Origin of the sequence: Lentzea sp., from assembly GCF_036380075.1 — a bacterium.
In the GTDB taxonomy this organism is placed as follows: domain Bacteria; phylum Actinomycetota; class Actinomycetes; order Mycobacteriales; family Pseudonocardiaceae; genus Lentzea.
On the sequence record NZ_DASVFL010000116.1, the window covers coordinates 1 to 54579 of the forward strand.

At 69.1% G+C, this 54579-nt stretch carries 53 protein-coding genes; 26 read left to right on the forward strand and 27 right to left on the reverse strand.

Features of this window, described 5'->3' with window-relative positions; translation table 11 throughout:
• The coding region (locus tag VF330_RS14875) for a hypothetical protein (RefSeq protein ID WP_330852167.1) at window positions 1–495 on the forward strand (495 nt) is incomplete at its 5' end.
• Here VF330_RS14875 and VF330_RS14880 read toward each other — a convergent pair.
• The gene (locus VF330_RS14880) at window positions 444–1073 is read right to left on the reverse strand and encodes an HAD family phosphatase (RefSeq protein ID WP_330852168.1); all 630 of its coding nucleotides are present in this window, start codon (window positions 1071–1073) and stop codon (window positions 444–446) included. The two genes, VF330_RS14875 and VF330_RS14880, sit on opposite strands and share 52 nt — an antisense overlap.
• Before the next feature lie 67 nt (window positions 1074–1140).
• Here VF330_RS14880 and VF330_RS14885 point away from each other — a divergent pair, with 67 nt between their 5' ends.
• From VF330_RS14885 to VF330_RS14900, 4 genes are all read left to right on the forward strand, one after another.
• Window positions 1141–2307 carry an MFS transporter gene (locus VF330_RS14885; protein WP_330852169.1) on the forward strand — a complete coding sequence of 389 codons (1167 nt, stop codon included), beginning with the start codon at window positions 1141–1143 and terminating at the stop codon, window positions 2305–2307.
• A 57-nt stretch (window positions 2308–2364) separates the two neighbouring features.
• Window positions 2365–4386 (forward strand): PhoX family phosphatase, encoded by a 2022-nt coding sequence (locus VF330_RS14890; protein WP_330852170.1) that lies wholly within the window; start codon window positions 2365–2367, stop codon window positions 4384–4386.
• Between the two features lie 131 nt (window positions 4387–4517).
• Window positions 4518–6611: a PhoX family phosphatase gene (locus tag VF330_RS14895; protein WP_330852171.1), complete on the forward strand. Its 2094-nt coding sequence runs from the start codon at window positions 4518–4520 to the stop codon at window positions 6609–6611.
• A 199-nt stretch (window positions 6612–6810) separates the two neighbouring features.
• On the forward strand, window positions 6811–7353 hold the full coding sequence (locus VF330_RS14900) for a DUF3455 domain-containing protein (protein WP_330852172.1): 543 nt from the start codon (window positions 6811–6813) through the stop codon (window positions 7351–7353).
• Here VF330_RS14900 and VF330_RS14905 read toward each other — a convergent pair.
• On the reverse strand, window positions 7314–8504 hold the full coding sequence (locus VF330_RS14905) for an MFS transporter (protein WP_330852173.1): 1191 nt from the start codon (window positions 8502–8504) through the stop codon (window positions 7314–7316). The genes VF330_RS14900 and VF330_RS14905 overlap by 40 nt on opposite strands.
• A gap of 12 nt (window positions 8505–8516) precedes the next feature.
• On the opposite strand from VF330_RS14905, the gene VF330_RS14910 reads away from it, so the two are divergent.
• From VF330_RS14910 to VF330_RS14920, 3 genes are all read left to right on the forward strand, one after another.
• Complete coding sequence (locus tag VF330_RS14910; RefSeq protein WP_330852174.1) at window positions 8517–9188, forward strand: SDR family oxidoreductase; 672 nt, start codon at window positions 8517–8519, stop codon at window positions 9186–9188.
• A 411-nt stretch (window positions 9189–9599) separates the two neighbouring features.
• Window positions 9600–9881 carry a hypothetical protein gene (locus VF330_RS14915; RefSeq protein WP_330852175.1) on the forward strand — a complete coding sequence of 94 codons (282 nt, stop codon included), beginning with the start codon at window positions 9600–9602 and terminating at the stop codon, window positions 9879–9881.
• Window positions 9874–10392, forward strand: coding sequence for a hypothetical protein (locus tag VF330_RS14920; RefSeq protein ID WP_330852176.1), 519 nt, complete (start codon window positions 9874–9876; stop codon window positions 10390–10392). The genes VF330_RS14915 and VF330_RS14920 overlap by 8 nt, the downstream gene beginning before the upstream one ends.
• Before the next feature lie 15 nt (window positions 10393–10407).
• On the opposite strand, the gene VF330_RS14925 is transcribed toward VF330_RS14920, so the two are convergent.
• From VF330_RS14925 to VF330_RS14945, 5 genes are all read right to left on the reverse strand, one after another.
• Window positions 10408–11715, reverse strand: a complete 1308-nt coding sequence (locus VF330_RS14925) for an amidohydrolase (RefSeq protein ID WP_330852177.1) — start codon at window positions 11713–11715, stop codon at window positions 10408–10410.
• A 438-nt stretch (window positions 11716–12153) separates the two neighbouring features.
• Window positions 12154–13311: a sensor histidine kinase gene (locus VF330_RS14930; RefSeq protein ID WP_330852179.1), complete on the reverse strand. Its 1158-nt coding sequence runs from the start codon at window positions 13309–13311 to the stop codon at window positions 12154–12156.
• Window positions 13312–13615: 304 nt separating this feature from the next.
• Complete coding sequence (locus VF330_RS14935; protein ID WP_330852180.1) at window positions 13616–14722, reverse strand: nitric oxide synthase oxygenase; 1107 nt, start codon at window positions 14720–14722, stop codon at window positions 13616–13618.
• Window positions 14723–14854: 132 nt separating this feature from the next.
• Window positions 14855–15499, reverse strand: coding sequence for a tRNA (guanosine(46)-N7)-methyltransferase TrmB (trmB, locus tag VF330_RS14940; RefSeq protein WP_330852218.1), 645 nt, complete (start codon window positions 15497–15499; stop codon window positions 14855–14857).
• Between the two features lie 68 nt (window positions 15500–15567).
• Window positions 15568–16080, reverse strand: coding sequence for a hypothetical protein (locus tag VF330_RS14945; RefSeq protein ID WP_330852181.1), 513 nt, complete (start codon window positions 16078–16080; stop codon window positions 15568–15570).
• 155 nt (window positions 16081–16235) lie between these two features.
• On the opposite strand from VF330_RS14945, the gene mycP reads away from it, so the two are divergent.
• A complete protein-coding gene (gene mycP / locus VF330_RS14950) occupies window positions 16236–17387 on the forward strand; it encodes a type VII secretion-associated serine protease mycosin (RefSeq protein ID WP_330852182.1) in 1152 nt (383 codons plus the stop codon).
• On the opposite strand, the gene VF330_RS14955 is transcribed toward mycP, so the two are convergent.
• The 3 genes from VF330_RS14955 to VF330_RS14965 all read right to left on the reverse strand — a co-directional run bounded on the left by VF330_RS14955 (window position 17353) and on the right by VF330_RS14965 (window position 20025).
• The gene (locus tag VF330_RS14955) at window positions 17353–18255 is read right to left on the reverse strand and encodes an ABC transporter ATP-binding protein (protein ID WP_330852183.1); all 903 of its coding nucleotides are present in this window, start codon (window positions 18253–18255) and stop codon (window positions 17353–17355) included. The genes mycP and VF330_RS14955 overlap by 35 nt on opposite strands.
• Before the next feature lie 91 nt (window positions 18256–18346).
• The gene (locus VF330_RS14960; RefSeq protein WP_330852184.1) at window positions 18347–19108 is read right to left on the reverse strand and encodes a hypothetical protein; all 762 of its coding nucleotides are present in this window, start codon (window positions 19106–19108) and stop codon (window positions 18347–18349) included.
• A 5-nt stretch (window positions 19109–19113) separates the two neighbouring features.
• Complete coding sequence (locus VF330_RS14965) at window positions 19114–20025, reverse strand: ABC transporter ATP-binding protein (protein ID WP_330852185.1); 912 nt, start codon at window positions 20023–20025, stop codon at window positions 19114–19116.
• A gap of 132 nt (window positions 20026–20157) precedes the next feature.
• On the opposite strand from VF330_RS14965, the gene VF330_RS14970 reads away from it, so the two are divergent.
• Entirely contained in the window at window positions 20158–20592 is a 435-nt protein-coding gene (locus VF330_RS14970; protein ID WP_330852186.1) for a PPOX class F420-dependent oxidoreductase, read from the forward strand.
• Here VF330_RS14970 and VF330_RS14975 read toward each other — a convergent pair.
• Window positions 20589–20951 (reverse strand): darcynin family protein, encoded by a 363-nt coding sequence (locus tag VF330_RS14975; protein ID WP_330852187.1) that lies wholly within the window; start codon window positions 20949–20951, stop codon window positions 20589–20591. The genes VF330_RS14970 and VF330_RS14975 overlap by 4 nt on opposite strands.
• Before the next feature lie 74 nt (window positions 20952–21025).
• Between VF330_RS14975 and VF330_RS14980 the strand changes: the two genes are divergently transcribed.
• Window positions 21026–21892 (forward strand): LysR family transcriptional regulator, encoded by an 867-nt coding sequence (locus VF330_RS14980; protein ID WP_330852188.1) that lies wholly within the window; start codon window positions 21026–21028, stop codon window positions 21890–21892.
• Here the strand turns inward: VF330_RS14980 and VF330_RS14985 are convergent.
• Window positions 21889–22677, reverse strand: coding sequence for an HAD family hydrolase (locus tag VF330_RS14985; protein WP_330852189.1), 789 nt, complete (start codon window positions 22675–22677; stop codon window positions 21889–21891). The two genes, VF330_RS14980 and VF330_RS14985, sit on opposite strands and share 4 nt — an antisense overlap.
• A 49-nt stretch (window positions 22678–22726) precedes the next feature.
• Between VF330_RS14985 and VF330_RS14990 the strand changes: the two genes are divergently transcribed.
• Genes VF330_RS14990 through VF330_RS15000 form a run of 3 tightly spaced genes read left to right on the forward strand, consistent with a single transcriptional unit; the run spans window position 22727 to window position 24640 of the window.
• Window positions 22727–23254 (forward strand): TetR/AcrR family transcriptional regulator, encoded by a 528-nt coding sequence (locus VF330_RS14990; protein ID WP_330852190.1) that lies wholly within the window; start codon window positions 22727–22729, stop codon window positions 23252–23254.
• Entirely contained in the window at window positions 23254–23733 is a 480-nt protein-coding gene (locus VF330_RS14995) for a pyridoxamine 5'-phosphate oxidase family protein (RefSeq protein WP_330852191.1), read from the forward strand. Before VF330_RS14990 ends, VF330_RS14995 begins: the two co-directional genes overlap by 1 nt.
• Before the next feature lie 7 nt (window positions 23734–23740).
• Complete coding sequence (locus VF330_RS15000) at window positions 23741–24640, forward strand: SDR family oxidoreductase (protein WP_330852219.1); 900 nt, start codon at window positions 23741–23743, stop codon at window positions 24638–24640.
• A gap of 364 nt (window positions 24641–25004) precedes the next feature.
• Here VF330_RS15000 and VF330_RS15005 read toward each other — a convergent pair whose 3' ends face one another.
• Entirely contained in the window at window positions 25005–25661 is a 657-nt protein-coding gene (locus VF330_RS15005) for a response regulator (protein ID WP_167969448.1), read from the reverse strand.
• A gap of 9 nt (window positions 25662–25670) precedes the next feature.
• Window positions 25671–26846, reverse strand: coding sequence for a sensor histidine kinase (locus VF330_RS15010; RefSeq protein WP_330852192.1), 1176 nt, complete (start codon window positions 26844–26846; stop codon window positions 25671–25673).
• Between the two features lie 115 nt (window positions 26847–26961).
• Between VF330_RS15010 and VF330_RS15015 the strand changes: the two genes are divergently transcribed.
• Window positions 26962–27630 carry a hypothetical protein gene (locus tag VF330_RS15015; RefSeq protein WP_330852193.1) on the forward strand — a complete coding sequence of 223 codons (669 nt, stop codon included), beginning with the start codon at window positions 26962–26964 and terminating at the stop codon, window positions 27628–27630.
• Entirely contained in the window at window positions 27627–27995 is a 369-nt protein-coding gene (locus VF330_RS15020) for a GntR family transcriptional regulator (protein WP_330852194.1), read from the forward strand. Before VF330_RS15015 ends, VF330_RS15020 begins: the two co-directional genes overlap by 4 nt.
• Here VF330_RS15020 and VF330_RS15025 read toward each other — a convergent pair.
• Window positions 27980–28432 carry a hypothetical protein gene (locus tag VF330_RS15025; RefSeq protein ID WP_330852195.1) on the reverse strand — a complete coding sequence of 151 codons (453 nt, stop codon included), beginning with the start codon at window positions 28430–28432 and terminating at the stop codon, window positions 27980–27982. The genes VF330_RS15020 and VF330_RS15025 overlap by 16 nt on opposite strands.
• A 54-nt stretch (window positions 28433–28486) precedes the next feature.
• Here VF330_RS15025 and VF330_RS15030 point away from each other — a divergent pair, with 54 nt between their 5' ends.
• From VF330_RS15030 to VF330_RS15055, 6 genes are all read left to right on the forward strand, one after another.
• Window positions 28487–29989 (forward strand): dynamin family protein, encoded by a 1503-nt coding sequence (locus VF330_RS15030; protein WP_330852196.1) that lies wholly within the window; start codon window positions 28487–28489, stop codon window positions 29987–29989.
• On the forward strand, window positions 29986–30351 hold the full coding sequence (grpE, locus tag VF330_RS15035; RefSeq protein WP_330852197.1) for a nucleotide exchange factor GrpE: 366 nt from the start codon (window positions 29986–29988) through the stop codon (window positions 30349–30351). Before VF330_RS15030 ends, grpE begins: the two co-directional genes overlap by 4 nt.
• Entirely contained in the window at window positions 30348–32168 is a 1821-nt protein-coding gene (locus VF330_RS15040) for a dynamin family protein (protein ID WP_330852198.1), read from the forward strand. Before grpE ends, VF330_RS15040 begins: the two co-directional genes overlap by 4 nt.
• 89 nt (window positions 32169–32257) lie before the next feature.
• On the forward strand, window positions 32258–32944 hold the full coding sequence (locus tag VF330_RS15045) for a DUF6802 family protein (RefSeq protein ID WP_330852199.1): 687 nt from the start codon (window positions 32258–32260) through the stop codon (window positions 32942–32944).
• 311 nt (window positions 32945–33255) lie between these two features.
• Entirely contained in the window at window positions 33256–35067 is a 1812-nt protein-coding gene (locus VF330_RS15050) for a phosphoenolpyruvate carboxykinase (GTP) (RefSeq protein WP_330852200.1), read from the forward strand.
• Window positions 35068–35140: 73 nt separating this feature from the next.
• Window positions 35141–35353, forward strand: coding sequence for a hypothetical protein (locus tag VF330_RS15055; protein ID WP_330852201.1), 213 nt, complete (start codon window positions 35141–35143; stop codon window positions 35351–35353).
• 284 nt (window positions 35354–35637) lie between these two features.
• On the opposite strand, the gene VF330_RS15060 is transcribed toward VF330_RS15055, so the two are convergent.
• From VF330_RS15060 to VF330_RS15080, 5 genes are all read right to left on the reverse strand, one after another.
• Window positions 35638–36480 (reverse strand): septum formation family protein, encoded by an 843-nt coding sequence (locus tag VF330_RS15060; RefSeq protein ID WP_330852202.1) that lies wholly within the window; start codon window positions 36478–36480, stop codon window positions 35638–35640.
• The gene (locus VF330_RS15065; protein ID WP_330852203.1) at window positions 36477–37727 is read right to left on the reverse strand and encodes a hypothetical protein; all 1251 of its coding nucleotides are present in this window, start codon (window positions 37725–37727) and stop codon (window positions 36477–36479) included. Before VF330_RS15065 ends, VF330_RS15060 begins: the two co-directional genes overlap by 4 nt.
• 72 nt (window positions 37728–37799) lie before the next feature.
• Window positions 37800–39437, reverse strand: coding sequence for a monocarboxylate uptake permease MctP (gene mctP, locus VF330_RS15070; protein ID WP_330852204.1), 1638 nt, complete (start codon window positions 39435–39437; stop codon window positions 37800–37802).
• Window positions 39437–39703, reverse strand: coding sequence for a DUF3311 domain-containing protein (locus tag VF330_RS15075; RefSeq protein WP_330852205.1), 267 nt, complete (start codon window positions 39701–39703; stop codon window positions 39437–39439). The genes mctP and VF330_RS15075 overlap by 1 nt, the downstream gene beginning before the upstream one ends.
• Window positions 39704–39808: 105 nt before the next feature.
• Complete coding sequence (locus VF330_RS15080) at window positions 39809–40495, reverse strand: GntR family transcriptional regulator (RefSeq protein WP_330852206.1); 687 nt, start codon at window positions 40493–40495, stop codon at window positions 39809–39811.
• A gap of 87 nt (window positions 40496–40582) precedes the next feature.
• Between VF330_RS15080 and VF330_RS15085 the strand changes: the two genes are divergently transcribed.
• Window positions 40583–41362, forward strand: coding sequence for a 5-oxoprolinase subunit PxpA (locus VF330_RS15085; protein ID WP_330852207.1), 780 nt, complete (start codon window positions 40583–40585; stop codon window positions 41360–41362).
• A gap of 129 nt (window positions 41363–41491) precedes the next feature.
• Here VF330_RS15085 and VF330_RS15090 read toward each other — a convergent pair whose 3' ends face one another.
• The 7 genes from VF330_RS15090 to VF330_RS15120 form a co-directional block, all read right to left on the reverse strand.
• Window positions 41492–42382, reverse strand: coding sequence for an ROK family protein (locus VF330_RS15090; protein ID WP_330852208.1), 891 nt, complete (start codon window positions 42380–42382; stop codon window positions 41492–41494).
• A gap of 100 nt (window positions 42383–42482) precedes the next feature.
• On the reverse strand, window positions 42483–44591 hold the full coding sequence (locus VF330_RS15095; RefSeq protein WP_330852209.1) for a hypothetical protein: 2109 nt from the start codon (window positions 44589–44591) through the stop codon (window positions 42483–42485).
• Between the two features lie 4 nt (window positions 44592–44595).
• Window positions 44596–45363 carry an amino acid ABC transporter ATP-binding protein gene (locus tag VF330_RS15100; RefSeq protein ID WP_330852210.1) on the reverse strand — a complete coding sequence of 256 codons (768 nt, stop codon included), beginning with the start codon at window positions 45361–45363 and terminating at the stop codon, window positions 44596–44598.
• Complete coding sequence (locus tag VF330_RS15105; protein ID WP_330852211.1) at window positions 45360–46160, reverse strand: amino acid ABC transporter permease; 801 nt, start codon at window positions 46158–46160, stop codon at window positions 45360–45362. Before VF330_RS15105 ends, VF330_RS15100 begins: the two co-directional genes overlap by 4 nt.
• A gap of 79 nt (window positions 46161–46239) precedes the next feature.
• Window positions 46240–47052: a transporter substrate-binding domain-containing protein gene (locus VF330_RS15110; protein WP_330852212.1), complete on the reverse strand. Its 813-nt coding sequence runs from the start codon at window positions 47050–47052 to the stop codon at window positions 46240–46242.
• A gap of 241 nt (window positions 47053–47293) precedes the next feature.
• Window positions 47294–49948, reverse strand: coding sequence for an MGH1-like glycoside hydrolase domain-containing protein (locus VF330_RS15115; RefSeq protein ID WP_330852213.1), 2655 nt, complete (start codon window positions 49946–49948; stop codon window positions 47294–47296).
• A 78-nt stretch (window positions 49949–50026) separates the two neighbouring features.
• A complete protein-coding gene (locus VF330_RS15120; protein WP_330852214.1) occupies window positions 50027–51445 on the reverse strand; it encodes a M20/M25/M40 family metallo-hydrolase in 1419 nt (472 codons plus the stop codon).
• A 355-nt stretch (window positions 51446–51800) separates the two neighbouring features.
• On the opposite strand from VF330_RS15120, the gene pdhA reads away from it, so the two are divergent.
• The 3 genes from pdhA to VF330_RS15135 form a co-directional block, all read left to right on the forward strand.
• Window positions 51801–52997, forward strand: a complete 1197-nt coding sequence (gene pdhA / locus VF330_RS15125; protein WP_330852215.1) for a pyruvate dehydrogenase (acetyl-transferring) E1 component subunit alpha — start codon at window positions 51801–51803, stop codon at window positions 52995–52997.
• The gene (locus VF330_RS15130; protein ID WP_330852216.1) at window positions 52997–54019 is read left to right on the forward strand and encodes an alpha-ketoacid dehydrogenase subunit beta; all 1023 of its coding nucleotides are present in this window, start codon (window positions 52997–52999) and stop codon (window positions 54017–54019) included. The genes pdhA and VF330_RS15130 overlap by 1 nt, the downstream gene beginning before the upstream one ends.
• Window positions 54020–54033: 14 nt before the next feature.
• Window positions 54034–54579 (forward strand): biotin/lipoyl-containing protein (locus VF330_RS15135; RefSeq protein ID WP_330852217.1); only part of this gene is annotated, 546 nt, incomplete at its 3' end.

The following is a 54579-nucleotide window of genomic DNA, read 5'->3' on the forward strand; positions in this document are numbered from 1 at the left end:
CAGTGGTGGCAGAACATGCACATCATCCTGGCGCTGGTCTTCCCGCTGCTGGCGGCCGCGCAGTGGGTGCTGCTCGACGACAGCCCGAAGTACGTCCGCTACCCGGCCCGTGCGGCCGCCTTCGGCTACGCCGTCTTCTACGGCGCGCTCGACGCGTTGGCCGGTATCGGCGGCGGCGCGATGACGTTGGCGAACGGCGGTCGCTCCCCTGCCGACGAACCGCTCTTCAAGATCGGCAACCAGCTCGGGCACGTCGGTGCGTGGTGCTTCTTCGTCGCCAGCCTCGCGATCGCGGTGTGCGCGCTGCTGAAGAACCGCCTCAAGGCGATCCCGGGAGCAGTCTTCCTGACGCTCGGCAGCTTCCTGTTCCTCGACAGCCACATCTACTGGCCGAAGGGCGTCATCGCCTGCACCTGCATCGCGATCGGCCTGGCCGCGACCAGCTACGCGAGCGCGTCCGGCAGGTCGGTGACCGACCCCAGCACCCGCACCTGAGCCAGCACGTCCGGAGCGGGCGGGAAGTGCGGGTTCGGCACGGCGAGCACCGTCATCCCCGCGGCCATCGCCGCCTTCAGCCCGTTCGTCGAGTCCTCGACGGCGTAGCAGGAAGCGGCCGGGACCCCGAGCCGTGACGCCGCCAGCAGGTACACGTCCGGCGAGGGCTTCCCGGCCGCGCACTCCTCCGACGACACCGCCACGGGCACCGGCAGTCCGGTCACCTCGAGGAACACCTTGATCAGCGCGGCCGGCGCCGACGACGCGATCGCGACCGAGAACCGCGACGCCACCGAACGGACCGCCTCGACCGCGCCGGGGATCACCGGCAGGTGGGCGGCGTAGGCCTTCTCCATCTCCGCGACCACCCCGGCGGACACCTCCGAGGCCGGCAGCCGCACGCCCACGTCCGACACCAGGTACGACGCCCACTCCGGCGTCGACATCCCCTGCATTGCACGGGTCGCCTCATCAGTCCACGTGCCGCCGTGGGCACGGGCGAACGACTGGCGCACCTCGTCCCACACCTGCTCGGAGTCGATCAGCACGCCGTCGAGGTCGAAGATCACCGCATCCACGCCCCGAACCGTACCCTGTGGCGCACGATACTTCGCTATGCTAACCAAAATCGGTTAGGATAGCGAAGTGAATTTCAAAGCTCAGCCCAAACAGGTGTGGATCACGGCTTTCGCCGCCGTGATCGCCTTCATGGGGATCGGGCTCGTGGACCCGATCCTGCTGTCCATCGCAGAGGGTCTGCACGCAACACCGTCGCAGGTCACCCTGCTGTTCTCCTCCTACCTCGGCGTCCAGGTCGTCGCGATGCTGTTCACCGGCGCCGCGACCGCCCGCTTCGGCGCCAAGCGCACGCTCGTCGGCGGGCTCGCGCTGATCGTCGTCGCGACGTTGCTGTGCTCGGCGGCGGGGAACATCGGGCAGCTCGTGGGACTGCGGGCCGTGTGGGGGCTCGGCAACGCGTTCTTCATCGCCACCGCGCTCAGCGTCATCGTCGGCGCGGCGAGCGGCGGGCAGAAGGCCGCGATCCTGCTCTACGAGGCCGCGCTCGGTCTCGGTCTGAGCGTCGGGCCGCTCCTGGGCGCGCTGCTCGGCAGCATCTCGTGGCGCGGGCCGTTCCTCGGCACCGCGATCCTGATGGCGGCGGCGCTGGTCCTCTGCGCGACCTGCCTGGCCAAGGACTCGCACCACGAACGTCCGAGGATCGGCCTGCTCGACCCGTTGAAGGCACTCAAGAACCCCGTGTTGCTGCGGACCGCGATCGGGTCGGCGCTGTACACGGCCGCGTTCTTCACCGTTCTGGCCTGGTCGCCGTTCGTGCTCCGGTGGGGTGCCGTGGAGATCGGACTGATCTTCTTCGGCTGGGGCGTGTGCGTCGCCGTCTCCAGCGTCTTCCTCGCGCCGCGGCTCGCGGACCGCGTCGGCGAGAAGGCCGCGATCATCGGGTCGGTGCTCGCGTTCGCCGCGCTCATGCTGCTGATGGCGGTGCCCAGCAAGCCGTTGCTGGTGGCGGCGGTGGTCGTCAGCGGGCTGGTCAGCGGTCTGCTCAACACGTTGTTCACCGGGACGGCGATGAGCGTCAGCGACGCGCCGCGGCCGGTCGCGAGCGCCGGGTACAACTTCCTGCGCTGGCTCGGCGGCGCGCTGGCGGCGACGTTCGTCAGCCACCTCGCCCAGCCGTTCGTCGTGGCCGGCGTGCTCTGCGCGATCGCGGCGGTGCTGCTGGCGTTCAACCGCACCGACACCCGCGAGGTACCTACGGAAGTCGTGATCGCGAGCGAACAGCTAGTCGGTTAACGGAAGGTGAACTACGGTCGGTCGCGGTTCCCGCACCGACCGTAGGAGGCCACCACCATGATCCCTCTGCCTCTCGTCAACCACCGCGTCGGCAGAGCAGCGGTGACATGCGAGTACCGCTGCGGGGACGCGTGCTTCCACGACGTCCCGAACACCTCGGCCAACCCCTACCTCGGCGACCTGATCAGCCGCCGCACCGCGCTCAAGGCCGGCGCGGTCGTCGCGGCAGCGGCCACCGTCGCGACACCCGCGGTCGCCGCCGCGGCCGAACCCCAGCCGTCCCAGGCCCGTCCTCCCAAGGGGCTCGACTTCACGCCCGTCCAGGTCAACACCAAGGACGAGGTCGTCATCCCCGAGGGCTACGAGCAGGGGATCGTGATCCGCTGGGGCGACCCGCTCTTCCCCGGCGTCCCCGAGTTCGACTTCGACCACCAGACCGCCGCGAAGCAGGAGAAGCAGTTCGGCTTCAACTGCGACTTCGCCGCCATCCTGCCGCTGGACCCGTTGGAGCTCAGCGGGATCATGGTCACGAACCACGAGTACACCAGCGAGCCGTTCATGTTCCGCGGCTACGACGCGAACAACCCCACCGAGGAGCAGGTCAGGATCGCCTGGGCCGCGCACGGCCTCTCGGTGTTCATGATCAAGCGCTCGCTCTTCACCGGCCACTACCGGCCGCGGTTCAGCAAGTACAACCGCCGCATCACCCTGAACACGGCGTTCGAGGTGCGCGGTCCGGCCGCGGGCAGCGACCTGCTCAAGACCTCGGTCGACCCGACCGGCAAGAAGGTCTTCGGCACCATCAACAACTGCTCCGGCGGCGTGACGCCGTGGGGCACGATCCTGTCCGGCGAGGAGAACTTCAACCAGTACTTCGCCAACGCCGCGACCCGCAACGACCCGAGGCTCACCCGCTACGGCGTCACGGGAACCGCGACCACCCGCAAGTGGGAGCGCTTCGACAAGCGCTGGGACCTCGCGCAGGAACCCAACGAGGTCAACAGGTTCGGCTGGGTCATCGAGCTCGACCCGCACGACCCGGACTCCACGCCGGTCAAGCACACGCACCTCGGCCGCTTCAAGCACGAGACCGCCAACATCCGCGTCGCCGACGACGGCCGGGTGGTCGCGTACTCCGGTGACGACGAGCGCTTCGAGTACATCTACAAGTTCATCTCCACCGGGAAGATGAAGCACGGCAACAGCAAGGCCGCCCGCCGCCACAACATGACGCTGCTCGACGACGGCACGCTCTACGTCGCGAAGTTCACCGGCGACAGCCCGCCCGCCGAGATCGACGGCACCGGGAAGCTGCCCAGCGACGGCCGGTTCGACGGCAGTGGCGAGTGGATCCCGCTGGCCGCGGGGAACAGGTCCTTCGTGCCCGGCATGACCGCCGAGGAGGTGTACGTCTTCACCCGCATCGCCGCGGACAAGGTCGGCGCGACGAAGATGGACCGCCCCGAGGACATCCAGTGCCACCCGCGCACCGGCAAGGTCTACTGCGCGCTCAGCAACAACGTCGAACGCGGCGTCACCGCGGGCAAGGAAGGCCCTACCGAGCCGAACCCGCGCATCAACAACCGCCACGGCCAGGTGCTGGAGGTGACCGAACGCCGCGACGACGCGCTGGCGCTGACGTTCAGCTGGGACCTGTTCCTGGTCTGCGGCTTCCCGGACGACCCGGGCACCTACTTCGGCGGCTACGACAAGTCGCAGGTCAGCCCGATCTCCAGTCCCGACAACGTCGCGTTCGACCGCCACGGCAACCTGTGGATCTCCACCGACGCCGACGGCAAGCTCGACGGTCTGAACGACGGCCTCTACGGAGTGCCGTTGGAAGGACCGGAACGCGGCCACCTCAAGCTGTTCCTCACGGTGCCGCGCGGCGCCGAGACGTGCGGCCCGGTGATCGGCGAGCGCGTCATCACCGTGTGCGTCCAGCACCCCGGCGAGGTGGACGGCGCGAACGCGGACAAGCCCGTGTCGAACTGGCCGGACCGGGGCACCGCGCGTCCCCGGCCGTCGGTCGTCGCGGTGTGGCGCCAGGGCAGGCGGCAACTGGGAGAGATCGGATGACCACGGCGCGTGCCTGATCGTCCGGGTGCAGGACGAGTTCGCCCGCCGTTCATCTGCTGGACGGCTGGCGAACTCGTTGGGCTCTTAGGTTCGGCCAGTTCCCTGAACTGACACCGATCTCGGAGGCCTGCGTGTCCTCACCCGCCGATCGGGGCCGCCGTCTGCTGCCCCTGCTCCCGACGAACCACCCGCTCGGGCGCCAGGCCGTCACCTGCGAGTTCCGCTGTGGCAACGCCTGCGCGCACGAGGCGCCCAACTCGTCCGCCAACGCGTACTTCGGCGACGTCGTCAAGGAGGTCGTGAGCCGCCGCGGCATGCTCAAGGCCGGTGCCGTCGTCGCGGCCGCCGGAGCGGGCGCGCTCGCGTTCTCCGGTGCGGCCACCGCCGCCCCCGCCCAGCCCGACGCCGAGGCCCTCGGCCGCGGTGGCAAGGGCAAGGACGGGCTGAACTTCGAGCCGGTGGCGCCCAACACCCTCGACCAGCTCAGCGTGCCGCAGGGCTTCCAGCAGGACGTCGTCATCCGCTGGGGCGACGCGGTGCTGGACGACGCGCCGAAGTTCGACTTCGACAACCAGACGCCGGAGGCGCAGGCCAAGCAGTTCGGCTTCAACAACGACTTCTGCGGTCTGGTCCCGGTCCCCGGCTACCACGACAGCTGGCTCATGGTGAGCAACCACGAGTACACGACCGAGTCGTTCATGTTCAAGGACTGGTCGCCGACCACGGTCACCGAGAAGCACGCCAAGATCGCGTGGGCCGCGCACGGCCTGTCGGTCGTCATGGTCGACCGCGACCCGCGCACCGGCAAGCTCTTCGTCTGCCCGGACGACAAGAAGAAGTACAACCGCCGCATCACCCTCACCACGCCGTTCGAGGTGAAGGGCCCGGCCGCCGGCTCGAAGTTCCTCAAGACCTCCGCCGACCCGACCGGCCGCAAGGTCCTGGGCACGCAGAACAACTGCTCCGGCGGCGTCACGCCGTGGGGCACGATCCTGTCCGGCGAGGAGAACTTCAACCAGTACTTCGCCAACGGCGGCACCGTGACCGACCCGGACACGAAGGCCAAGTTCGCCCGCTACGGCATCAGCGGCGGCGCTTCGCTGCGCCAGTGGGAGCGCTTCGACAAGCGCTTCGACCTGGCCCAGGAGCCCAACGAGGCCAACAGGTTCGGCTGGATCGTCGAGATCGACCCGCTCGACAAGAACTCGACGCCGGTCAAGCACACCGCGCTCGGCCGCTTCAAGCACGAGGGCGCGAACGTCATCGTCGCCAAGGACGGCCGCGTGGTCGCGTACATGGGCGACGACGAGCGCTTCGACTACATGTACAAGTTCGTCACGGACGAGAAGATGCAGAAGGGCGACTCGAAGCGCGCCCGCGAGCACAACAAGCAGCTGCTGGACAAGGGAACGCTGTACGTCGCCAGGTTCACCGGTGACAGCCCCGCCGCCGAGATCGACGGCACCGGCAAGGTTCCTGCGGACGGCGAGTTCGACGGTTCCGGCGAGTGGATCCCGCTGGCGCACAACGACAAGTCGTTCGTGCCCGGCTTCACCGCCGAGGAGGTCTACGTCTTCACGCGTCTGGCCGCCGACAAGGTGGGCGCGACGAAGATGGACCGCCCGGAGGACGTCGAGCCGTCGCTGCACAACCGCCGGATCTACGCAGCGCTGACGAACAACACCGACCGCGGCAAGGCGGGCAAGGAAGGCCCGACCGAGATCAACCCGCGCAACGGCAACAAGCACGGCCACGTGCTGGAGATCGAGGAGCGCCGCGGCGACAACACGGCGACCACGTTCTCGTGGAAGCTGCTGCTGCTCTGCGGTGACCCGACCGACCCCGGCACGTACTTCGGCGGGTTCGACAAGTCGCAGGTCAGCCCGATCTCGTGCCCGGACAACGTCGCGTTCGACACGCGCGGCAACCTGTGGATCTCCACGGACGGCAACGCGCTGGGCTCCAACGACGGCCTGTTCGCGGTGCCCGTCGAGGGCAAGCGCCGCGGCCAGGTCAAGCAGTTCCTCACGGTGCCCAGGGGCGCGGAGACCTGCGGCCCGGTCGTCACCGAGGACTTCGTGCTGGTGTCCGTGCAGCACCCCGGCGAGATCGACGGCGCGTCGGCGAACAACCCGCTGTCGCACTGGCCGGACGGCGGCACCTCGCAGCCGCGTCCGTCCGTCGCCGTGGTGTGGCGCAAGGACCGCCGCAGGATCTGCGACTGATCCTCCCGCGCTCATCCGGGTGGAATGAGCGACTGTCCGCTGTGGACGGCGCGTGCTGTGCGTTCTCACGCACGGTGCGCGCCGTCTCACTTGGGGGAGTCGTTTGAACCGGCTGCGACACCAGGCCGTATGACCAGGTGGCTGCACCGCGGACAGCCGAGACACGTCGCACTGTCTGTCCACTTAGGAGTGAGTGTTGATGAAGCGTGCTGGTCTCGTTCTCGTCGCAACGGCACTGGCGGGGCTCGGATTCGGAGTGGCGGGTTCCACCGCCGCTCCCACCCCCGCCACCATGAGCGGTGCCGACGCCAGGGTCGCGCCCGCCGTCGCGGTTCCCGCCGGCAACAAGGTCGTCCAGAAGCTCTACGCCAAGGGCGTGCAGACCTACACATGCACCACAGGCGCCTGGAAGAGCCTGGAACCCGCCGCGACCCTGGCCGACCGGCTCGGCCGCGCGGTGGCCCTGCACTCGCGCGGCCCGATCTGGGTGTCCACGGTCGACGGCAGTGCGGTCGAGGCCGCCCCCGTCGACGGTGCCCGCAACGAGGTGGCCGGAGCCGTTCCCGAGCTGCTGCTGAAGGCCAAGTCGACCAGGGGTGCCGGTGTGTTCGCCGGTGTCAGCTACGTGCAGCGCCTCGCCACCAAGGGCGGCGTCGCGCCGACGGGCGCGTGTGCCACCGAGGGCGAGCAGACCTCCGTTCCCTACGAGGCCTTGTACGTCTTCTCCGCACCCGCCGTCTGAACCGACACCGCGACCACGGCCGCGCTGACCATGGTGACGCCGACGACCCAGAGGCCGGTCTTCTGGGTCCCGGTCAGGTCGCGCAGCCACCCGGTGACGTAGGGCGCCACGAACCCGCTCACGTTGCCCAGTGAGTTGATCAACGCGATCCCGCCCGCAGCAGCAGTGCCGCCCAGGAAGCTCGTGGGAAGCGCCCAGAACGTGGGCAGGGCGGCACACACACCGATCGCGCACACCGACACGGCCACCATCGCCGCGATGGGGTTGTCCAGGTACAGCGCGACGGGAATCGCCGCCCCGCCCAGCAACATGGGCGCGGCGACGTGCCACTTCCTCTCCCCGGTGCGGTCCCCGTGCCTGGCCCACAGGACCATGGCCACCGCACCGAGGACGTAGGGGATCGCGTTGATCAACCCCCGCTCCACGACGCCTGCTCCCGGCGCCAGGCCCTTGATGATCGTCGGCAGGAAGAACCCCAGCGTGTACAGCCCGTAGACGATCCCGAAGTACACGAAGCTCAGCGCCAGGATCCGCGGGTGCGTCAGCGCCTTCTTGAGCGGCCAGTGCTCTTCCTCCGGCTGCTCGACGACCTCGTCGGGCCGGTCCGGCAGCCAGAACCACGTCACGAACGCCAGCGCGATCGCCGGAAGCCCCTCGACCAGGAACATCGTGCGCCAGCCGAACCACTGGATCAGCAACCCGCTGAACGTCGACCCGAGCGCCGTCGAGATCGGTACCGCCACCATGAACAGCGCGACGATCCGCGCCCGGTCCTTCTGCGGGTACCAGTAGGTCAGGTACAGGATGATGCCGGGGAAGAACCCGGCCTCCGCCACGCCGAGCAGGAACCGCAGGACGATCAGCACGGTCCCGTTCGGCACGAACGCCATCGCCGTGGCGACGACCCCCCAGCTGATCATGATCCGCGCGATCCACCGGCGCGCCCCGAACCTGTGCAGCGCCAGGTTGCTCGGCACCTCGAGGAGCAGGTAGCCGATGAAGAACACCCCGGACGCGAACCCGAACACCGTCGCGGTGAGCTGGAGCTCCTCCGACATGCCGTTGGGCCCGGCGAACCCGATGTTGACGCGGTCCAGGTAGTTGATGAAGTAGAGCAGGCACAGGTACGGCAGGATCAGCTTCCTGGGCACTATGGTCCCCCCATGAGTGATCGTCCGGTAGCCCTCGTCACCGGGGCGTCCAGCGGAATCGGCTCGGCCATCGCCCGCAGTCTGGCCCCGACCCACGACCTGCTGCTAGGTGGTCGCGACGCCGACGCCCTCGCGGTCCTCGCGGCCGAGCTCCCCGGCGCCACCGCCTGGCCGTTCGACCTGACGAACGTCGCCTCCGCCGACCTCGGCGTCCTCTCGCGCCTGGACGTGCTCGTGCACAGCGCGGGCATCGCACTGCTCGGCCCGTTGAGCGAGGCGACGCAGGCCGACTGGCGCCAGACTTTCGACGTGAACGTCTTCGCCGTCGCCGAACTGACCAACCTGGTCCTGCCCCGCCTGCGCGAGGCGTCCGGCCACGTCGTGCTGATCAACTCAGGCGCCGGCAGGAACGCCAACCCCGGCTGGGGCGTGTACGCGGCCTCGAAGTTCGCCCTCCGCGGGTACGCGGACGCGCTGCGCGGCGACGAACCGTCGTTGCGGGTGACCACCGTCTACCCCGGCCGCACCGCCACCCCGATGCAGGAGGACGTGCGGCGGCAGGAGGGCGGCGACTACGACCCGTCGAAGTACATCGACCCGGCCTCGGTGGGGCGGGCGGTGGCGTCGGCCGTGCTGGCGACGCCCGACGCCCACATCACCGAACTGGTCGTGCGGCCCAGGTGAGCCGCACGGCGGGTCGGGCTAACTTCGGCTTGCAAGGTCATGACAACGATGTCATAAAATTCATGAGGTCATTCGGATTCCACTGGAAATGTAATCTTCATGAGGAATCTTGCCTGGTGGTCACGATAATTCCACCTGTTGGGTGGAAACATCGATAATTGGCATAGCCCGTTTGGTTGAACCTGAAGTCGCGGCGAAACACGGTCCTCTGCCTTCTCGATGCACACTGCAAAGTGCAGTCGAGGGGTTGGGGCGCAAGTGGGGAAAACTAGCTGGTCAAGGGGGCGACCAGTCGCCGCAGTGCGCCAAATAGGTGACGAGGAGACTCTCACGCAGTATGGCCAGGTCGGCATCGGTGACGGAGGGTTCCGAAGGCAGCCGAGATTTGATCAAGGCGAGCGAGATGTGTCTATGATCGTTGGCAAACTGGGTGTGGCAGGGGCGTTGAGTCTTGTTGTAGGAAGAAACAAGGTAATACTTCAGGATGCTGTGCGATACTTCAACGTGGGACGTCTTCGTGAGGCGGATTACGTGGTGAAGCACACGCCTACGCCGCGTAACCCGAACCATGTCAGTGTGGTTGCACCTGAAGGTGTTATCGCTGAAGACTGGTGGCGGGATCATGGAGAGCCCATGCTGGAGCTGATGGTAGACGGGATGCGCACAGGGAAGGGAGACGATGACAATGAGTGAGCATGTTGGGCAGGCGCCTCAACTCGGCGAGCGGCCGTGGCTGTCCGTTGGTCCCTGTGACGTGGAATTGAACGTCTACAACGGGCGCTCCAGTACCGGTCTTGTCGCGACTGAGTTCGGTGCGTTGCTGTTCTGGCAATTTTTTGGGCATGGCACAGATTTCGGGCTGTGGCTGTACCTTCCTGTGAGTGACCAAGAGGCCGAGTACATCGTTGATCATCCCGAAGAGATGATGCTCGACGGCCTTCGGGAACGGTTGCCAGGTCGGCAATGCATTCTTGCTTTGAGTTCAGACGGTGTGGTCAGCATGCGCAGCCCGTACACGATGGAAAAGTCTCGATCGCATGCGGACATGATCCGTCGCATGCTTGAGGCTCTGATCGTGAGCTTGTCTGGCACTACGCAGGCCACGCAGTCGCACCGACCCGTCGAGATTTCACCGGGCAGTGACAAGGCGACTGCGGAGGCCAAAGAAATCGTGCGGGTCACGCTTGCCTCGTGCCCTAGCTGAACGAGCTCAGACGGGTCAGGCCGACCGCAGCCGCTGAGCCACCGCGGTCACCCCGGCCTGCGCCTCGGCCCGGTCCACCCGAGTCGACTCCCCACCGGCCACGACCTGGTCACCGGCCACCCACACGTCGGTGACCCGGCGCGACCCCGAACCCCACACCAGGTTCGCCAGCAGCTGCGGGTCCGGCGCGTCCAAGCCGGTCGCGAACGCCGGGTCGTCGGCGGCGACGTGCACGACGTCCGCCCAGCGACCGGCTTCGAGGGCCCCGATGTCGTCGCGGCCCAGTGCGTCCGCGCCGCCCCGCGTGGCCATCAGCAACGCCTGCGCCGCACCGAGCACGGTCGCGTCCATCTTCGAGACGCGGGCGAACAGGCCGGCGAGCCGCGCCTCCTCGAACAGGTCCAGGTCGTCGTTGGACGCCGGTCCGTCCGTGCCGAGGCCGACCGAGACGCCGGCGGCCAGCATCTCCGGCACGCGCGCGATCCCCGAGGCCAGCTTCGCGTTGGAGCCGGGGCAGTGCGCGACACCGACGCCGAACGACGCGTACAGCGCGATGTCGTCGTCGGACAGGTGCACGGAGTGCGCGGACAGCACCCGGCCGCCCAGCACGTCCGACGCCTTCAGCAGCGCGGGCACCGAACCGAACTCCGCCCGCTGCGCCTCGTCCTCGAACGGCGACTCGGCCACGTGCACCATGAACAACGCGCCGCGGGCCCGTGCCTCCTGCGCGACCGCGGTCAGCTGGGCCGGGGCGAGCGTGTAGGCGGAGTGCGGGCCGTAGGCCAGCTCGACGCGCTCGCCGGGGCCGAAGCGGACGCCGTCGGAGTCGATCCACGCGGAGATCTCGTCGGTCAGCGCCCTCCAGTCCATGCCCGGCACGTCGAGGATCGCGCCGCCGAACACCACGCGCGACCCGGCGGCCAGCACCGACGACACCAGCTCGGGGCCGTGGAAGTACATCTCGGCGGAGGTCGTGACGCCGTGCCGGAGCATCTCGACGGCACCGAGCAGCATGCCCGTGCCGACGTCGGCCGCGGTCATCCGCGCCTCGTTCGGCCACATGTGCTCCTGGAGCCACCGCAGCAACGGCAGGTCGGAGCCCAGGCCGCGCAGCACCGTCATGGGGCTGTGCGCGTGTGTGTTCACGAGACCGGGCAGCAGGATGCCCGACAACCGCCGGACCTCGCCGTCGAAGGCAGGTGCGGCAGACACTTCACCCACATAGGTGATCCGTCCGTCGACGACGTCCACGACCGCGTCCCGCAGGACGGAGCAGGACGGGTCGCAGGGCAGGACCACCGGGGCGTGCAGGCGCAATGACATGCGGAGAATCCTGCCATTGTGACGGCAGTCACATGCATGCATGCATCCGGAACGCGCGGGAATCCTGTCCCCGTCGGGCGCGGGCCGACCCCCAGGGTCCGCCCCGGCCTAAAACTTCCTTCCGACCAGAGGGCTCGTCGCGTTCGACCGGCGGGCCCTTTGTGCTTCCCGGGCAACCACCGACACAGCAGGGACGTCTCTTGATCATGTCGAAGAAGCCGTGCACTTCCAGTGGGTCCTTCCGGCGCGCGCAGAAGCCCGCCACCCCCAAGCCGCCGACTCGCCGCTGAGTTGGCATGATCACATCCGCACGGGACCGGGCGTGATCATGCGGAGGCATTCAGTGGCCGACATCGACCCTCAGAACGACGACCAGTTCAGCGACGCCGAGATGACGCAGGAGTTCGACGTCATCCGCGACGAGAACTAGGACGGGAACTAGACGAGCGGCAGCTCGGCGCGAACCGTCCAGCCAGTCGGTTCGCGTCGGCCTGCGGAGAACGTCCCGCCCAGCAGCTCCACGCGCTCGCGCATGCCCACGAGCCCGTAGCCCCCGGAACCTCCGACGGGAACGCCTCCCGCGACCCCGTCGTCCGCCACCGCCAGTCGCAACGTGCCGTCGCCCGAGGACAGCTCCACGTCCACTGAGGACACTTCGAGGGCGTGTTTTCGGGTGTTGGTCAGGGATTCCTGCACCAGCCGCAGCACCGACCGCGCCAGCTCCTGCGGCACCGGCTCGCGCAGGTCGAACGAAAGCCGCACCGGCAGACCGGATTCCGAGGCCAACGCGCGCACGTCGTCCATCAGCGACGACGAGGCAGCGGGGCCGGCGGAGGTGCCGTCCCGCATGGTGCCGACGAGCCGGCGCATCGCCGTCAGCGCCTCGTTCCCGGATGCGGCGATCGACGGCAGCACGTCCACCTCGCGGTTGAGCTGACCCGCCTGCGCGTGCACGACGATCGCCGTCACGTAGTGCGCCACCACGTCGTGCAGTTCGCGCGCCAACGCCATCCGCTCCGCGTTCTGCGCCGCCGCCACCGACGCCGCCAGCTGCGACGAGCGTTCGTTGTCACGGGCCCGGAAGTACAGCCCCGTCCCGATGGCCAGCACGAGCATGATCGACGCACCGAACAGGTACGACGTCGGATCAGGCCGCCATTCGCGGTACTCGCTGGCCGCCACGACCGGCCACCCGATGACCTCCGCCGCGGTCATCGCCGCCAGGACGAGCAGCGTGCCGGAGACCGCGCGCAGGCGCGACGCCTCCCGCACGAGGATCGCGATGGTCGCCATCGCCGCGCCGGTCACCGAGATGCCCGCGCCGCTGACGAAGAAGTGCGGCTCGAACGAGACGCCGAGGAACCGCAGGTAGAGCGCCGTGCACACGATGGCGAACGCTGCCGCGAGCGCCGCGTCGAACGGCCGTCGCGGTGCCAGGACCGCGATCGCGCAGATGACCGCCACGCCGGGGATCTGCCACCAGCCGAGTTCGGTGGTGATCGACCCGAGCTCCGCGATGCCGATGCCGGTGAGCGAGAGCGCCAGCGGCCACTGGCGTTTGGCGAGCAACCGCCAGCTCAGATCCGTGCTCTCCACCCGACACACAGTAGGGCCGGACGGGTGACGCCGCGTCCGACTCGGGGTCCACCCGGCATCAGCCGGAAGGAGGAGACGGCGACCTGCGGAAATACCCTCCCGGCGGATGCCGGATCACGCCGCGGTCACGGACTCTGGGAAGGGAGAAGAGAAGTCGGGGAACGGAGGACGTCATGTTGTCTGTCGTGTTCACTTGGGCCGCCGCTGTGGTCGGTCTGCTGGTCCTTGCGCTGATGGCCCTCTCGGGCGTGATGATCGACTCCCAGAGGTAGGACCCCGTCGGCACCAGCGTGTGATGGGGAAGTCAGACGCTGGTCAGGGAGTGTTGCTGGCGGAGCAGTTCCGCCAGCCTGCCGGCCGGCTGGGGCCGGGTCTCGTCCAACGCGGCCGTGAAGCGCGCCGGAGCACCGGTCCGTGCGCGCGCCGCGGCCGCGGTGTCCAGCCGGAACGCGGGACGCGCCGCGGACGGGCGCTGGCGGGAACGCAGCCAGGCCAGCCGGTGCAGGGCTTCCGCGTGGTGGTCCGTGATCGTGACGGCAGCCTTGTCGAACGAGTGCAGCACTGCCGCGTTCAGGTGAACGGTCGCGAAGTCCCGCCACAGCGTGCGTTCGGACGACGTGTCCAGGCCCAACGCCTCGGCCACCTCGCGTGCCACGCCGTACGCGCCTTCTTCCGCCAGCGACCGCGTGCCGATCTCCGCGCCGACGAACCACGAGTTGAACGGCGCCGCGGGGTAGTGCACGCCACCGATCGACAGCCGCATGTTCGAGATGACCGGCACCGCGTGCCAGCGCAACCCCAACTCGCCGAACCACGGCAGGGTCGGGTGCTCCAACGGCACCTCGTGCACGATCTCGGACGGCAGCGTGAACAGCCGCGGTCCCTCGTGCTGGGTCTCCACCACCAACGGCAGCAGGTCGAACCGTGACCGCCGTACGGGCGGACGCCACCCCATGCCCTGCATGGTTTCCGTGAACTGGGCATACCGGCGGTCCCCCGTGCCGTCGGCGTACCCGGCGTACCGGATCAGCTGCTCGTTCCAGATCACCGGTCCCGGCGATCCGGGCGCGTCCGGTGCGAAGACCGTGACGAGCGGCCGGATCTCACCGCCGTTGGTCGCGAGCCGCAGGTGCTCGACGCACTCGCCCGCGACGGCGGCGGCGTTGCGGTAACCGCGCAGGTCGCGGACCTTCAGCCGGCGCCACGGCACGCCCGAGGTGCACCAGCCGGAGTCCCGCAGCGCGATCCGCGCGCCGTACGCGAGCTCATTGGTCGTGTGGCGGTAGGTTCCGGTCTCGGCGATCTCGGCGCGCACCTGGGCGATGCGGGCGGACAGCGAGCCTGCGTCGGAGTGCGCCGCGTGGAACATGCGCACGAACTCCTCCGCTGCGGGGAGGACGTCGGGGGTCACGGAGCGAGAACCTAAGGCCGGAAGCGCCTCACGCGTCACTGCCACTCGGGGCATTTCGGGTGATCAACACCGGCCACTCCAACGAGTGAAGGTGGGACCCGTAGTGGTGAAAGCCCTCGCTTGAGACCTCGATCAGGTGAGGTCGTTCCGCCGGAACATCAGGTCGTGCGACACGCGGCCCTCGTTCACGGCCCGCTGCTCGAACTTCGTGACCGGCCGCCAGTCCGGCCGCGGCGCCCAGCCGTCGAACACGTTGGTCAGCAGCCGCTCGCCGGAGCACACCTCGAGCATCTGGTCCGCGTAGTGCTCCCAGTCCGTCGCGAGGTGCAGCACGCCGCCCGGCTCCAGGCGCGAGGCCAGCAACGACACGAACTCCGGCTGCACGAGCCGGCGCTTGTGGTGCTTCTTCTTCGGCCACGGGTCCGGGAAGAAGATCCGCACGCCGTGCAGCGACGCGGGAGCGATGTGGTCGGTCAGGAGGTCGACGGCGTCACCGCGCAGCACGCGCAGGTTGTCGAGGCCGCCGAGGTGCTCGCCGCGCAGCAGCAGCTGGGCGAGTCCCGGCTTGTAGACCTCGACGGCGACGTAGTTGAGCTCGGGAGCGGCGGCGACGAGCTGGGAGGTGGTCTCGCCCATGCCGGAACCGATCTCCAGCAGCACGGGGGCGGAACGACCGAACCAGGTGTCGAAGTCGAGCGGCCCCTCGGGCAACGACTTGACGTCGTTGCCCATCTTCTCCCAGTACGTGTCCCAGGCGCGCTCCTGTCCCACGGTCATGCGCTCGCCGCGCTGGACGAAGCTGACGATGGAACGGGGGAACTCAGGGCTGGTCACGACCGGACAGCCTACGCAATGAGCTCGATGTCCTCGATCTGCGCACGCAGGTCCGCCACGGTGAAGTCGATCGGCTGGGGGTGGCCCGGCCCGTGGTGCGCCGGCACGAGGTGGATCCAGCCGCGGTGCGCGTCGGTGAACTGCACCGTCGTCGGGGTCGCGGGCCCGTAGACACCGCTTTCCGACGGCACGTACTCCCAGTACCCGATCTCGCCGAAGTCGGCCCACGGCACGAACACCCAGCCGGGTCGCGCCGACAGGAGCTCGGTCACCGCGTCCTCGACGGCGTGGCCCTCGGCCCGAGAAGGGATCTTCGCGCGGTTCAGCGCCCTCAACCACCACGGCGCCGGGACGTCACCGACCGCGCTCACCGCGCGGTACGTCGCCAGCACCTCCTGCTCCTCCGCCGTGTGCACCCAGGAGCGACGAGCCTGGGCGGGAGTGCTCGCCAGAGCGGCGGAGTTCGGACCCTCGAGCGCATCAGACCACTCGAGGCTGAGCATTGCTTCGACGTGAACCGTCATAGGCCACCTCCGAGCTGGGGATAACCCAATTGAACGCGAATCCAAACGCCTAGGTTGTCCGAATCGTCGGTTTTCACGGTTTGTTAACAGTGGCCTTACTCAAGCTGTGACGCCAGGCACGTTGCGCCACGAGGTGGAAACACGATGAAGCTGACGTGCCACTGCTGCCCGCGCTCGTCGCCGCGCTGCCGTTGCTGCTCGCCGCGCAGACGATCGAAGAGCAGGAATGGCACCTCGACGCGCTCGACGTCTACGCCGCCCAGGACCAGACCCGCGGTGACGGCGTCGTCGTCGCGGTGATCGACTCCGGAGTGGACGCGAAGCACCCGGATCTGGCCGGCCGCGTCCTGCCCGGAACGGGTTTCGGCAGGTCGAAGGGCACGGACGGCACGACCGACACCGACGGCCACGGCACCGGGATGGCCGGGATCATCGCCGCGACCGGACGTGGCGGCGGCGCGCTCGGCATCGCACCGGGCGCCAAGATCCTGCCGATCGCGAGCGCCGACGAGAAGGAGCAGTTCGGGCTCGACGTGGTCGGCGAGAGCATCCGGTGGGCGGCCGACCACGGCGCAAAGGTCATCAACCTGTCGCTCGGCTTCTCCAGCTCGCTGACGCCGACGCTGGTGAAAGCTGTGAATTACGCGATCGAGAAGGACGTCGTCCTCGTCGCCGCCACCGGCAACGAGGGCGGGCAGGTCTCCGCGCCCGCGAACATCGGCGGCGTGGTCGCCGTCGCCGGCACGACCCGCGACGGCCAGCCGTGGAAGTCGTCCAACGTCGGCGCGGACACCGTGCTCGCCGCACCGGCGGTCGGCATCGTCACGACCGCGCCGGAGAGCGTCTACTCCAGCGGCTACGCCGAGATGGACGGCACGAGCGCGGCGTCGGCGATCGTGTCCGGCGTCGCCGCGCTGGTGCGGGCGAAGCACCCGGGAATGCCGGCCAAGGACGTCGTCAACGCGCTGGTCAAGACGGCGAAGGACCTCGCGGAGCCCGGCCGTGACGCCGCGACCGGGTTCGGCATGGTCGACCCGGTCGGCGCGCTCACCGCGCAGCTCCCGCCGGTGGAGCGCAACCCGTTGCTCCCGGCGCCGAAACCGTCGACCACGCAACCGGCTCCGACGCGCTCCGCCCAACGCCCCGCACAGCCGGCCGTCGAGATCGCGGACCGGCTGCCGTTCGTCGCCGCCGTGGCCGGTGGCACCGCCGTGATGACGGGCCTGCTGATCGCGTTGCCCGCCATCAGGTCACGGCGCCCCAAGCCCGTCGTCAGTGAGCCTGGTACTCCACCGACTCCTTGGTGAGCTGCATGAAGGCCTCCTCCAGCGACCCGCGCTGGGGGCTGAGCTCGTGCAGCACGACCTGGTTCTCCGCCGCGAGCTCACCGATCTGCTGCGCGGGGATCCCCTGCACCACCAGGCTCCCGTTCGTCGCGTCGTCGGTGACCGTCGCGTGGGCGGCGAGGATCTCCCGCAGCTTCGCGGCGTGCGGCGACCGCACCCGGACGGTGTCCTGGGTGGCGTCGGCGATGAACTGCTCGGTGGACGTCTGCGCGATCAGCTGACCCCTGCCGATCACGATGAGGTCCTGCGCGGTCTGCGCCATCTCCGAGAGCAGGTGGCTCGACACGAACACCGTGCGGCCCTCGGCCGCGAGCCGGTGCATGAACTGCCGGATCCACAGGATGCCCTCGGGGTCGAGGCCGTTGACCGGCTCGTCGAACAGCAGCACCTCGGGGTCGCCGAGCAGCGCGCCCGCGATGCCGAGCCGCTGCGACATGCCGAGCGAGAACCCGCCCGCGTTCTTGTGCGCGACCTCGGTGAGGCCGACGACCTCCAGCACCTCGTTCACCCGGCTGACCGGGATCTTGTTGGAGACCGCGAGCCACTTGAGGTGCGAGCGCGCGGACCGGTTGGGGTGCACCCACTTCGCGTCGAGCAGCGCGCCGACCTTGCGCAGCGGCTGCTTGAGCTCGGCGTAGTGCTTGCCGTCGATCGTGACGTCGCCCCCGGTGGGGGTGTCGAGGCCGAGGATCATCCGCATGGTCGTGGACTTGCCGGCGCCGTTCGGGCCGAGGAAGCCCGTGACGCGGCCCGGCCGGACGGTGAACGACAGGTCGTCGACGGCCTTGGTCTTGCCGTAGTGCTTCTGCAACCGCACTGCTTCGATCATGACCACTCCCGGTTCGCTCGAAGAACTGACAGGGACCTGGGTCATCCCCCGACGGATGACCCAGGTCCCTCTCCCCTTTATTCGGACCAGGTCACGCGTCGCGCCGCTTCGCGACGACCAGCGCGACCACCAGCAGCGCGACGGCGATCCCGGCGAAGTAGGCCAGCGATCCCCACTGGCTCAGCTTGAAGTCGATGCCCATGCCCGCCTGCTCGGATCCGGCGGCCTCCGGGCCGTTCAGCATCAGGAAGTGGTTGGCGTTCTGGAACGGCAGCCACGCCTGGATCTTCACGCCGGCCTTCGGGATGATCCCGATCAGGCCTTCGAGCAGCATGTTCCACACCAGCAGGATCGCGACGGCGCCGGCGGTCTGGCGGACCAGGACGCCGACCGCGATCGCGATGACCGCGCCGATGCCGTAGAGCAGGCCGACGCCCGCGACGTGCCGCCACTCGGCGCCGGAGTTGATCGCGAGGTCCGAGGCCGGCGAGAGCACCTTCGCGATGCCCACCGAGCCGAACGCGATGACCTCGCCGAGGACACCGGCGATGAACGCGACCACGACGGTCTTCGAGACCAGCGCGGAGATCCGGTTCGGCACCGCGAGGAACGTGGCGCGGATCGTGTTGAAGCGGTACTCGGTCGTGACCGCGAGGGCGGCCATCACCAGCACGACGGACAGCGCGAGCTGGCTGCTGCCGAACTGCGTGACGCCGAGGGACAGCTGACCGTTGTCGGTCGAGGCCGCGATGATCGCGGTCAGGCCGACGCCCAGGACGATGGCGAGCGCGCTGCACCAGTACGGCGAACGGGTGGAGAAGAGCTTGATTCTCTCGACTGCCAACAGGGTCATCAGACTCACTTCCCGATCTCTGCGTGGTACTCGACAGCATCGCCGGTCAGCTGCATGAACGCCTCTTCGAGCGAACCGCGCTGGGGGCTCAGCTCGTGCAGGACGACACCGTTGGCAGCGGCGATGTCACCGATCTGGTCACTGGTGGCACCCGATACGGACAACGCGCCGTCCGCGTTGTCACGAACCGTGAAGCCCTTGTCGACGAGGAGCGGACCGAGCTGGGACAGCTGAGGACTGCGCACGAGGACGGTGTTGCCCGTCGAGCGGTCGATGAACTCCTGCGTGGTGCTCTGCGTGATCAGCTTCCCCCTGCCGATCACCACGAGCTCGCTCGCCGTCAGCGCCATCTCCGACAGCAGGTGGCTCGACACCAGGACCGTGCGGCCCTCGGCGGCCAGGTTCTGCATGAACGTGCGGATCCAGAGGATGCCCTCGGGGTCCAGGCCGTTCACCGGCTCGTCGAACAGCAGCACCTTCGGGTCGCCGAGCAGTGCCGCGGCGATCCCCAGCCGCTGCGACATGCCGAGCGAGAACCCGCCGGCGTTCTTGCTCGCGACCTGCGTGAGGCCGACGGCCTCGAGCACCGCGTCGACGCGCGTCTTGGGCAGGCCGTTGGAGACGGCGAGCCACTTGAGGTGGGCGCGGGCGGACCGGTTGGGGTGCACCCACTTGGCGTCGAGCAGCGCGCCGACCGTCTGGAGTGGACGCTTGAGCTCGGTGTAGGGCTTGCCGTCGATCAGCACGCGGCCTGCCGTCGGACGGTCGAGCCCCAGGATCATCCTCATCGTGGTCGACTTGCCTGCGCCGTTCGGACCGAGGAAGCCGGTCACCCGTCCAGGTTGGACGGTGAACGACAGGTCGTCGACCGCGACCGTCCTGCCGTATCTCTTGGTGAGGCCGATTGCCTCGATCATCTGCTTTCCCCTCTCGGTGACAGGGACAACTCTCCTGCTCCGAGGGGGTCGGGCACATCGCCCTGCGGTCTGCGGCGGACGTCAACTTCCGTCGCCGGGTGCCGCTACCTCAGTCGTAGTTGAATGAGCCACATGGGATACACGGAAGCTCCCGACGGCTGGTGGCGCGAGTTCGTCCTGGCCAAACCCGCCCGCACCGCCAAGCTGGCGGTGACCCGCAAGGACGGGTCACCGCACGTCGCACCGGTGTGGGTGGACCTCGACGGCCCGGACCTCGTCTTCCTGACCGCGCGCGACACGGTGAAGGGCAAGTCGATCCTGCGCGACGGCCGGGTGGCCCTGTGCTTCGACGACGAGATCCCGCCGTTCAACTTCGTGACGATCACCGGCCACGCCGTCGTGGACGAGGACCCGGAGCAGCTCAGGTACTGGGCCGGCCGCACCGCGGCGCGCTACATGGGCGACGACCAGGCCGACGCCTACGCCGAACGCAACGGCGTGCCCGGTGAGATGGTCGTCCGGGTGAAGATCGACAAGGTTGTGGCCAAGCAGAACGTCTCCGACTAGACCTCGACGGTGGCGAGCGGGTCGACGCCGTAGTTGCGCGCGTACCCGTTCTCCACCCCGACCAGCAGGTCCACCACCTCGAACCAGGTGTCCCAGAACGGCGTTTCCCGCAGCGCCTCCACGAGCAGCTGGTACGCCTCGTGGTCACGGGCCTCCCACACCCACACGTCGGTGACGCGCGTCGAGTAGAACTCCGTGTCGTAGAACCGGGATCGCACGCCCTCCGCCCTCTCCTTGATCACGGGCAGGACCTCGGCCGTGAACGCGTCCACGCGCTCGGAAACGGTCATGGTGAGCCACTTCGGCGTGGTCTTGACGAGCATGAACGCGGTGACGCCGGCCTCTTCGAAAGTTGTCATGGGTCCATGCTGGGAGCGGCCGAGGCTTGCTCGCCACGCAACTTCAGCAAGGCAGCGTTGCTTACGATGCAAAGGTGCCTGATCAGCTCGATCTGAACCTGCTGCGCGTCTTCGACGCCCTGCTCCAGGACGGCAGCGTCACCGCGGCCGCCGAACGGTTGCACCTGTCGATCCCCGCGACCAGCCGGGCGCTCGCGCGGCTGCGGCGGGCGATGGGCGACCCGGTCCTGGTGCGCGCGGGCCGCGGGATGGTGCCGACGCCGTTCGCGCTCCGCATCGCGCCGCGCGTCCGCTCGCTGCTGGACGAGGCCGCCGCGCTGGTCAACGCGAAGGAGCTCGACCCTGCCGAGCTGCGCAGGACGTTCACGATCCGGGTCGGCGACGGCGTGGTGACCCAGCTGGTCACCGAGATGGCGGCACGGGCGCCCGGCGTCGTGCTGCGGTTCGTGCCCGAGGGCGACGAGAGCGTCGACGCGTTGCGAGACGGTTCCGTCGACCTCGACATCGGCGCCGGGTACGACGCCGAGTCCGACATCCGGTCCACCGTGCTGTTCCGGGAACGGCTGGTGGGCGTCGTCCGCGCCGACAGCCCGCTGGGCAACCGCCCGACGCTCAGGCAGCTCTGCCGGTACCCGCACGTCTCGGTGTCCCGCCGAGGTCGGACGCGAGGTCCGCTGGACGTGGCGTTGCAGGCGGCCGGTCTGCAACGACGGGTCGCCGCGGTCGTCCCGTTCTACACCGCCGCCGCCCTGCTGGTGGCGTCGAGCGACCACGTCGGCCTCGTTCCGCAACGCCTCGCGGAGCAGTTCCCCGGCCGCCTGCGCTGGTTCCCGGTCAGCGCGGACCTGCCGGAGATCGACGTGCGCCTGCACTGGCACGCCCGCCTCGACGCCGACCCCGCACACCGCTGGCTGCGCGAGACGGTCCGGGCCTGCGTCTAGTCGGGGAAGAAGCGGTCCAGCACCTGCGCGGCGCCGTCCTCCAGCACGGTCGGCGCGACCTCGTCCGCCGCCGCCTGGACGGTCGCGGGTGCCTGCCCCATCGCGACGCCGAGTCCCGCCCACGTCAGCATCTCGACGTCGTTGCTGCCGTCACCGATCGCGAGGGCGTCCCGCGGGCTGATGCCGAGCTCGGCGCACAGCTCGTCCAGCGCGGAGCCCTTCGTGACGTCCGGCGGGACCGCGGTCAGCCACGGCTCGGTGTGGTCGACGGACCACTCGATGCCGGGCAGCTCCAGGTCCTTCACGGCGAACGCCAGCTCGGCCGGCGTGTGGTCGAGCCAGCGCATGACCAGCCGCGGTGTCGGCGTGGCGGCCATCTCGTCGAACGTCGAGCCGATCGTCTCGCCCCACAGGTCGCCGGGCAGGAACTGGCCGAGCATCAGGTTGCCGACGCCGGTGCGTTCCACCGCGAAGACGCTGCCGGGCAGCAACGCCCGCAACGCCTCGATGGTCGGACCGGGCTCGAACGTCGTGCGCTTCGGGATCTCGTTCGCCGCCGGGTCCCACCACACGGCGCCGTTCGAGCAGAGGGCGAACGAGGCGGGGACCTGGGCGGCGATCGGGGTGACGCCGATCAGGCTGCGGCCGGTGGCCAGCACGACCTTCGACCCGTGTTCCGCCACGCGCGTGATCACCGCTTGCACGGCCGGTGAGATGTCGTTCGAGCCGACGTGGGTCAGGGTTCCGTCGATGTCCAGCGCTACCAGCCGAGGTCTCCAGGTCACGTGGCACCACCCTAGGCGAACGTTAGTGAATTGTGGTTCACTAACTCCCGTGGCACGACCTCGCACGATCACCGACGAACGGATCCTGGCCGCCGTCGCGGCCGTCATCGACCGGCGCGGACCCGAGTTCACCGTCGCCGACGTGGCGGCGGAGGCCGGTGTCTCCGTGGGGGCGGTGGCGAAGCGGTTCGGGTCCAAGAGCGGGTTGCTGCAGGCGCTGACCCGGGCCGGCACCGAGGAGGTCGTGCGCCGGATGCGGGAGGCCGGGTCCGTGCGCGAGGCGCTGCTGACGTGGTTCGACCGGATCGCCGACCCCGTGGTGGCCGCCAACAACCTGGCGCAGCTCGGTGTCGACCTGATCGACCCGGAACTGCGCGCGTTGCTCGCCCGGCACTACGCGGTGCTGGAGGCGGAGCTGGAAGTTCTCTGCGCGGCGGAGGGGTTGCCGGGCAACGCGGCCCGGATCCTCGCCGCGCTGGTCTACGGGATCTCGATGGACTGGTCGGTGCGGCCGCGCGGGGACCTGCTGGCGCGCACGGCCGAGGACGTCGACACGGTGTTGAAGGGGATGCGCTGATGGCCACCTGGGCCGAGTTCACCGCGGAGCAGCCGGAGATGGCGGCGTTCGTGCAGTCGCGGTTCGCTGTCGATCGTCACGCGTTGATCGCGACGCTGCGCCGGGACGGGTCGCCGCGGATCAGCGGCGTGGAACCGGACTTCTCCCGCGGCGAGCTGTGGGCGGGGATGATGCCGGGCTCACTGAAGTCGCGTGACCTGCAACGGGATCCGCGCTTCGCGCTGCACTGCATGAGCACCACCGCGTCGATGACGGAGGGCGGCGACGCGAAGGTCAGCGGGACCGCGGAGTTCTTCGCCGACAAGGAGCTCTACCTGGCGGAGCTGTTCGAGCGGACCGGGTGGCGGCCGGAGCCGGCGGAGCTGGACCTGTTCCGGTTCGACGTGCACGAGGTCGTGCAGCTCACGGTCGAAGGGGACGAGATGGTCGTCCTGTCCTGGGGAGAAGGAAGAGGGGTTCGGCGTGTCACCAGGAAGTGAGCCTGATCTGAGCGGGAAGGTCGCCGTGGTCACCGGGGCCACCCGCGGGGCCGGGCGGGCCATCGCCGTCGAGCTGGGGGCGGCCGGGGCGACTGTGTTCGTGGGTGGGCGGACCACCCGGTCGTCCCGCTCCGAGGTCGGGCGGGCGGAGACGATCGAGGAGACCGCCGCGCTCGTGGACGCGGCCGGTGGGCGCGGGATCGCCGTGCGGTGCGACTTCACCGTTCCGTCCGATGTGGACGCTCTGGCCGCTCGGGTCGGGGACCGGCTCGACATCTTCGTGGACAACGCGTGGGGCGGGGAGAACCTCGTCGAGTGGGGGAAGTTCTGGGAGCACGACCTTGAGCGGCAGCTGCGGATGTTCCGCAACGGGGTGGAGACGCATCTCGTTGCGTTGCACCGGTTGATGCCATTGGTCCTGCGGTCGGACTCCGGGCTCGTCGTCGAGGTGACCGACGGGGAGGACGGCGAGGCCTACTTCGTCAACCTCGCCTACGACGCGGTGAAGAACACGGTGCGGCGGTTTGGCGAGGTGCTGGCGAAGGATCTCGCGGACTTTCCTCACGTGACCGCTGTGGCTGCCACTCCCGGGTTTCTGCGGTCCGAGCAGATGCTGGAGACGTTCGGGGTCACCGAGGAGAACTGGCGGGATGCTGTGGAGAAGGTTCCGGATTATGCGTTGTCTGAGACTCCGCATTATCTGGGGCGGGGGATTGCTTGTCTCGCGGCTGATGAGGATCGGCGGCGGTTTGCTGGGCAGTGTTTGTCGTCTTGGCGGTTGAAGCGGGAGTACGGATTCACTGATCTTGACGGGTCCCAGCCTGACTGGGGGCTTTGGTGGGAGGACGTGGTTCAGCCTCGGATGGCTGGGGTTGTTGTTGAGGCTGATCCGTTGCGGTATCGCTGAGCGTCTGTTTCAGGCGCGGGGCTCCGCCCCGGACCCCGCCAGCTGATCAAAGACCGGGCCGGCGCCGTGCGTGGGTTGATGGCACGCCTGTTTCGTTGGGCGGCTTGCTGTTGCGTGCGTGGTGCGGTTCGGGTGGGGTGGTCCCGTCCCGAACCGGGGCAGAGCGAGCCACACCAGGTCAGGGGTGTCAAACCGCCGAAAAGCGTGGCGGTTTGACACCCCTGACCTGGTGCAGCGAGTGCTTTGCACGGCTCGTGACGGGACCACCCCACCGGAACCTTCTGTTTCAAGCCAAGAGCAAAAGCCAAAGCAAAAGCCAAGACTGCTCGGCTTCGCCTTCGCGGGGCTCGCCTTCGGCTTCGCGTTAGGCGTCGCCTGGGCGGACCAAGCCCGTTTCGTATGCCAGGACCACTGCTTGCACTCGGTCCCTCAGTTCCAGCTTTGCCAGGATTCTGCCCACGTGGGTCTTCACCGTGGCCTCGGACAGGAAGAGCTTTCTTGCGATCTCCGTGTTGGAGAGGCCCTTCGCGATCAGCACCAGGACTTCCCGCTCGCGTTCTGTCAGGACGTCGAGGACTGTGGCGTCGCGCAGTTCGCCGCCGCCGTCTCCCAGGAAGCGGCCCAGCAGGCGCTTGGTCACCGACGGGCTGACCACCGCGTCGCCCGAGGCCACCGCTCGCAGGGCCGAGACCAGGTCCGACGGGGGTGTGTCCTTCAGGAGGAAGCCGCTCGCGCCGTTGCGGAGGGCCGAGAGGGCGTACTCGTCCATGTCGAAGGTGGTCATCACCAGGACCTTCGCCGTGTTGGCTTCGGCGATGCGCTTTGTCGCTTCCACGCCGTCCAGGACCGGCATGCGGACGTCCATGAGGACCACGTCGGGGCGCAGTTTGTCGGCCATCTGGACCGCGTCCAGGCCGTCGGCCGCTTCGCCGATCACGTCGATGTCCTCTTGCGCGCCCAGCACCATGCGGAAGCCCATGCGCATGAGTTCCTGGTCGTCTACCAGCAGCACCCGAATCACTCGATCACCCTATGCGGCCAGTGGGAATGTCGCGCGGACCCGCCAGCCGCCGCCCGGGTTGGGGCCCGCCTCGAACTCTCCGCCCAGCACCGCTGCCCTTTCCCTCATGCCGATGAGGCCGTTGCCGCCGGACACCTTGACCACGTCGTGGGGGGTGCCGAAGCCGTTGTCGACGACTTCCAGGCGGAGCTCTTCTTCGGACCTGGCCAGGCGGACCAGGGCCGTGGTGCCCGAGCCCGCGTGTTTGATCGTGTTGGTCAGGGCTTCCTGGACTATGCGGTAGATGCTCAGGCCCACGCCTGCCGGGAGGTCGTCGACGTCACCGGTGATCTCCAAGCGGACCGGGACGCCGGCCGCCCTCGTGTTCTCGGCCAGCTCGACGACGCCCCGTGCGTCTGGTTGGGGGGCCCACTGGGTTTCGGCGTCCTCGCTGCGCAGGACTCCCAGCAGGCGGCGCATCTCCGTCAGGGCCAGGCGGCCCGTGTCGGCGATGGTGCGGACCGCGTTCTCGGCCACCTCCGGCTGTGACCGGATCGTGTAGGCGGCGCCGTCGGCGTGGACGATCATCACGCTCACCGCGTGGGCCACGACGTCGTGCAGTTCGCGGGCTATGCGGGAGCGTTCCTCGCCCACGGCGATCTTCGCCTGCTGGTCGCGTTCGGTCTCCAGCAGGACCAGGCGTTGTTCCATCTCGCGCTGGTAGGCGCGGCGGGCGCCCACGAACTCGCCCATGGCCCAGCTGAAGCCGAAGATCACGAAGATCAGGAACACCAGGAAGACGGCCTGGACGTCGCCCACCTGGAAGATCGCCCATAGGAGCGTGCCCGCCACCAGCCAGCACGAGTAGATCAGCGCCGACTTGCGGCCGATGTTCGCGACCAGCGTGTACAGGGCGATGGCCAGGGCGAAGTCCGACATGCGGATCGGGATGCCCGCGTCACCGCCGTGCGTGAAGAGCTGGAGGAACCCGCCCGCGAGGATCAGGTAGCTCGCGCCCAGCGGGTGGTGGCGGCGGAACGGCAGCGGGCCGAGCATCAGCAGCGTCACCGCCAGGAACGCGGAGAACGACACGCCGCGGTCCGCGGACGAGGCGGCCACACCGAGGTCGAAGAGCAACAACAGCCCGGTGATCAGGGAGTCCCCGAACGCCGGGTGAGCCTTCATCCACAGGCTGAACCTCCGCACCGGACAAGATTAGGTGCGGATCCAACTTCCGCGCGTCGCGCCACGGGCTGACCTCGCGTACGACTTCAGTGTGAGTTATTGTGTCGAGGGGTTGATACAAAACTCTGGGGGCGGGATGTTGGTCGACATCGTGATCGCCGCGGCCTACGGCCTCGTGCTGCTGGTGCTCCTGTGGCCCACGCGGAGCACCGCCGAGCGGCTGCTGAAGCGCTGGGACGTGCCGGACCCGACGCCCGACCAGTTCGAGGACGCCATCCGCTACCTCCGGCGGCGGCGCCTGCTCTACCCCCTGCTGTTCGCCGGGCTCGCGTTCGTGCCGACGTTGCGCGGCAACGGCGTCGGTCAGATCGCCGTGATCGTGCTCGGCGGCACTCTGCTGGCGGAGCTGCTCGCGCTGCGGCCACGCCGGGACGCGCTGCGGGTGGCCACGCTCGCGCGGCGCAGGTTGCTCGACTTCGCGTCGCGGTGGGTGCTGGGGGCGTACGTGGTGATCGTGCTCGCCGTCGCGGCCTACCTGGGCGCCCACCAGCAGTGGAACCGGGTCCTGCTGCTCGGGCTGTCCGCCGCGGCCGTCGGCGTGATCATCTGGGCCGCCGTCGTCCGGCCCGCGAGCGGGGACCAGGTCGTCGACCTCGCGTTGCGCACCCGCAGCGCGCACGTGTCCGCGGGGCTGGGAGCGGGGCTGGCCGGTGCGCTGATGGATCACCCGATCGGCTTCCTCGGGCTGCTCGCGTGGATCGCGATGGCCGGCACGACACCGCGACACCTCAAGATCAGGGGATGACCGCTCCGAGGATCGTCGTCGACGTCGAGAACGGCGTCGCGCCCTGGCGCCAGGTCCGCGACCAGCTCGTCCGGTTGATCAGCGGTGGTGTGCTGCCGGTCGGGGCGCGGCTGCCGACCATCCGTCAGCTCGCCGCCGACCTGGGGCTCGCCGCCGGCACGGTCGCGCGGGCCTACCGGGAGCTGGAGACCGAGGGCGTGCTCACGACAGGACGAAGGCAGGGCACCGTGGTGGCTGCCCTGCCTTCGCATGCACCGGACCCGCTCTCCGCCGCCGCGGCGGAGTTCGTCGCCATCGCTCGGTCGCTCGGCGCCAGTGAGGGGGAGGCACTGAACGCCGTGCGAGCCCGTTACCTGGGTGAGTAAGGCGACTCGATCTTGGGCGCGGGTCGCGGTTCGCTGATGCGCGCCGCCTGGCGCTCCTCCTGCCGTTCCTCGTAGATGCGGTGCTCCTCGGCCATCTGGTCCGCGAGCTGCTGCTGCACCTGACGATCGCGGATCTTCGCGAGGATCGCCATCGTCGCGCCGTGAGCCAGTGCCAGCAGCAGGAGCACGATGCCCAGCTTCACGACCACGTCTTTCACCACGTCACCGGTCTCGACTTTGGCGGTCGACACCAGCGCGAGCAGGCCGAGCACGACGAGGTGGAACAGGACTGCCGTCAGCCTCATCATGCCGACGGCCTGTTCCTCGTCGTACGCAGCGCGTCTGAGGTATCCCTTGCCGCTGTGGTAGATCAGCTGGCCGTCAACGACGACCAGGACGATCCCCAGCACTAGGAACGTCACGTAGCTGTCACCCATGCACGGTGGCTACCCGCGCACATCCGGGCACAAACCGTGGCACGATTTGCGCTCGTGACGGCGTTGCAGGGACAACAACTGGCCGGTCCGCTGTGCGCGGCGGTGGCCAACCTCTGCGTTGCGCTGCAGCCCCAGGTGTCCCCGCGGACCGCCGCCGGGTTCCAGGAGGTGCTGCGCCGTCTGCACGCGCCGTTGCAGGTCGCGGTGGCCGGGCGGATCAAGTCCGGGAAGTCGACGCTCGTCAACGCGTTGATCGGCCGCCGGGTCGCGCCCACGGACGTCGGCGAGTGCACACGGCTCGTCACGCGCTATCAGTACGGAACCGTCGACCGCATCGAAGTGGTGCTCCAGGACGGACGACGGCAGGTGCTGCCGTTCGACGCCCACGGCATGATTCCCGCGTCTTTGGGCGTGGAAGGCATCTCGCACATCGAGGCGTATCTGACGAACGCGGTGCTGCGCGACTTCACCGTCATCGACACCCCTGGGCTCGGTTCGCTGGACGCGGCTTCGGTCGCCCGCACCGAGGAACTGCTGGACCCCGTGTCGCGCAACGCCGTCGCCGGCGCCGAGGCCGTGCTCTACGTCGTGACGCAGGGCGTGCGTGCGGACGACCACTCGACCCTCGCGGCCTTCACCGCCGCGACCGCCTCCCGGGAGGCCGGGCCTGTCAACGCCATCGCCGCGTTGAACAAGGTCGACGCCGTGGCGCCGGAGACCGTCGAGGGGTCGGACGGCGACGTCTGGCGGGCCGCGGAGATCCTCGCCGGCAAGCAGGCCCAGCTGCTCAAACCGCGGGTCGCCGACGTGCTGCCGGTGATCAGCCTGCTCGCCGAGTCCGCGGAGACCGGCGAGTTCACCTCGGCGGACGCGGAGGCGTTGCGGCAGCTCGCGGCCCTGGACGCCGACACCCGCACGATGATGCTGATGTCCGGCGACCTCTTCACGTCGTGGGAGTGCGACGTCGCGGCGGGCACGCGCTCGCGGTTGCTGGAGAAGCTCGACCTCTACGGCATCGGCCGCGCGCTGCAGGCGTTGGACGCCGAACCCGGACTGACCGCCGGCGCGTTGCGGCGCGTGCTGTTCGACGCTTCCGGGTTCGCCGCCGTGAGGGGACGGCTGGACGCCGTGTTCCGCGCACGGGCCGATGGCATCAAGGCGGCGGCCGCGCTGGCGTCGGTCACGTCGCTGGCCTCGGGCGATCCCGGCGAACGGCAGCGCGTGCACGACGCGATCGAGGTGCTGCTGGCCCGTCCCGAGGCGCACCAGCTGCGGTTGCTGGAGGCGTTGACGCTGGTCGCGTCGGGTGCGGTCACCCTGGCCGCCGACCTGACGGAGGAGGTCCTGCGCGTCGGCAGCACGCCGGACGTCGCCGGGCAGCTCGGACTGCGGGGCCGGCCGGTCCCCGAACTCGTCGCCCACGCGCTCGAACGCGCCGGGTGGTGGCGGTCGTTCGCCTCCTTCGGGGCGACGCCCGCGCAGGCCAGGGTGGCGCACGTCGTCCACCGGGCGTACTTCCTCATCTGGCAACGACTACGTGCTGGGGGGCACCGATGAGCGTGAACGGAACCGAACCGGGCGACCTGGCGTCGGACCACGGTGTGGAGACCATTGCCGACGAGCTGCTCGACCAGGCTTTGGCTGAACGCCGCGCCCTGGTCCAGCTGTGCCTGTACGCGCTGGACCGCGCCAGTGCCGGTGTCGTCGCGCGCATCGAGGAAGTCCTCTCGACCGTGGGGGTCGTGGCGGTGCGGGCCGACGGCCAGCGCTTCGACCCGTCGCAGCACGAGGCGGGCGGCGCCGTGCCGACGGACGACCTGTCCCTGATGGGCCTGGTCGCCGAGACCGAGGTCCCCGGCTTCTGCGACCGCGGCCGCGTGCTGCGCGCACCGATCGTGACGGTCTACACGCCACGATGAGCACCCTTTCCCAGACTGTCCGGCAGACGCGCGAACGCCTCACCGCCGTCGTGCGCGAGCTCGACCCGTCGATGGCCGACTGGGTCACCCGCCGCGCGGCGCCCGAGGTGTCGTCGGTCGTGATCGTCGGAGAGACGAACCGCGGCAAGTCGTCGCTGGTCAACGCCCTGCTCGCCACCCCGGGCCTGTCGCCGGTCGACGCCGACGTGGCCACCTCGACGTACCTGGTCTTCCAGCACGGCCCGTCGTGGGCGGCCCGCGCCTGCTACCCCGGCGTGCTCGCGCCCGTCACCTTCCCGCTGCCGGCGCTGATCAACTGGGTCTCCGCCGCCCACGACCTGCCCGAGGGCGAGCTGCCCCCGCGCTACGTCGAGGTCGACGCGCCGATCCCGTTGCTGGAACGCATGTCCGTCGTGGACACCCCCGGCGTCGGCGGCCTGGAGTCGGTGCACGGCGAGCTGGCGCTGGAGGCCGTCACCTCGGCCACCGCCCTGGTCTTCGTCGTCGACGCCTCGTCGCCGTTCACGCGCGGCGAGCTCGACTTCCTCAAGCGCGTCGGCGACCGCGTCGAGACCGTCGTCTTCGCCCTGACCAAGACCGACCAGTACCGCGGCTGGCGCCAGGTCCTCGACGCCGACCGCGCTCTGCTCGCCCAGCACGCCCCGCGCTTCGCCGACGCGACCTTCCACCCGGTGTCGTCGCGCATGTTCGACATGGCCGCCCAGGCCCCGAACCCGGACGCGGCGTCCATGCTCCGCGAACGGTCGGGCATCTCCGCTCTGCAGACCGCGTTGCAGGAGCTCGTCGCCGGACGCGCCGGAATGCTGGCCGAGGCCAACGCACTGCGCGCCTTGTCGACCGTTCTCGCGGAGCTCGAAATCCGTCTTGAACACGAGAAGCGCGCTCTGTCCGTAGGTGAGGACGAAGCCGCCGTCCTGCGCGCCCGCCGCGAAGAGCTGCAGACCGAACGCCGCTCGTCCACCCGCGGCTGGCAGGTCCGACTACGCGGCGAGATCCAACGCGCCCGCGTCGAGAACTCGCACGAGATCTCCCGCCAGATGCGCGACCTCCAGACCTGGTACCGCCAGGCCATCGACGCCGCCGACCGCGCGGCCCTCGGCGCGTTGCCGCACCAGGTCGACACCGCGTTGCAGGTCGTCTCCGGCCGCATCTCCACCGCGCTCTCGGTGCGCCTGTCCCAGGTCACCGACGCCGTGCTGGCCACCCTCTTCTCCGCGGAGGAGCTGACCCTGATCCGCGGCCAGTTCGCCCGCGGCGAGCAACCCCCGGTCGTGGTGCGCCCCAAGGACAAGCGGCCGCCGACCGCCGAGGACAAGCTGCTGGTGTTCATGGGCGTCTCCGGCGGCCTGGGCGCGGGCAAGCTGGCCGTGATGCCGCTGGCGGGCCTCGGCATCGCCGTGCTGAACCCGGTCGTCCTGCCGGTGACCATCGCCCTGGGCCTCGGCGCGGGCTGGTGGATGGCCCGCACCCGCACCCACACGGCCGAGAAGCAGCACGTCAAGCAGTGGCTCTCCGACGCCATCGCCGACGCCCGCTCCACAGTGGACCAGCTGGCCGCCGAGCAGCTGATCGAGGCCGAACAGGCCCTGTCGCTGGCCCTGGACGAAGCCCTGGCCAAGCGGATCGAGGCGATCGAGGCCGAACTGCGCGAGGTCGACCGCGCGTTGCGGATGGAGGCCGGCGAACGCGGCCGCGAGCTGCAGGCCGTGACCCGGCAGCTGGCCGAGGTGGAGCAGGGCCGGTCGAAGGCCGAGGAACTGCTCGGCCGGATCCGCTCGGTGCGCGACCGCGCTTGAACCGACACGGGTGCAAACGGTTGGCCGGGGAACCAAACCGGCATAACGTGGGTCATACCGGTACATGAGCAAGCAGGAGGTGTGTCCCGGTGTACATCGACGAGAACGGTGCGGCCGACGCCGAGCTGAAGGTGACCGTCGAGGACGTCGAGTACACCGCCGACGTCACCTTCGACCTCGACCAGGACGGCGTGAACGACTCCGCCGTGGTCGAGACCGATGACGGCGGTCATCTCGCGTTCACCGACACGAACGGCGACGGCGACGCCGATCTGATGAGCACGTTCGACAAGGACGGCAATCTCCTGAGCCAGGCGCGGTTCGAGGAGAATTCGGGCGAGTGGGTTGCCGTGAACCCGAACGACACCCATCAGGAAAAAACGAATTCCTCGAACTCGCAGGCCATTGTCGTGGCCACCGAGGAAGGTGAGCGAAAGGTCGGTCCCGCCACCGAGGACACCGACGGCGACGGCAAGGCCGACACCGCCGTGGTCCGCGACGACGACGGCGACACGTGGCTGTTCACCGACAAGGACGGCGACGGCAAGGCCGACGTGGCCACCGAGATCACGCGGTCCGGCGAGGTCACGATGACCGAACACCGCGGTGACGAGTGGGTCGAGGTCGAGCACGGGCACATCGAGTCCGACGGCCGGTACGTGACCGACTCGAAGAGCGGCATTCTGGACGACTCGGACGACTGGTTCGAGGAAGAACGGTTCGACGGCGTCGTCCGAATCGATTCCACAACGGGGCAGTGGATCAGCCCGAACTGACGTCAGAACTGAAGCGCAGGTCACAGGCCCCGGTGTGGTGAGAACCGCACCGGGGCCTCTTGTGTTTTTCCCGGCTTGAGCAGCTCTTAACGCCGTCCGAGTGCTGAATCGATTCCAGAATCGGTTTTGTGAGGGAAGCGACAGGCTGGGGGTGCTTTACCTGCCATTCACCGGGCTAACCTCGGTCCATCCCCTTCCACGTACGCCCGGCCCCACCGGGCGTGTGGAGCTATTCCCGAGGACGACGAAGTCCTGCACCGGACCACCACGTCCTCGGGTTGCCGAGGCGTTCAGTCAGGAGACGAGACGAGATGACGGCAGTGACCATTCCCGGTCTCGAACACGCACCCACCAACCACGCGCGTCTGCTCGCATGGGTTCAGGAAGTCGCTGAGCTGACCTGCCCCGACGAGGTTGTTTGGGCTGACGGGTCTCAGGGCGAATGGGACCGTCTCACGAAGAAGCTCGTCGACGCCGGCACGTTCGTGCCGCTCAAGAAGAAGCCCAACTCGTTCTGGGCGGCCTCGGACCCGAACGACGTCGCGCGCGTCGAGGAGCGGACCTACATCTGCTCCGTGCGCGAGGAGGACTCGGGCGCGACGAACAACTGGATGGACCCTTCCGAGATGAAGGCCATCATGACCGAGCTCTACCGGGGCTGCATGCGCGGTCGCACGATGTACGTCATCCCGTTCTGCATGGGCCCGCTCGACGCGGAGAAGCCGATGCTCGGTGTGGAGATCACCGACTCGGAATACGTCGTCGTCTCCATGCACATCATGACGCGAATGGGTTCCAAGGCCCTCGCGGTCTTCGGTGACGACGCGGACTTCGTGCCGGCGCTGCACTCGCTCGGCGCGCCGCTCGAGCCGGGCCAGGACGACGTTCAGTGGCCGTGCAACACGACCAAATACATCTCGCACTTCCCGGAGACCCGCGAGATCTGGAGCTTCGGTTCCGGCTACGGCGGCAACGCCCTGCTCGGCAAGAAGTGCTACTCGCTGCGCATCGCGTCCGTGATGGCGCGCGACGAGGGCTGGCTCGCCGAGCACATGCTGATCCTCAAGCTCACCTCGCCGGAGGACAAGGCGTACTACGTCGCCGCCGCGTTCCCGTCGGCCTGCGGCAAGACGAACCTCGCCATGCTGGAGCCGACCATCCCCGGCTGGAAGGTCGAAACGCTCGGCGACGACATCGCCTGGATGCGCTTCGGTGAGGACGGCCGCCTGTACGCGGTGAACCCGGAAAACGGCTTCTTCGGCGTCGCGCCCGGCACCGACTACCACACCAACCCGAACGCGATGCGCACCATCGCGAAGGGCAACTCGCTGTTCACGAACGTCGCGCTGACCGACGACGGCGACGTCTGGTGGGAGGGCATGGGCGAGCCCCCGGCCCACCTCACCTCGTGGAAGCACCAGGACTGGACGCCGGACAGCGAGGAGCTCAGCTCGCACCCGAACTCCCGCTACTGCACGCCGATCGACCAGTGCGACATCAAGGCGCCCGAGTGGGACGACCCGAAGGGCGTGCCGATCAGCGCGATCTTCTTCGGCGGCCGCCGCGCCACGACGATCCCGCTGGTCACCGAGTCGCGCGACTGGCAGCACGGCACCTACATGGGCGCCACGCTGTCGTCGGAGACCACGGCCGCCGCGGTCGGCAAGACCGGCGTCGTGCGCCGCGACCCGATGGCGATGCTGCCGTTCATCGGCTACAACGCCGGCGACTACTTCCAGCACTGGGTCGACCTCGGCAAGCGCGCCGACGCCGACAAGCTGCCGAAGATCTTCTACGTCAACTGGTTCCGCCGCGGCGAGGACAAGCGCTTCCTGTGGCCCGGGTTCGGCGAGAACTCGCGCGTGCTGAAGTGGGCCATCGAGCGCATCGAGGGCAAGGCCGCCGCGGTCGAGACCCCCATCGGCTACGTGCCGACCGCGGACGACCTCGACCTGGAGGGCCTGGACGCGTCGCGCGAGGACATCGAGGCCTCGCTGGAGTTCGACGCCGACGAGTGGCGCGCCGAGATCCCGCTGGTCGAGGAGTGGTTCGCGAAGATCGGCGAGAAGGTGCCGACCACGCTGCGCGACGAGCTGGCTGCGCTGAAGCAGCGCCTGGGGTAACAACTTCAGGTGTTCGGTGACCCACCGGTCAATGGCGACCGGTGGGTCACCTTTTTGAGGTACTACTAGTGGTGTGACGCAGGACGACGACTTCCTCGGCGGCCTCCACTACGACGGCACCCAGCGCGACGTCGAGGTCGGACCGGCCAAGGGCATCGTGCGCTACTACCCGGTGCCGCCCGCCCCGCCGGCCCGCACGCCGTGGTGGCGGTACACCGTCGTGTTTCTCGTCGGGCTGGCACTGGGGACCGCCCTCGGCGTGGTCCTGTGCAGCAATTTTCTCTGAGTCCGCGCAGCTCATCGTCCACATGGGACGAAGTTGTCCACAGGTGTGGACTGCTCTGTGCACATGTTGTGGATAGCTGTGGACAAGCCTGGGGATGCTCCACGTCCACGGAAATGGTCTTGCTCGAGGAATGAACCCAGCCCCTCCTGGGAACGTCTTAGATACGTGATGGCGATCACAAAGATCGTCACCGAAGGCGGAAAGGGAGGTGTGCCGTGGGGATCGCAGGAATCGCGATGCTGGTGCTGTCCCTGGCCGCCGTGCTGATGGTCGTGGTCGCCGGACTAGTTCGGCAGCGGGTTGTCCCGGATGCCGAAGAGGGTGCCGTTGAAGGCCTTGGTGGCCTCCGCGTAGCAGACGGCGTTGGTCCAACCCTCTGACCACGCCTGGGAACCGGGGTTGCGCCACGCCGGGAAGACGTCGGTGCGCTTGCTGGAACCCAGGTAGTCGTGCACGGCCTTCGTGCACTTGTCGTTCGCGATCGAGTTCATCTGCTCCTTGGACGGAGCGGGGTCGCTCGACTTGCCGAGCGACACGACACCACCGGGCACGGCCTCGGCCAGGTGCTGCGTGGTGCACGCGACGACCTTGACCTCCTGGTCCTTCGACGGCGAGCCCTGCGTGCAGGTCTGGAACGTCGGGAACCCGTTGCCCTTGAGGATGTCCTTCACGGAACCCTTGCGCGCCAACGGCTTCTCGTCGGGGCTGATCTCCACGACGGTGCACAGCCGCCAGCGCTGGCCGTCCTTCCAGCCCTGCTCGTTCGGCCAGAACGCCCAGACGCGCAGGCGCGTGGAGTCGGCGTCCGCGCTGCCCAGGTACTCGCTGAGCGCCTGGCGGCACGGCGGGAGCGCGGCCTTGCGCAGCGCCTGCGTGTCCGGGTAGGTGCTCGACAGGCCGCTGAGCTCGCCGACGCTCATCACCTCGGCCTCGTGCGAGTCGGCGCACTGGATCACCTTCAGCGCGTCGGCGTTCATGCACTGCCCGGCCTTCGGCAGCGCGGGTGCGGCGGCGGAGGACGTGGACGGCATCGGTCCGGGGACCGCCTGCCCTCCCACCTGGATCGCGCACGCGGACAGCGTCAACGTGCTCAGGACAATTGCCACCGCCAGCCGCACACGAGTCACACCACAGAGACTAGGGCCTTGACCTGATCCGCGATGTCCCGACGCTCTTTTTCGAAGGCCCCGTCGGTCAGCGCGGCCGGGTCGGCCGGCTGGCCGAGCACCGGCGTGTGCAGGTGTCCGCCGAGGACGTTCGTTGCGCCGTAGGCGATCCGCAGGCGGTTGGCCCGGTACATGCTCTCGTTGGACAGGTAGTCACCGCCGCCACCGCTGGCCGCGACCGCGCCGGGAGTCGGCTGGTCCGTGCGGCACGACTGCTGCGCGCCGACCCTGATCCACTCGCAGAACGCCAGGTTGTAGTTCACGGCGAACGGCCCGGTGCCCGCGTCGACCATCTTCTGGTGCGGCAGCGAGGTCTCGATGAACTCGGCGCCCGGCTGCTGGGGCCAGCCCGCCGCGTCCGGCACGCTGCCGTACGAGCTGATGTCGTTGTTGTCGCCGAAGCCACCGCGCCAGCGCGCCGCCCACCGCTCGACGTCGAACCGGCCGGGACGTCCCTGACTGATCGTCACGAACGCGTCGGGCTTCTGCTGCAACGCCGTTCCGTAGAACTGCTCGACGATCCCCTCGTCGAACCCGCCCCACAGCACCGGCAGCACCGCGGCCTGGAGCACGACCTTGCCGGTCGGCGTGTCGATCTCGCGGCCGTCGAGCTGCAACGCCGCCGCGCCCGCGGGGTTGGCGCGCCGCACGTTCGCGCCGGCGAGCTGGAACGGGTCGAAGCCCGTCACCGCGATCTTGCGCGTGCCCGGCTTGGCGGGGAACGTCGCGTCGCTCAGACCCCGTGCCGCCCAGTCGAACCGCTGGACGAGCTTCGCCCGGTCGGCCGGCGAGAACGCGAAACGCGGCTTCCACTGGTGCAGCGCGCTGCTCAGCTGAAGTCGCGCCCAGTACAGCGGACGGTCGTCGTAGGCGTCGTGTGCCAACGTTGTCGTGCTCTGCGCGCGGGCCACGGCGGCCTTCCACAGCGCGTTGCCCTCGCGTTCCACGAACTGCTGCGCCTGCTTGGGCGCGACCTGGCGGCAGAGCTTGGCGGTGAAGTCGGCGACGCGGCCGTCGAACCCGGCGAGCTTCACGAGTGCGGGACCGACGGCGGGGCCGCCGGTGACGAGCGTGTCGTCGAGGCGTTGCTCCTCGACCGTCAACGGCGCGGTGGTGTCGTAGCAGTTCGAGTCCTGCGCCTGCGCGACAGCGGGACTCAGGGTGAGTGCGACGGCCGTCAGGCCGACCAGTCCGGCAAAGGTTTTCACGTCGTCCATCTCAAACGAAGAGGGCCACCCGCCGTAACCGGCGGGTGGCCCATTGTGTTGACCGTTCGCGTCTCAGTGGGCAGCGGCCACGGGCTTCACCCGCGGGTTGTCCTCGTCGACGTGGTAGTCGGACGGATCGGTGTGGTCGATGCCGTTGGGCGTCTTGGTCCGCTTGGCGATCAGCGTGACGACCACGGCGACCAGCAGGTTGACGAACAGCGCGACGATGCCGACGTAGATCTGCGTCGTCGAGGCGCCGAACGGGTGCCAGCCGAAGAGCGAGATGTTGCCCAGCGGCAGCGCGGAACCGGCGAAGTGCGCCTTGCCGATGGCCGGGTTGCCGATCGTGTAGAGCAGCCACATGCCGTAGCCCATGCCCGCGACCCAGCCGGCGACCAGGCCGTACACGTGGAACCAGCGCGTGTAGAGCGCGATCGCGACCGCCGGCAGCGTCTGCAGGATCATGACGCCACCGATGAGCTGCAGGTCGATCGAGAACTGCGGGTCGACGAACACGATGAACGCCACCGCGCCGAACTTCACGACGAGGCTGGCGAGCTTGGCCTGCTTGGCCTCCTCCGCCGGGGTGGCGTTCTTCTTCACGTACTCCTTGTAGATGTTGCGCGTCCACAGGTTCGCCGCCGCGATCGACATGATCGCCGCCGGCACCAGCGCGCCGATGCCGATGGCCGCGAACGCGATGCCCGCGAACCACGACGGGAAGTTCGCGCCGAAGAGCTCGGGGACGATCGTGTTGGTGTCGGGACGGCCGGTCGCCTGGTTGACGATCGGCTTGGTGCCCGCGCTGATCGCGACCAGGCCCAGCAGCGCCAGCAGGCCCAGCAGCAGCGAGTACGCCGGCAGCGCGACCATGTTGCGCTTGATGACGTTGCGGCCGCGGCTGGCCAGGATGCCGGTCAGCGAGTGCGGGTAGAGGAACAGCGCGAGCGCCGACCCGAGCGCCAGCGTGGCGTACTGGAGCTGGTTGGAGCCGGTCAGCAGGATGCCGTCCGCCTTGTTCGGCGTGGCGTCGAACTTCGCCTGCGCGTCGTTGAAGATCTCGCCCCAGCCGCCGAACTTCGCGGGCAGGTAGACGATCGCCACCAGGATCACCACGTAGATCAGGATGTCCTTGACGAACGCGATCAGCGCCGGCGCCCGCAGACCCGACTGGTAGGTGTAGAGCGCGAGGATCAGGAACGCGATGAACAGCGGCAGGTGGCCGAGGATGCCGGAGCCGTTGAGGCCCATCGACCGCAGCACCGCCTCGAGACCGACGAGCTGCAACGCGATGTACGGCATGGTCGCGACGATGCCGGTGATCGCGATGATCAGCGCCAGCCAGTGCGAGCCGTAGCGGCCCTTCACGAAGTCGGCGGGCGTGACGTAGCCGTGCACGCGGCTGACCGACCACATGCGCACCAGCGGCAGGAAGACGATCGGGTAGAGGATCACCGTGTACGGCAGGGCGTAGAAGCCGAGCGCGCCCGCGCCGAACATCAGCGCCGGCACCGCGACGAACGTGTACGCGGTGTAGAGGTCGCCACCGACCAGGAACCACGTGATCCAGCTGCCGAACTTCCGGCCGCCCAGGCCCCACTCGTCGAGGTGGTCGAGGGTCTCGCCCTTCTGCCACCGCGCGGCCACGAAGCCCATGACCGTGACGAGCAGGAAGAGGACGCTGAAAACGATCAGCTCAGTCCACTGCATCAGTTCGCTCCCTCGTCCAGGTCGTCCACACCGAGCTTGTCGGGCTTGCCGGTGACCACGGGCTCGTCCTTGGTCTTGACGTAGACGAGGCCGACGCACAGGACGCCGAGCGGCACGAACAGGAACTGGTACCAGTAGAAGAACGGGAGCCCGAAGACCCGGGGCTCGTCGATGTTGAACCACGGCGTGATGAGCATGAGCAGCGGGAGTATCAGCAGCAGGTTCCAGTTGCTCCAGCGCAAGCCGGTCTTGTGATCCGACGGCATGGTGGCCCTCCGTGTACGCGGTGTTGCGCGGATGTTAGGCCTGATGAGGTGTGCCGTCAGCCTCGTGATCGGAATCGTTGCACTCGGCTTAACGTTCCCTTTGGACTATTCGGCCCGCAGCCGGCCCACGAGGTCCTGCTCAGCGGCGTCGAAGTACTCGTCGAGCTGCGTCACGGCCTGCTCGACGGCCCCGTCGTTCAGCAGGTCCACGATCCTGCGGTTCCACGGCAGGTACGTCTGGTGGAACGCCTCGACCTCCTGCGCGACGCGGAACGCGAGCATGAGCTCGGCGAAGAGCCGGTCGCACTCGTCGCTGAGCCGGGTGCTGCCCGCGAGGCCGACGATGCCGCGGTGGAACTGGATGTTGGCGCTGCCGGTCTTGCTGAAGTCGCCCTTCTCGGCCCGTGCCGCGGCTTGGCGCACCGGCGTCCTGACCGCTTCCCGCCGGGCCTCGCTCACGTCGTTCCACAGCCGGAGCGCGCCGCCCTCGATCACGCGGCGGGCGGCGTAGAGGTCGCGCACGTCGTCACCGGTGGGCCTGCGGACGAAGACGCCGCGGCTGTGCTCGTGGACCAGGATCCGGTCGCGCGTGAGCAGCCGGAACGCCTCGCGCAGCGTGTTGCGGCTGACGCCCAGCGCACCGCCGATGGCTTCCTCGCTGAGACGCAGACCGGGTTCGAGCTCGCCGTCGAGCACCCGCTCCCGCAGCATGTCGGCGACCTTCTGCGCGGTGCTCGCGCGCTCCAGGTCGGCCTTGCCCTGGGCCAGCGTCGACACCCACGTCTCACTCACCGATCCAGTCTATTTGCAGGATCGTTCCATTGCACTATCGTAGAATCGTTCAACAATCCAACAATCGACGGGTGTGGAGGGGTGGCCATGGACCTGAACGCGGATCTCGGCGAGGGCTTCGGCCACTGGACGTTGGGCGACGACAAGACGTTGCTGCACATCGTGACCAGCGCGAACGTCGCCTGCGGCTACCACGCCGGCGACGCCGACACGATGCGCGAGACCTGCGCCGCCGCAGCAGAAGCAGGCGTGGCCGTGGGCGCCCACGTCGGTTACCGCGACCTCCCGGGCTTTGGCCGCCGCTTCATCGACGTCGCACCGGACACCCTGACCAATGAGGTCCTGGCCCAACTGGGCGCCCTCGCGGTCTTCGCCCGCGCCGCCGGCACCCGCATCTCCTACGTCAAACCGCACGGCGCCCTCTACAACGCCCTGGTCCGCCACGAGGCCCAGGCCGACGCCGTGGTCGACGCGGTCCGCCTCTTCGACCCGACTCTGGCGGTACTGGGCCCACCGGGAGCCGTCTGGCTGAAACGAGCCTCGGTGGCGGGCCTGCGCGTCTGGCACGAGGCGTTCGCCGACCGCGCCTACACGGCAGCCGGCACCCTGGTCCCCCGCGCGGAACCGGGCGCCGTCCTGCGGGACCCGGCCGAGATAGCGGCCCGCTGCGTCCAACTGGCCACCGAGGGCTGGGTCCGCAGCGTCTCCGGCCGCCCGGTGCGCGTCCAGGCCGACTCGATCTGCGTGCACGGCGACACCCCCAACGCCGTGGAGATCGCCCGCACGGTCCGCACGGCCCTGGAGTCGGCCGGCGTGCCGGTGGCCAGGGTGGAGTCGCCGCTCCGACACACCCGCCAGGCGGTCTGACGGCAGACCACCTGGGAACTGACTGCAGACCACCTGGGAATTCGGCCTGGCAGAAGTGTCAGACCCGATCTGTACGTTGGGTCGCGGGGGACGCCAAACCCAAGGGGACCCCTGCGCGAGCACGCCCCCTCACCGGACCAGCGCCGCCGCCCCCACCAGCCCGGCCTCGCCCCCGAGCTCAGCCGCCCGAACCTCCAGCCCGGCCAGGTACGACAACCCGGCATGCGTCTTCAAAGTCCGCCGAACCGGCTCGAACAACAACTCCCCCGCCTGAGCCACCCCACCCCCGATGACCGCCAGCTCCAGGTCGCACACCGCGGCAGCACCGGCGATCGCCATCCCGACAGCCTGACCGGCCCGGTCGAAGGCCACGAGCGGAATCTCCTCGCCGGCGAGAGCAGCGGCGGCGAGCAAGGCCGCGTCGGCGTCGTCCGGCGCCTGCCACCCGGCCCGCCGCGCCCAGGCCACCATGCGCGGCCCGCCCGCGATGGTCTCCGCGCACCCGCGTCCGCCGCACGTGCAGGGCACACCGTCCGGCTCCACGACGACGTGACCGATGTGCCCCGCGTTGCCGGTGCGGCCGCCGAAGGGACGTCCGTCCAGGACCAGGCCGCCGCCGACGCCGGTCGACACGACCAGGCCGACCATGTGCGTGCTGCCGCGCCCGGCGCCGCGGCGGTGTTCGCCCAGCGCCATGCACACGCCGTCGCCCGCCAGCTCCACCCGCACGCCGGGGAACAGCGACTCCACCGACGAACGCAGCGGGAAGGCCTGCCACGACGGCACGTTGATCGGCGAGACGGTGCCGGCGACCGCGTCCAGCGGGCCAGCCGAGCCGATGCCGACGCCGGACACCTCGACGTCACCGACCACCGACGAGACCAGCGACACGACGGCGGCCCAGGGGTCGTCGGAAGGCGTCGCGACGCGGGACGAGCGCACCACCGCGCCATCGGGGTCCACCAGGGCGGCGGCGATCTTGGTGCCGCCGAAGTCCAGTGCCAGCACCAGATCAGTCACGAGACGGCATGGTATCCGCCGCTAGTGGTGTGGCTCGGAACGTTGCCGCGAGGTGTCCTGCTGAGCGTGGATTACCTCGCCGACGTTCCGAGTCGCGCCACTAGCGTTTCAACATCCGGGTCAGACCGGCGGCGACGGTCGTGGCGAGGATCCAGCCCGTCACGATCAGCCCCGACGCGATCCACTGCGACGCGCCGGGCGTCTGCCAGCGGTTCTTGTTGCCGAAGTCGACGATCGGCACCACCAGGTCGATCGTGTAGAGCCACGCGTTCCACGGCAGGTGGTCGTCGTCGTTGATCTCGATCAGCGGCCCCTTGAACTGGAACCACAGGCTGCCCACGATCCACGCCGCGATCAGCCACCCCAGGGCGCGCGCCGGGCGGTAGCCGTAGCCGACCATCGACCGTTGCAGGAAGCTCCACACCAGCACCAACGGGCCGAAGAACCGCATGCCCTCCGCGACCGCCTTGTACCGCAGGCGTTGCTTCTCGATCAGCACGGTCGAGGCGTGCTCCTCGTTGCCGGCCGCGGTCAGCATCTCGGCGAACTGGTCGTACGGCCGCGGGTGGTAGCTGCGGCGCATCGCCGCGCGCAGCCAGCGCAGGCGCTGGGCGACCTGGTCGTCGTCGCGCAGGTCGATCGGGTACGCCAGCGAGTCGTAGCGGAAGTCGTCGAGGTCGATGAAACCCGTGGCGTTCCAGAAGTTCTCGTTGTCGTCCAGCGACGTGCAGTGCGCGTGCCGCAACGTCACCAGGCCCTTCGGCGGCGACACGACGTTGAGCATCAGCTCCTGCACCTGCATGCCCATGGCGTTCAACGCGTGGCTGTCGAGCTTGTAGCCGAGCACCGCGCCGTTGAAGTTGGCCATGCGGCCGATCGTCGCGCGACGGCAGCGCACGCCGCCGTGCGCCACGAACTCCTTGTCTCCGCGTGCGCAGATGAGGTCGCGGCCGATCGTCGCGCCGCCGATGTCCAGCGACGGCTTCTCGCGCGGCTGGTGGCGGTACTTGCCGGGCTTGACCAGGCGGCTGCCGCGCAGGTCGAGGTTCGCGCCGACGGTGATGCCGCGCAGCTCCAGGCCGCCGGAGACGTCCGACTCGCGCACCACGAAGTTGCTGCCGATCTGCGAACGGTTGGCCAGCACGGCATCGGCCGCCGGGTTGTCCACAGTGGCCCGTTCGATGGTGATGCTGCCGCGCACGTGGGTGTCGACCATGCGCAGCTGGCCCTTGATCCGCACGTGCCGGCCGACGACGTCACCGCCGATCTCCGCGCCGTCGACGTGCAACGCGCGTCCTGAGCCGGTCGGGTCGGTGCCTACAGACGGCGGCGAGACGGCGTCCAGCACGGCGTCTGCCAGCGACAACGTGCCGCCGATGCGGGCGTTCACGGCACGGACGGTGCCCGCGCTGGAGAAACCGCGGTCGAGCTCCAGGTCGCCGGAGACGTCCGAGCGGTCGAGGACCAGCGTCGCGGACGGGTCGGCGTGCGGGTCGGTGGTGTCCTCGAACTCCGAGCCCCGCGAGAGCGTCGACCCGCGCAACGACAGCGCGGAGCTGATCTTGGCGTTGGAGAGGAACACGACGCCGTGCGAGGTGAACGCGCCGATGAAGTTGCCGCCGACCTGCATGCCGTTGCCGTTCAACGTGAAGCCGTCGGCGTTGTCCAGCACGGCGTTGGTGAGGTTGACGTTGCCGCCGATGCGCGCTCCCGCGAGCCGCATCTCGCCGGAGGTGCGCAGGCCGAACCCGAGCAGCGCGCCCGCGACCGTCAGCCGGTCGCCGTGGATGCACTGACCACCCGGCACGCTGAAACTGCTGTCCCGCAACAGGACCGAGCCCGCGATCTCGGCGTCGGTGAGGTCGGCGAGGCCCGTGACGCGGCAGCCGAGCAACGAGACGTCGTTGCTGCTGCTGAGGTTCCGCGCCTCCAGGCCCGGCAGGTCGCAGTCGTCGAACGAGATGCCGGAGAGGTTCGCCTGCCGCAGGTCCGGTGCCGCCTCGAACTGGCAGCGCTCGAACTCCAGCACGTACGGCACCTCGACGGCGCGCAGGTCGAGGACGTCGGTGACCACCCGGTCCACCACGCGGATGACGGGCGGGGTGCTCGGCCTGCGCCGAGGCAACCTCCACCCGCCACCACCGGAGCTCTCGTTCTCCCCCAGCAGCCCCCGCAGCACGTCCGCCGCGGAGACCCTCCCCCTCGCCACGCGGCTAGACCGGGTCGCTCGGGCCGTGGTGCGTCGGGTCGAGGACGCGCGCCAGGAACTCCTGGGTGCGCGGCTCCTGCGGGTTGCCGATCACCTCGGCCGCCGGGCCCTCCTCGACGATGTACCCGCCGTCCATGAAGATCACCTTGTCGGCGACCTCGCGGGCGAACTGCATCTCGTGGGTCACGACGAGCATCGTCATGCCCTCGTCGGCGAGCTGGCGCATGACGCCCAGCACGTCGCCGACCAGCTCCGGGTCGAGCGCGGAGGTCGGCTCGTCGAACAGCATCACGTCGGGGTCCATCGACAGCGCGCGGGCGATGGCCACGCGCTGCTGCTGACCGCCGGAGAGCTGCGCCGGCATCGAGTGCGCCTTCTCGCTGAGCCCGACGCGCTCCAGGTTGTGCAGCGCGACCTTGCGCGCCTCGTCCTCGGAGCGCTTGAGCACCTTGCGCTGCGCCACCGTGAGGTTCGCCAGCACGTTGAGGTGCGAGAACAGGTTGAAGCCCTGGAAGACCATGCCGATCTTCGTGCGGACCGCGTCGATGTCGACGTCGGGGTCGGTCAGCTCGGTGCCGTTGACGACGATCCTGCCGCCGGTCGGCTCCTCCAGCAGGTTCACGCAGCGCAGCAGCGTCGACTTGCCGGAACCGGACGGGCCGATGATGCAGACCACGTCGCCGCGGTTGACCGTGACGTCGATGTTCTTGAGGACTTCCAGCGGGCCGAACGACTTCTTCAGCCCGGTGATCTCGACGGAGACGTCGCTCATGCGGACACCTTCTTCCTGCCGCCGGTACCGCGACGCTCCAGGTACCGCGACAGGTAGCCGAGCGGCAGCGTGATGATCAGGTAGCACAGGCCCGCGATGAGGATCGGCGTCAGCGACGGGCTGCGGCTCAGCGTCTCACGGCCGAACTTGGTGAGCTCGTACTGCTCGCGGAACAGGCCCAGGATGTAGATGAGCGAGGAGTCCTTGGTCAGCAGGATCAGCTCGTTCGTCAGCGGCGGCAGGATGATCCGGAACGCCTGCGGGATCACGATCGTGACCATCGCGCGGCTCTGCGACATGCCGAGCGAGCGGGCGGCCTCGACCTGGCCCTTCGGCACGGCCTGGATGCCGGCGCGGATCGTCTCCGCCATGTACGCGGCACCGACGCCACCGAGCGCCAGCATGACCGTGGTCAGCGGCGGGAACTGCATCTGGAACGCGATCGGCACGCCGTAGTAGATGCCGATGAACACCAGCAGCGCGGGGACACCGCGGAAGAACTCGATGTAGACGGTCGCGATCCACCGGTAGGGCGCGACCGAGGAGAGCTTCATCAGTGCGAGCACGAGGCCCAGCACCAGTCCGAACCCGAATCCGAGCGCGGTGTAGATGATGGTGTTCTTCAGCGCCGTCGTGATGACGCCGGGGAACATCGACTTGGCGATGTCCACGTTGAAGAACGCTGCCTTGATCTGACCCCAGTCCGCCAGGAACGCGACCAGCAGGGCGATGACGATCAGAAGGCCGTACTGCGCGTAGCGGATGTACTCCGCGCGCTTGCGCCTGGACACAGCCATGGAGGCTCCTAGCGGATGTGGTTCGGACAAGCGGCGGGGCCGGCGCGAGTTGGACCGCACCGGCCCCGAAGCCCTGGGGTTACTTGCTTTCCGGCTTCTTGCCGAACCACTTCTCGTAGATCTTGTCGTACTCGCCGTTCTCCTTGGCCTTCTTCAGGACCTCGTTGACCTTCGTCTGGAGAGCGGTGTTGCCCTTCTTCATGCCGATGCCGTACTGCTCACCGGTGTCGAACTCCTTGGTCACCTCGGTGTCCGGGAACTCCTTGGCGTAGTCGTAGAGCACGCCGTTGTCGTTGATGGCGGCGTCGACCGCGCCGGTGCGCACGGCGGTCTCCATCAGCGGGAGGTCCTCGAACTGGACGACGGTGTAGCCGTTGGCGGCCGCGTTGTCGTTCGCGTACTTCTCACCCGTGGTGTCCTGCTGGACGCCGAGCTTCTTGCCCTTGAGGGCCGTCAGGTCGGCGTAGCCGGAGCCCTTCTTGACCAGCAGCGCCTGCGAGGCGTCGAAGTACGGGTCCGAGAAGTCGATCGCCTGCTTGCGCTCGTCGGTGATCGTCATGCCGGCGGCGGCCAGGTCGCACTGGTTCGCGCTGAACGACGTGCCCGAGGTGATCGTCTCGAACGGCGTGTCGAAGATCTGCTGCTGGACGCCGAGGTCCTTGGCGATCAGGTCGACGAGGTCGACGTCGAAGCCGACCGTCTTGTCGCCCTCGCTGTACTGGAAGGGCTTGTAGGACAGGTGCGTGCAGGTGACGAGCTTGCCGCTCTGCACCAGCGAGACACCGGAGTTGCCGGCGGGCTGGTTCGTGGGGGTCGCGCAGCCCGACGCTGCCATCACGGCCAGTCCCAGTGCGGGGACCACGGCCATCAACTGCCTGGTTCGACGAGCCACTGCGTCACTCCTCGTAACTGTCGCGGACGAGTGAACGGGATCCTGCCACTCGGGTGACGCGGTGGACAGCACGTGCGTGTTACAGGCCACTGCCTTGCAATGATTTTGCGTCAAATCGTGCAATCAGGCGCAAAATGTTGTGTGATTTGGCCTACGTCACACAACACCTGCACGTATTGCACACGAATGGTAACGAAACGCGAGCGTGTCCTTGATCAGGATTTGATCACGACAGTGCTGCTCAGCGCGTGCGTCCGGTCAGCAGACCGGCGACGAGTGCCGTCCATCCGGTCTGGTGGGTCGCCCCCAGACCCTCACCCGTGTCGCCGTCGAAGTACTCGCTGAACGTGACGTGGTTGCGCCAAAGAGGTGACTCGGACGCCTCGATCCTCTTGCCGTCGGACGGCCTGCGCCCGTCGTGGTCGGGCAGGAAGAGACCGACGAGCCGGTCGCTCAGCTCGTCCGCCACCTGACCGGCGGTGGCCCAGCGGCCGGAGTGCGTCGGCAGCTCCACCTGGAACATGCCGTCGTGGAACGCGCAGACCGTGCGCAGCGCCTCGACCAGCAGCGCGTTGGTCGGCAGCCAGATCGGGCCGCGCCAGTTGGAGTTGCCGCCGAACATCGGCGTGTGCGACTCGCCCGGCTCGTAGCCCATGCGGTGGTCCTGGCCCGCGACCTTGACCTCCAGGCCCTCGCGGTGCGCGGCGGAGAGGCTGCGGATCCCGTGCGGCGACAGGAACTCCTGCTCGTCGAGCATCCGGTGCAGCACGCGCTTGAGCTTGGTCTCGTCCAGCAGCGACACGAACGCGCCGCGCTCGTAGTGGAACGTGATGAACTGCCGGAGTTCCGGCCTCCTCTTCAGCAGGTGCTCCAGCCTGCTGGTGAACCCGTGCAGCTCCTCGAGCACCCACGGCTCCAGCACCGCGGAGGCCAGCAACGGGATCAGGCCGACCATCGACCGCACGCGCACCGGTTCGGACTCGACGCTGCCGTCCGGGCGGCGCCGCGAGACGCGGTCGTAGCAGAACCCGTCCTCGTCGTGCCAGATCCCGCCGCCGTGCGACCCGAAGTGCGTGAACGCCTCCGCGATAGACAGGAAGTGCTCGACGAACTTCGTCGCGACGTCCTCGTAGGACTCGTCGTCGCGCGCCAGCTCCAGCGCGATCTGCATGAGGTGCAGGCTGTACGCGGCCATCCACGACGTGGCGTCGGACTGCTCCAGCCGCCACTCGCCGAGCATCGGCGCCGACCGGTTGACCGGCCCGATGTTGTCCATGCCGAGGAACCCGCCCTCGAACAGGTAGCTGCCGTCGGCGTCCTTGCGGTTGACCCACCACGAGAAGTTGAGCAGCAGCTTGTGGAAGACCTTGGCGAGGAACCCGCGGTCCCTGCTGCCGTCGGCCCGGTAGACCTGCAGCGCAGCCCACGCGTGCACCGGCGGGTTGACGTCGCCGAACTCCCACTCGTAGGCGGGGATCTGGCCGTTGGGGTGCATCATCCACTCGCGGCAGAACAGCAGCAGCTGCTCCTTCGCGAACGCCGGGTCGACCAGCGTGAACGGGATGGTGTGGAACGCGAGGTCCCACGCCGCGAACCATGGGTACTCCCACTCGTCCGGCATGGAGATCACGTCGGCCACGTCGAGGTGCCGCCAGTGCACGTTGCGCGCCTGGGGCGTCCTGCGCGACGAGGGTGCCTCGGGCTTGGTCGGGTCGCCGTCGAGCCAGTCGCGGGTGCGGAACCGGTAGTGCTGCTTCGTCCACATCAGACCGGCGAGCGCACGCCTGAGCACGTGCTTCTGCTCGGAGCTGACGTCCGGCGCGATGTCGTCGTGGAACTCGTCGGCCTCGGCCTTCCGGCGGGCCATCGTGTCCTCGAAGCTCGGCCCGAACGGGTCCAGGTGCCCGTCACCGCCGACGAGCCGCAACCGGACGGTCACCGTCTCGCCCGGCTCGACCGGGTCGAACGAGTACCAGGCGGCGAACTTGGTGCCCGCCGCGCCCGCGTCGTCCGGCCCGACGACCTGGCAGCTCGACGTGCTGCCGCGCACCACGTACTCGCAGACGCCGTCCTTCGCCCACGGCGAGGGGTTCCGCTCGGCGCCGAAGAGCGCGACCTCGTTGCTCTCGTTGTCCGTCATGAGCATCGACGGCGAGTCGTCGAGGTGCAGCGTGTACCGGCCGAGGTTGCCGTGGTCGGCCGTGACCTTGCGCCCGGTCGTGGTGCTGGCGACGAGCTGGCACGGCCGCTGGTCGCGGCCCCACGCCCACGTGTTGCGGAACCACAGCTGCGGCAGCAGGTGCAGCGGCGCGTCCTCCGGCCCGTGGTTGGTCGCGCTGATCTCGACGCAGATGTCGTCCGTGTCGGCCTTGGCGTAGGTGACCTGGACGTCGAAGAACCGGTTCTCGTCGAGCACGCCGGTGTCGCTGAGCTCGGGCTCGCGGTTCTCCCGGCCGGCGTTGCGCGCCATCTCCCGCAGCAGGGCGTACGGGAACTCCTTCTGCGGGTACCGGTAGACGACCCGCATCCAGGAGTGGGTGGGCGTCCCGTCGGTCACCCACCAGTGCTCCTTGACGTCCTCGCCGTGGTTGCCCTCCTCGTTGGCGAGGCCGAAGTAGCGCTCCTTGAGGAACGGGTCCCTGCCGTTCCACAGCGCCAGGCCGAGGTTGAGGAACCCGTGCACGTCGCAGATGCCCGCGATCCCGTCCTCACCCCAGCGGTAGGCGCGCGACCGGGCGTGGTCGAACGGGAACGAGGCCCACGCGTCACCCTCGGGCGAGTAGTCCTCGCGGACCGTGCCCCACTGGCGACCCGACAGGTACGGCCCCCACAGCCGCCACGGCGAGGTCGGGCTCTCCGACTCCGCGAGACGCGCTCGTTCCGCATGTTCGACCATCGGTCCAGTGTGGGACACCTGGTCGGACGGCTGGTGGGGCCCAGGTCCTGTCTGAGTTCTTCCTCACTACAAGGCGGGTCAGGCCTGCCTGGAGTGCGCGTCGAGGACCAGCGCCACGCCCTCGGTGACGCGGGCCGCGTGCGCCAGGTGCAGCCACTCGTCCGGCACGTGGAGGTTGGAGTCCGGGCCGACCGCGCCCGTGACCAGGAACTGCGCGTCCGGGTACGCGTCGTGCAGCAGGCCCATGAACGGGATCGAGCCGCCCAGCGACACGGTCCGCCACGGCGAGCCGAAGACCTCCTTGCCGGCGTCGTCCAGCGTCGCGGACAGCCACGGCGCCAGCTCCGGCGCGTTCCAGCCGTCGGCGTGCTCGATGCGCGAAAGCTCGACCGTCGCGCCGTAGGGCACGTCCGTCGTCAGCTTCGCCTTGACCGCCTCCAGCGCCGCGGCGGACGAGGCCGTCGGCGGCAGGCGGAACGAGAGCACGAGGGTCGTGAACGGGCGCAGCACGTTGCCCGCGTCGTCCGGCAGCGGCAGGCCCTCGGCGCCGGTGACGGACAGGGTCGGCCGCCAGCCGGAGTTGAGCGCCAGCTCGACCTCGTCGTCGGACATCGGCCGGAGGTCGCCGACGCGCGGGACCGGGTCCCACAGGGCGCCCGGCGCCGCCTCGACGGCCTCGCGGACCTCGGCCAGCCGGCCCGCCGGGATCTCGACGTGCATCTCCGGCACGAGGACCTCGCCGGTCTCCGAGTCCTCGATCCGGTCCAGCAGCTGGCGCGCGATCCGGAACGACGACGGCACGATCCCCGACGCCATGCCGGAGTGCATACCGCCCTCCAGCACCCGCACGGTGGCCGTGACCTGCACCAAACCGCGCAGCGACGTCGTCAGCCACATGCGCTCGTAGTCGGAGCCGCCCGAGTCGAGGCAGACCACCAGCGACACCCGGCCCAGCCGCTCGGACAGGTGCTCCAGGTAGGCGGGCAGGTCGGGCGAGCCCGACTCCTCGCCGGTCTCCAGCAGCACGACGCACCGGGAGTGCGAACCGCCCGCCGCGCGCACGGCCTCGATAGCGGCGATTGCGGCATATCCGGAGTAACCGTCATCGGCCGCGCCGCGCCCGTAGAGACGTCCGTCACGCAGGACCGGGGTCCACGGGCCCAAGCCCTCGCCCCAACCGCCCACCGGCGGCTGCTTGTCCAGGTGTCCGTAGAGCAACACGGTGTCGTCGGCCGAGTTACCGGACGCGGGGACGTCGACCACCAGGAGCGGCGTGCGTCCCGCCAGTTGGACGACCTCGAGCTCGGCTCCCGGCAGGTTTCGCGAGGCGATCCACGCCTTCACGTGGTCGATCGCCGCCGCCAACTCGCCGTGTTCCTCCCATGCGGGGTCGAACGCGGGCGAGATCGCCGGCACGGCGACGAGCTGAGACAGGCTCGGGACGATCTCACGGTCCCAAAGCGTCCTGACGGTGCTGGTCACAACTGAGCGGTCCACCTCTCGATCCTGTCACGACTCCGCCTCCGCTCGCGTCCGTAGCCTCTTGTGAAAGGCCTCGAGCTAAGTTAACGATCGGTAACCGGGACAGTGGTGTCCGGTAGTCGGACGAGGACCGTCGGAGGACAAAAGGTCGAACTTCCGACAGTTGTCGCTGATCAGAACGTTGACTCGTGTGTTACGAAGTGGGACGGGTCTCACCAACTCGGGTGAGGCCGTGTCAGGATGTGGTCGTAAGCCACCGTCACCGTCGACGGCTGCCTCCGGCCCCACAGGGTTGGCGGCGACCGCCGACGTCGCCGCACGAGGTCGTCACGAGCGATCAGGCGGTCGGAGTAGACAGAGGAGAAGGCGCATGTCGTCCCCTGAGCAATGGACGCACCCTGAGCCGGACGCAGCGCCGGCCGCCACTGCCGCAAAACCGACAGCGGAACAGGTGATCGCAGGCTTGCGAGCGACAGACGAGGGTGGCGCCGACCTGGTGCAGCTCCTCACTCCCGAGGGCGAACGGGTCTCCCACCCCGACTTCGACATCGACATCACGGCGGAGGAGCTGCGCGGTCTGTACCGCGACATGGTCCTGATCCGCCGGGTCGACCGCGAGGCGAACGCGTTGCAGCGCAAGGGCCAGCTCGGCATCTGGGTGCCGCTGCTCGGTCAGGAGGCCGCGCAGATCGGTGCCGGCCGCGCGATGCGCCAGACGGACATGGCCTTCCCCAGCTACCGCGAGCACGGCATCGCGTGGACGCGCGGGATCAACCCGACGGAGCTGCTCGGCATCTTCCGCGGCACCGACCAGGGCACGTGGGACCCGGTCGAGAAGCGCTTCCACCCGTACACGATCGTCATCGGCAACCAGGTCCTCAACGCGGCCGGGTACGCGATGGGCCAGAAGTTCGACGGCAAGGTCGGCGACGACGAGGGAGAAGCCACCATGTGCTTCTTCGGCGACGGCGCGACCAGCCAGGGCGACGTGCACGAGGGCTTCGTGTGGGCGGCGGTCTACGACGCACCGCTCGTCTTCTTCTGCCAGAACAACCAGTGGGCGATCTCCGAGCCCACCGAGCGCCAGTCGCGCCTGCCGCTGTACCAGCGCGCCCGCGGCTACGGCTTCCCCGGCATCCGCGTCGACGGCAACGACGTCCTCGCGACGCTCGCCGTGACGAAGTGGGCGCTGGACGAGTGCCGCCACGGCAACGGCCCGATCCTGATCGAGGCGTTCACCTACCGCATGGACGCGCACACCACCTCCGACGACCCGACGCGCTACCGGCTGTCGGACGAGCTGGAGATGTGGAAGCTCAAGGACCCGATCGAGCGCGTGAAGGTCTACCTGGTCCGCCAGCAGTGGGCCGACAGCTCGTTCTTCGAGAGCGTCGAGGCCGACGCCGAGAAGCTCGGTGAGGAGCTGCGGGAGTTCTGCACGAACATGCCCGACCCGCCCGCCGAACGGATCTTCAGCAACGTCTACGCGGAGGGCAGCCCCGCCCTCGACGCGCAGCGCGACGAGTTCCTCGACTACGTCTCGGGTTTCGCGGGAGGCGAGCACTGATGGCAGCACCGACGATGGACCGTTCCACGGCCGCCGCCCCGGCGTCGCCGCAGACCCTCACGATCTCCAAGGCCCTGAACATGGGCCTGCGGGCGGCCATGGAGGCCAACCCCAAGGTCATCATGATGGGCGAGGACATCGGCAAGCTCGGTGGCGTCTTCCGCATCACCGACGGCCTGCAGAAGGACTTCGGCGAGCAGCGCGTGCTCGACACGCCGCTCGCGGAGTCCGGCATCATCGGCACCGCCGTGGGCCTCGCGATCCGCGGCTACCGACCGGTGTGCGAGATCCAGTTCGACGGCTTCATCTTCCCCGGCTTCGACCAGATCGTGTCGCAGGTCGCGAAGCTGCACTACCGCACGCAGGGCAAGATCAAGATGCCCATCGTGATCCGCGTGCCGTTCGGCGGCGGCATCGGTGCGGTCGAGCACCACTCGGAGTCGCCCGAGTCGTACTTCGCGCACACCGCCGGCCTCAAGGTCGTCTCGTGCTCGAACCCAGCCGACGCCTACTGGATGATCCAGCAGGCCATCGACTGCGACGACCCGGTGCTGTTCTTCGAGCCCAAGCGCCGCTACTACGAGAAGGGCGAGGTCGACACGACCGTCACGCCCGGCAAGCTCTTCGAGTCGCGCGTGCTGCGTCCCGGCACGGACGCGACGCTGGTGGCGTACGGCCCGATGGTCCGCACGGCTCTCGACGCCGCCAACGCGGCCGCGGAGGACGGCACGTCGCTGGAGGTCATCGACCTGCGCACGTTGTCGCCGCTCGACCTCGGGCCCGTGTTCGAGTCGGTGCGCCGCACCGGCCGGCTGGTCGTCGTCTCCGAGGCGCCGTCCGAGTCCTCGATCGCCAGCGAGATTGCAGCCAAGGTCCAGCAGGAGTGCTTCTACTCGCTGCAGGCACCGGTGCTGCGGGTGACCGGTTTCGACACCCCGTACCCGCCGTCGAAGCTCGAGGAGGAGTTCCTCCCCGACCTCGACCGGGTGCTGCACGCCGTCGACCGCTCTCTCGCCTGGTAAGGGGACAACCGGAAATGCCGCAGTACAAGCAATTCCCCCTGCCCGACACGGCGGAGGGGCTGACCGAGGCCGAGATCCTCACCTGGCACGTGAAGCCGGGTGACACCGTCGCGGTCAACCAGATCATCGTCGAGATCGAGACGGCCAAGGCCGCCGTCGAGCTGCCGTGCCCGTGGGCGGGCGTCGTGACGGAGCTGCTGGCCGAGCCCGGCCAGACCGTCGAGGTCGGCGTCCCGATCATCACGATCGACACCGACCCCGGTGGCGCGGCCGCACCCGTCGCCCCCGCTCCGGCCGCCGCCGAGGCGAACGGCACCTCGTCCGGCAAGATCGGCGAGGAGATGCCGGGCGGGCGCATCGCGACGCTCGTCGGGTACGGCCCGAAGTCCGGTGCCGCGAAGCGCCGCGCGCGCAAGGACGCTCCGGCTCCTGTCGCGGCTCCGGCAGCGGCCGTCGCGGCCCCGCCCGTCGTGGCACCGCCCGCTCCCGTCGCTCCTCCGGCGCCCGTCGTCCAGGCTCCCGCTCCGGTCCAGGCCCCCGGAGGGTACGTGCCGCTGGCC

Excerpts from the sequence above, each read along its gene's own strand:
- VF330_RS14925 (WP_330852177.1), bottom strand. The coding sequence starts at position 11,715 with ATGTCATTGCGCCTGCACGCCCCGGTGGTCCTGCCCTGCGACCCGTCC.
- VF330_RS14890 (WP_330852170.1), top strand. The coding sequence starts at position 2,365 with ATGATCCCTCTGCCTCTCGTCAACCACCGCGTCGGCAGAGCAGCGGTG.
- VF330_RS15025 (WP_330852195.1), bottom strand. The coding sequence starts at position 28,432 with ATGGGTGACAGCTACGTGACGTTCCTAGTGCTGGGGATCGTCCTGGTC.
- VF330_RS15050 (WP_330852200.1), top strand. The coding sequence starts at position 33,256 with ATGACGGCAGTGACCATTCCCGGTCTCGAACACGCACCCACCAACCAC.
- VF330_RS14960 (WP_330852184.1), bottom strand. The coding sequence starts at position 19,108 with ATGACCCTGTTGGCAGTCGAGAGAATCAAGCTCTTCTCCACCCGTTCG.
- pdhA (WP_330852215.1), top strand. The coding sequence starts at position 51,801 with ATGTCGTCCCCTGAGCAATGGACGCACCCTGAGCCGGACGCAGCGCCG.
- VF330_RS14920 (WP_330852176.1), top strand. The coding sequence starts at position 9,874 with ATGAGTGAGCATGTTGGGCAGGCGCCTCAACTCGGCGAGCGGCCGTGG.
- VF330_RS14915 (WP_330852175.1), top strand. The coding sequence starts at position 9,600 with ATGATCGTTGGCAAACTGGGTGTGGCAGGGGCGTTGAGTCTTGTTGTA.
- mctP (WP_330852204.1), bottom strand. The coding sequence starts at position 39,437 with ATGCAGTGGACTGAGCTGATCGTTTTCAGCGTCCTCTTCCTGCTCGTC.
- VF330_RS15115 (WP_330852213.1), bottom strand. The coding sequence starts at position 49,948 with ATGGTCGAACATGCGGAACGAGCGCGTCTCGCGGAGTCGGAGAGCCCG.
- VF330_RS15020 (WP_330852194.1), top strand. The coding sequence starts at position 27,627 with ATGACCGCTCCGAGGATCGTCGTCGACGTCGAGAACGGCGTCGCGCCC.
- VF330_RS15040 (WP_330852198.1), top strand. The coding sequence starts at position 30,348 with ATGAGCACCCTTTCCCAGACTGTCCGGCAGACGCGCGAACGCCTCACC.
- VF330_RS14945 (WP_330852181.1), bottom strand. The coding sequence starts at position 16,080 with ATGACGGTTCACGTCGAAGCAATGCTCAGCCTCGAGTGGTCTGATGCG.
- VF330_RS14910 (WP_330852174.1), top strand. The coding sequence starts at position 8,517 with ATGAGTGATCGTCCGGTAGCCCTCGTCACCGGGGCGTCCAGCGGAATC.
- grpE (WP_330852197.1), top strand. The coding sequence starts at position 29,986 with ATGAGCGTGAACGGAACCGAACCGGGCGACCTGGCGTCGGACCACGGT.
- VF330_RS15130 (WP_330852216.1), top strand. The coding sequence starts at position 52,997 with ATGGCAGCACCGACGATGGACCGTTCCACGGCCGCCGCCCCGGCGTCG.
- VF330_RS15015 (WP_330852193.1), top strand. The coding sequence starts at position 26,962 with ATGTTGGTCGACATCGTGATCGCCGCGGCCTACGGCCTCGTGCTGCTG.
- VF330_RS14975 (WP_330852187.1), bottom strand. The coding sequence starts at position 20,951 with ATGACAACTTTCGAAGAGGCCGGCGTCACCGCGTTCATGCTCGTCAAG.
- VF330_RS15100 (WP_330852210.1), bottom strand. The coding sequence starts at position 45,363 with ATGAGCGACGTCTCCGTCGAGATCACCGGGCTGAAGAAGTCGTTCGGC.
- VF330_RS14995 (WP_330852191.1), top strand. The coding sequence starts at position 23,254 with ATGGCCACCTGGGCCGAGTTCACCGCGGAGCAGCCGGAGATGGCGGCG.
- VF330_RS14955 (WP_330852183.1), bottom strand. The coding sequence starts at position 18,255 with ATGATCGAAGCAGTGCGGTTGCAGAAGCACTACGGCAAGACCAAGGCC.
- VF330_RS15075 (WP_330852205.1), bottom strand. The coding sequence starts at position 39,703 with ATGCCGTCGGATCACAAGACCGGCTTGCGCTGGAGCAACTGGAACCTG.
- VF330_RS15105 (WP_330852211.1), bottom strand. The coding sequence starts at position 46,160 with ATGGCTGTGTCCAGGCGCAAGCGCGCGGAGTACATCCGCTACGCGCAG.
- VF330_RS14970 (WP_330852186.1), top strand. The coding sequence starts at position 20,158 with ATGGGATACACGGAAGCTCCCGACGGCTGGTGGCGCGAGTTCGTCCTG.
- VF330_RS15085 (WP_330852207.1), top strand. The coding sequence starts at position 40,583 with ATGGACCTGAACGCGGATCTCGGCGAGGGCTTCGGCCACTGGACGTTG.
- VF330_RS14900 (WP_330852172.1), top strand. The coding sequence starts at position 6,811 with ATGAAGCGTGCTGGTCTCGTTCTCGTCGCAACGGCACTGGCGGGGCTC.
- VF330_RS14965 (WP_330852185.1), bottom strand. The coding sequence starts at position 20,025 with ATGATCGAGGCAATCGGCCTCACCAAGAGATACGGCAGGACGGTCGCG.
- trmB (WP_330852218.1), bottom strand. The coding sequence starts at position 15,499 with ATGACCGTGGGACAGGAGCGCGCCTGGGACACGTACTGGGAGAAGATG.